A 56,766-nucleotide genomic window follows, 5' to 3' on the forward strand; every position below is an offset into this window, starting at 1 on the left:
CATCAAAGCCTTTATCATGCCCTGCTGGCCTTGCTCAGAAACAACCCGCTTTAATCGCCTCTGCTTCCTAAGCCCCTTCTTTAATAGCACACTACGCCCGTCCCACTTGCGCAAAAGGCCTTTTTAGGCCGATGCAGTAGTCTTCACCGAGCAGTATTGCCGGATCAGCCGCAGCAACTCTTCTTCAGAGTAGGGCTTGCCCAGGTAATGGTTGACACCCAGCTCCACGGCATGCTCGTTGTGTTTTGCGGCAATGCGCGATGTGATCATGATGATTGGCAGGCCTTTCATGCGCTCATCGGCCCGGATGTTGCGCGCCAAGTCGAACCCGTCCATGCGCGGCATTTCAATGTCTGACAGCACCACGGCCGGGATTTCTTCCTGCAGCCTTTCGAGGGCCTGCAGCCCGTCGGCGGCCATGGCCACACGATAGCCATCGCGCAGCAGCAGGCGCTGGGTCACACGGCGCACAGTGATGGAGTCATCGACCACCAGAATCAGCGGGGTTCGCGGCGCAGCCAGCACGGGGGAAATAGTGCCCGTCGGACGACCAGCGCCCTGCTCCAGAAAGTCCTTGCTCCATGCCCGTGCCTGCGTGCCATAGACTGCGGCCAAGGCCACGGGGTTGTAGATCAGCACCACGGCACCGGACGGCAGCATCGACATGCCGGTCAGTCCCGGCAGTCCAGACAGCTGGGGTCCGAGGTTCTTCACCACCACTTCGCGGTTGCCCAGCACCTCGTCGACGTGCATGGCGATTCGCTGGGCGGCGCTTCGGAAAATAACCACTGGCGTGGTCTTGGCCTGGGCTTCGCTGCTGAAATGCGAGGCCTGCAGCAAGGCGCCCGACCAGAAAAACGGCACGGATTCACCGCCCACATCAAGCATGCCGGAGCGGTAAGCCTGCTGCAGCTCGGCAGCGGTAGCGCGGCGCACGGTTTCCACCACGTTGGCCGGCACACCGACCGACATGCTGCCCGCGCGAATCATCACCACCTGCGTCACGGCCGTGGTCAGCGGCAGCACCAGGGTGAATTGCGTACCTTTGCCCGCGACGGTCGAAGTCTTGACCCTGCCGCCGAGTGAAATCACCTCGGTTCGCACCACATCCAGGCCGATGCCGCGCCCAGCCAGTTCGGTCAACTCCTGCGCCGTTGAAAAGCCGGGAAGGAAGATCAGGTTGGCCGTGGCTTCATCATCAGTGGCCTGGCTGGCCGTCATAAGCCCTTGCTTGACGCCCTGCGCACGGATGCGGGCCAGATCCAGGCCAGCGCCGTCATCCCCCAGCTGCACGGAAACGTCGTTGCCCTCTTGGCGAAGCTGGACGGTGATCAGGCCGACAGCCTCTTTACCGGAGCGGGCGCGCACTTGCGGCGCTTCGATGCCGTGGGTCACGCAGTTGCGCAGCAGATGCTCGAAAGCGGGCATCATGCGGTCCAGCATGCCCCGGTCCATTTCAAGGTTGCCGCCGTGCAGGTCCAGGCGCACCTGCTTGCCGGTTTCCTTGGACGTTTGCCGGACCACGCGGTACAGCCGCTCGGAAACGCTATCGAACTCGACCATACGGGTTCGCAGCAAATCGCGCTGCAGTTCCCGTGCCTGGCGGCCCTGGGCGACCAGGTCGTCTTCCGTAGCTTCAATGGTGCGCTGCAAGGTGCGCTGCACGGTGGCCACGTCGTTTACCGACTCGGCCATCATGCGGGTCAATTCCTGAACGCGGGTAAAGCGGTCGAACTCCAGCGGATCGAAACCTGCCTTGGCCTCCTTCGCCAGCGCCAGACGCGACTGCATCTGGGTTTCAGCCTGCAGTTCGATATCGCGCAGCTGCTGGCGCAAGCGCGTCAGGCTGCCCGTCATGTCCGTCAGGGACATGCGCAGCTGGCCCACTTCTGCCTCCAGGCGTGAACGGCTGATCATGACTTCACCGGCCTGGTTGACCATGCGGTCGAGCAACTGGGTGCGCACCCGTATGCTGGCATTGGCAGCCTGTCGCACGGGCTGCATGACCATGGCTTGCGGCCCGGGGATTTCAATTTGTCTAGCATAGGCATTGGCACTGGTAGTAACACGGGTGCTGTCGATGGCGGGGGAAATTTCAACATCATTCTCCTCAGCATCATTTTCGGACAGGAAGACATGAAGGTCATGCGGATCCGGTTCAATGGAAATGACTGGCAGGGTTTCAGCCTGGGTCGGCATGGCCTGCGACGTTGCCGCATCGAGACGACGCAAGCTTTCAAAGGCATTTTGCATCCCGTCAAAACGGGTTAACAAAAATTCAATCTCCTGACTCGCAGGTGCTTGCAAGCCAATCGAGGCAAGCTCGGACTCCATGCGGTGGGCCATTTCCCCAAGGCGCATCGCCCCGGCAAGGCGCGCACTGCCTTTAAGGGTGTGCAGCACACGCAGCACTTCCGATCGAGGACCGGAGTCAGCTGGAGTTTCTGCCCATTGGCGCAGGGCCGAACCCAGACGAGGCATGAGATCGGCGCACTCTTCCTCAAAAATCGGGAACAGGTCAAGGTCGATCACATCGACGGCATCGATGTCGTCGTGGACATCGTCATACGCTGCCTGGCTGATAGCCCTGCCAAGGCTCGAAAGCGAACTTTCTTCGGGCAGAGGCAAGTCGGCTGCCTCTGCAGGAATCGGATCGTCGAAGCGGCCAAGCCCATCGTCGTCTGTTTCCGGAAAAAACGAGTCGGAAAACTCAAGCCCGGCCAGCCGTTCAAGGATGCCTGGCAGAGGCTGCTTCAGGAAACCGGCTGCGAACTGGTGCAGCAAGCGGCGTATGTCCTCGGAAGCCTCGATGAACAAGTGACCATAGGCGCCGGCGCCGTGGCTGTGGTGGTTGTGGGAATTTTCAAGCGCATGCTCCAGCGCACGCGCCAAGTCGGACAAGGCCAGAAAACCCACCGTTGCAGAGCTTCCTGCGAGTGAATGGGCAAGCGCCACGGTGGACGCACTGATGGGCTGATGGCTTTCAAGTGCCCATTCAGCCACCTCACTGACCAGGCGGCGCGACCATTCGTCAGCTTCATTCAAGTACACGTTGTAAAGCGGAATGCCAATGCGCAGGCCATCGATGACCTTGATCGCGTCATCTTCTCTTTCCTTCTCGCCGAGCTGCTCGCTTTCGTGCGCTTGTTCCTGCGTGACGATGCTGTCGTCTACTGGAATGACAGAAGGCGTTTCGGGCAGGAACGCGGCATCCGAAACACTGGACGCATCAACAGAATCCGCAGTTGCATCCGGAACGTTGCTTTCGGAGGGCATGGGAAACAAGCTGTCGAAATCCAGTTCTTCCAGCTCAGCGGGAATCGGATCGGCTTGTCCAGCCGGCAGGATTGTCGCTGCAATGCCGGGTTCTTCTTCAAGGAAGAACTCGGACTTGGGCTCGTTCTCAAAGCCGGTCCCGATCCGGGGGGCAGTTTGCGAGACAACTACGTCGCACAGGGAAGGAATTTCAAACACATTGCCGGACTGACCAGAAAGGTCCAGGGCAAGGTAACGCCCTTCCATGCGCATGGCTTGTGCGCTGTCGCAGAATGCAAGGGCTGACCACACGCCATCCTGGTTGCCCGCGATATCTTCGATCCAGCGCTCCAGACCGGCCATGACCTCGCCGCACAAAACACGAAATTCGCTGCTCGCCGCATTTTGGTCAGCCAGCCAGCTGTTGAGCAATTGCTCCATCGCCCAGGAGGCTTCGCCAAACTCGTCCAGCCCGACCATTCGGGCACTGCCCTTGAGTGTATGGAAGGCGCGCCGCAATACCGTCAGCTGCTCCAGGTCTTCAGGATGGCTTTCCAGCATGGCGATTGCCAGCACGGCATGGCCGGCGACTTCCCGGGCTTCCTCAAGGAAAATGTCGCGTAAATCATCTTCTTCAAAATCGATGACAGCCGGCGTCTCAAGCGTCGCTGAAGGTAATGGCATCTCAATGGCCATCGCGTTGCTTAGTGCCAAGGCTTCAGACGGCAGATGGGATACGGCATCGTCCGCAAGCGCAACCGATGGGAACTCTGCCAGCGGCGCGACCGCGCCATCAAGGTTTGACACTACGTCAAAACGGGCGCCAGGCAGCTCATGAGGATCCATGTCGGCAGCTTTTTCCGCGGCAACGGAAGGGTCCGGTGAAGGCGGCTCGATATTGACGGTGATGCTCGAAGCAGCGTCACCAACGCTTGGCGGACGTCCCATCAAGGAGGTCAGCTGGTCTTTTTCCTCGTCGTAAACAAACAGTTTTTTCACCAGCGCTGGCTGGTAATTGAGCATGTCAATCAGGAAACTCAAGATCCCCAGGTTGTTGCCCAGTTGCTCGAAGGTTCCTGCCGCACGCGCCTGCTGCTCATCGATCTCGGTGTCGAGCATTTGCTCGACCGTGCCCTTCATTTGCAAAACAGCCCGGGAAGCCTGGTCAAGGCCTAACACCGACAGCACGCCGCGCATCTGCGCCAGTTGCCCCGGCACCGATTGCAGGCGGGTCTTGTCCTGCGAATCGCGAAAGAACAGATCGAGCGAGCTTTCAATTTCAGCCAGCGCGATGCGCAGTTCGCTCACCACGCTACTCATGGTCTGTTTATCGCTGACCCGGCGGTACAACTCCTCCATCCAGCCTTCGAGCGGCTGGGGCGCCCCGCCATCGATGACGCCTTGAAGTCGCGCTGCCAGACTGGCGGTCCGGATCGCCAGTTGCGGATCGGAAGGATCCAGGTCATCGAACACGGCTTCAAGATAAAGCATGGAAGTCGCGACTTCCATTGCCAGCGCAATATCGGGCACCTGCTTCCTGTTTGCCGTGGTTTCAATGGCCTGGGACAAGGCCAGCGCAAGCGGTTCACTGGCTGCATGAAGTTTTCGCAGCGAATCGGTCACCAGGCTGAACTGGTCGGCTACCTGCTTGATTTTTGTGCTTTCACCCGCGCACAGCGAGGACCAGGCATCTTTGGCCAGAACAATGCGCTTGCGCGCCTGTGCCAGCAGTGCGGGATCGAAGCGGCCAAATTGAACCAGTTCATAGTCCACGGGCTTGAAACGGGCCAGGCCAAAGGTAAAGCGCACCGCCGAAAGCACCGGCGTGTCACTGGCACGGCTAGATACCGCCTGAAAGCAAAAGAACAGCAGATCCAGGACCAGCCGCTCCGGGATGGCGGCCTCGCCTCGGGACAAAGAGGCGTATTGCAACAGGACTCGGGAAGCGGCGCGCCTGACGTAAAGGTCGGAGCCCAGCAGGTTGTGGGCAATGGCCTCAAAAAACCCGGCAGCGAGCAGCCAGAAAATTTTCGGCTGCCGTTGGGTCTGACCCGCTGCAAATCCGAAACTGAGATCCCTCAGGCTAGCTGCGGCTTGCGGGGCCTTGCCTTTCATCAGTTGCAGAACAGCCTTGTCGAGCATTTCACGTGCGTCGTCGCCGTAAGGATGCGGCTCGGGCATTGGAGACACTTCCGGCTCAAGCCAGCGCCACTCATAGGACCACAAATCGGCCGGATGAATGCGGTCGGCTCGCACAAGCTCCTGAACATTGCGGTACTGAGGAAACAGGGATACGGCGGAAAATGGCTTATCGGCCAGTATGCCTTCGAGATACTCAGTCAGGGCGAAGCTGGCGTACTCGATTTTGACAACCGCGTCCCGGCTGCACAGCTCCGGCTGCTGCACGAACTTTTGTACAGCGGCCTCCATGGCGCGGAGCACCATGGCAGGCTGCGCAAGACCAACCACTTCCAGTACGCCAACGGCCTGATGGAGTTGCTGGCGGGCAGCGCGCAGCTGGCTGGCGTCGGCTGCGGCCAGATCGGAACCGGGTGCTGCTTCAGCCTCTTTTGTAAATCGCCTGAGCGCCTTGATGGCAGCCTCCAGCGATTTGCACAGTTCACTGAGCACCCAGGCCAGCGGGCCCAGGTCATTCATGACGGCATCGGGTTTGGCGGCAATTGAATTCGTGACCATGGGGTGCATAAATAACAGGCAGGTTCAGGAATCGGCATTCGCAGTCAGGGGCTTGGCGAGGGGCGTCACACGATCTTGAATCGGGACACCGACTGCCGGAGTTCTTCAGCCATGCGGGAAAGATCGCGCACCTGCTGCGCCGTGGAACGGGTACCTTCTCCGGTCTGCTCCGTCACCACGAAAATATGCTGGATGTTGTCGGCCACCACATTGGCCGAAGCAGCTTCTCTGGAAGCGGAATCGGAAATCTGTTCGATCAGCTCGGCCAGATGGCGCGACACCTGGTCAATCTCGGTCAATGCCATGCCGGCGTTGTCAGAGAGCTTCGCGCCTTCGACCACACCCTGGGTCGAGCGCTCCATGGCGGCTACTGCATCCTGGGTATCGGTCTGAATGGCCTTGACCAGCGCCGAAATCTGCCGGGTTGCATCGGCGGACCGCTCTGCCAGGCGCTGCACTTCCTCGGCCACCACCGAGAAGCCCCGGCCCGCCTCGCCCGCCGAAGCAGCCTGAATGGCGGCGTTGAGCGCCAGCACATTGGTCTGCTCGGTAATGTCGGAAATCAGCTCGGTGATTTCACCAATTTCCTGAGACGACTCGCCCAGGCGCTTGATGCGCTTGGAGGTTTCCTGGATCTGGTCACGAATGGAATTCATGCCGCCAATGGCGTTTTGCACCGCCTGCAGACCGGACTCGGCCGCCGTCAGCGACTGGCGGGCCACGAGGGATGATTCCTGAGCCTGGGTGGACACTTCGTTGATTCGGGTGGCCATGTCAAGCACCGACTGGCCGGTTTCACGAATCTCGCGCAGCTGCTGGGTCGAAACCGCCAGGAGTTCCGTGGAAGTGTCTTCCACCCGCGCAGTCGTCTGCGCAACCCGGGTCGCCGTGTCCTGCACGTTGCCGACCAGCAGGCGCAATTCTTCCACGGTGTAGTTGACCGAGTCGGCGATGGCGCCGGTGATGTCTTCGGTCACAGTGGCTTCCTGCGTCAGGTCGCCCTCGGCCACTGTCTGCAATTCATTCATCAGACGCAAAATGGCCGCCTGGTTGGCATCGTTGACGCGCTTGGCATCTTGCTCCTGGCTCTTGGCATCTTGCCGCTGACCTTCGGCCACGGCCTGGCGCTGCTGGCTGTCGATCACCTGCAGGCGAGCCAGACCCGCTGCGCTCAGCAGGGCAACAAAGGCTGCGGCAACCAGAGTCGCAAGCGCCCCGATGCCCAGACCCGTCTGGGAAGAGAGCTTTTCCTGCAAATCCTCAAGATCGCGGCGCAGGGGTTCGCTGTCGGCAATGATGGAAGCCTGCGCTTCCCGGGCTGACACCAGCCCCTGGAGATTGCCCAGAATGGCGCCGGCCTGAACACGCGTTTTTTCGTAAAGTGCGATCAGGGCTTCAAGGCGCTCCCGCGTCTGCGTGTCCCTTGATGTGCCCAGACGCAACTCGGGGCTGCCATCCAGCAGGCCCTGGGCAATTTCCTTGAAAGAATTCAGGTCCTTGCCCAGCAGGAAGACCGCCTCGGGGCTGACGCCTTCCATGGTCAGGAACTCATTGGCGGACTTGCCGATCCGCTGGGTCAGCATTACCAGCTGGCCTGACGCAGAAATTTCTGCTGGCGCGGCATTTTGCTGAAGCTTGAGCGAGGAAACCGTTTCAGCAATTTCGAGCAGATCGGAGGACTGCCGATTAATGGTTCGCAAAGCTTCACCCACCTGAAGCAGGATGGCTTTTTGGCCCATCACGATATTTGCATTCTGCTCGGTCCGCTCGACCAGCGGCGCGACCTTTGCCACTTCAGGCTGCAACGCGTCACTCACCGCAGACAGGCGCAAGGTGTCGTCGCCCGACTTCATTCCGGTCACTGTCTTGCTCAGGACATCGGCGCTTTCACGCACATCCGGGAAGGCCTGGGCGCTGCCTACCAGTGCTTGCGAGACCGATTTGGCGAGGCGCTGCGACTGCATCAGCGCTTGTCCGGTTGCCGCCACCTGCTGCGCAGCGCGGTCGGACTTGCTGAGTGCAAAAAATGTGACCACCGCCAGAGCGGCTACGGCAAGCCCAAGCGCCACGACCAGTATCTTCTGGTGTTCGCCAAGCGGCCGCGCACCCAGCACGGGAAGGCTGAGCAGTTCGGTGCTCATCAGCACGCCGTCTTGCGTAACAGCCATGGCGCTGGGTGAAAAAATCTCCTCTTGCGCTTCTGCTGCCCCAGCCCGCACGCGTGCCGTTGTATTGCCGACAACAGACTCATCCGTCATGTCAAAAGTGCTCACACTGCCGTCAGGGCGGTCTGGCTTCGTTTTAAACAGCTTCTGGATATTTTCTAGAACAGACATGAATGAGCCTTCATAAAACGGGTAAAACGGATGCCAAGGAGCACTAGGCGGCAATGGTTAAGAAATCAACCTGTTGTGCAAGCATCTGCAGATTGATTTCCTGCCAGTGTGCGCCATTGAGATCGACGTACTGGTTTCCAAAAAACGCACCGGCATTGGCCTCGGGCGCCGAAAAATCAACAAAATCATCCTGTTTGCGCAAGCCTGCCAGTTTGTCGATCAGCAAGACGCAATTGACTTCAAGGGCGCTGTTGAGCGAAACCAGGCGCGACTCGGTGCGCGCAAGTTCATTTCTGGAACCGGATGCCTGGCCGTGGACGAACCCGGCCAGATCCACCACGCCATAGAGACCGCCGCGCAAGCTGGCCACGCCCAAAAACCAGGACTGTGTATAGGAAACCGGCTGGATTCCAGCCCAAGGGAAGATTTCTCCTGACTGGTCCAGCGGAAAAAGGTATTTTTTTTCACCGGCCTCGACGGCCAGCCAGGAGGGCGCGATGCCCTGTGTCTTGGCAAGCTGCAATCGCTCTGCCAGACGCGTTTGCAGCTCTTTAAGGGCTTGTCTGTTTGCCATGGTGTGGGTTTATGCCAAAGCTCAGCCGAGAGCCTTGATTTTGGCCATCAGTTCGCCGGCATTGACCGGTTTGGTGATGTAGTCGCGCGCACCTTGTCGCATGCCCCAGACCCGGTCGGTTTCCTGGTTCTTGCTGGTGCACATCATGATGGGAATATCCGCATACTGGGGGTCACGCGCAATGGCTCGGGTCAGCTGGAAGCCGTTTTGCCCAGGCATGACCACATCCATCAGAATCAACTCCGGCTTTTCCTCGGCCAGCCGGCGAAAGGCGTCTTCAGCGTTTTCCGCCGTCTTGACGCTGAAGCCGTTTTTCACCAGCAAATCGGTCAGGAACATCAACTCGGTTTTCGAGTCGTCCACCACCAGCACTTTATTGATTGACATTAGATTTCCCTTTGTTTTGCACAGCCCAAAGCCTGAACGGTTTGTAGCAGCTGATCTTTGGTGAATGGCTTGGTCAGGTAGTCCTGCGAGCCCGCCATGCGTCCACGCGCCTTGTCAAATACGCCGTCCTTGGACGACAGCATCACAATCGGCACGTTCGAAAATTTGGCATTGCGCTTGATAATTGCGCAGGTCTGGTAACCGTCGAGGCGCGGCATCAGGATGTCGCAAAAAATAAGGTCGGGCTGGAAGTCATTGACCTTGGACAGGGCATCAAAGCCATCTTCCGAAAGCAACACATCGTGGCCGCCCTGCTTCAGAAAGATCTCTGCGCTGCGCCTGATCGTGTTGCTGTCGTCGATGACCAGAACCTTGAGTCCGGAACTTGAAATGCTCACTGTGTTACTCCTATTTTGCAGCCGCCGAAGCAGTTGAATCCACTGTGGCCATATTTTCAGCAAGCAAGCCTGAAGCCTACATCTGAACCATTTCAAAGTCCTCCTTGCGCGCCCCGCACTCCGGACAGGTCCAGTTCATCGGAACCTGACTCCATGGCGTGCCAGGGGCAATGCCGTGTTCCGGCGCGCCCAGAGCCTCGTCGTAAATCCACCCACAGATCAAACACATCCAGGTCATTGATTGAGTCACAGCTTAAATTGCCTTCAAATAGAATGCAACAATTGTATCTAGACGGCGTTGCTAATTCGTGCACAGGGCAAAATCAAAGCCTATGGCAAACCCCCACATACCTGAACTGGACAGCCGGCAACTCCAGATCGAGGACAGCGATGCGTCACCAGCGTGCGTCATGACGTTCAACGCCAATGACCCGAGCGGCGCGGGCGGCCTCACGGCGGACATCACGGCCATCACGTCGGCAGGCGCCCATCCGCTATCTGTCGTCACGGGCACCTACCTGCGCGACACGGCGGAAATTTTCGACCACTTGCCGTTTGACGACGATGCCGTCACCGAGCAGGCCCGCGCCGCGCTAGAAGACATGCCGGTCGCCGCCATCAAGGTCGGTTTCGTCGGCAGTCCGGAGAACATCAGCACGATTGCCGAAATTGCCTCCGACTACTCGGACGTGCCGCTGGTGGCCTATATGCCCAGCCTGTCGTGGTGGGATGAAAGCGAGATCGACAGCTACCTCGATGCCTTTCGCGAACTGATGCTGCCGCAGGTTACCTTGTTGATTGGCAACCACAGCACGCTGTGGCGCTGGCTACTGCCCGACTGGTCCACCGAGCGCAATCCGTCGGCCCGTGACATCGCCAAGGCAGCTGCCGCGCTGGGCGTTCCCTACACGCTGGTGACCGGCATCCCGCTGCCGGACCAGTTCATCGACAACGTGCTGGCCACGCCACAAACCGTTCTGTACAGCGAAAAGTTCGAGCGTTTCGAGGCGGTCTTTGAAGGCGCCGGCGAAACCCTGTCGGCCGCCTTGTGCGCCCTGCTCGCCAACGGCCACGACCTGCAGGCCGCCACGTCCGAAGCGCTGACCTACCTGGACCACAGCCTGGACGCCGGCTTTCACCCTGGCATGGGCCATATCGTGCCGGATCGCCTGTTCTGGGCGCAGGCCGAGTCTGATGAAGAGCCTGACGACGAAACGGCCGCTGGCACTGACGATGCCGGCCTGACTTCCAATCCACCTCTCGAATTCCCTCCCAATGGAACAACCAAACACTAAGCCTCCCCTCTCCATGACCATGTCCCGCAACGCATCCCTGTTCGAACGTGCCCGGAAACTGATTCCCGGCGGCGTCAACTCGCCGGTCCGGGCCTTCAAGGCGGTCGGCGGCACGCCACGCTTCGTGCAGCGCGCCCAGGGTGCCTACTTTTGGGATGCCGACGGCCAGCGCTACATCGACTACATCGGCTCTTGGGGGCCGATGATCCTGGGCCACGGCCACCCGGCGGTGGTGGAAGCGGTCCAGAAAGCCGTGCTCGAAGGCTTTTCCTACGGTGCGCCGACCGAGCGCGAAGTCGAGATGGCCGAGGAAATCGTCAAGCTCGTGCCGTCGATCGAAATGGTGCGGCTGGTCAGTTCCGGCACCGAGGCGACGATGAGCGTGATCCGGCTGGCGCGCGGCGCCACCGGGCGCAACAAGATCATCAAGTTCGAAGGTTGCTACCACGGCCACTCCGACGCCCTGCTGGTCAAGGCCGGCTCGGGCCTGGCGACCTTTGGCAGCCCGACCAGCGCGGGCGTTCCGCCCGAGGTGGTCAAGGACACCTTGGTGCTGGAATACAACCACATCGCCCAGCTCGAAGAAGCCTTTTCGCTGCACGGCCGGGAAATTGCCTGCCTGATGATCGAGCCGATTGCCGGCAACATGAACTTCGTGCGCGCCAGCGTGCCCTTCATCAAGCGCTGCCGCGAACTCTGCACGCAATACGACACGCTGCTGGTGTTCGACGAGGTGATGACCGGTTTCCGCGTGGCGCTGGGCGGCGCGCAAAGCGTCTATGCGCAAAGCATTCCCGGCTTCAAGCCGGACCTGACCGCGCTGGGCAAGGTGATTGGCGGCGGCATGCCGATGGCGGCTTTTGGTGGAACTCGCGCGGTGATGGAGCACCTGGCGCCGCTGGGCGGGGTCTACCAGGCCGGCACCCTGTCGGGCAACCCGATCGCCACCGCCTGTGGCCTGGCCACGCTGCGCGAAATCCAGAAGCCCGGTTTTTACGACGCGCTGGGCGCGCGCACCAGCAGCCTTGTGGATGGCCTGACGAACGCTGCACACCAGGCCGGCGTGCCTTTTTGCGGCGACAGCGAAGGCGGCATGTTCGGCTTTTTCCTGCTGGGCACGCTGCCGCAGAACTATCCGCAGGTCATGAAAACCGACGGCCCGGCCTTCAACCGCTTTTTCCACGCCATGCTCGACAGCGGCGTGTATTACGCGCCTGCGCTCTACGAAGCCGGCTTTGTCAGCGCGGCGCACACGGCCGAGGACATTGACGCCACGGTGGACGCGGCAAGCCGGTTTTTCTCTAGCCTCTGAACGGGAGTAACGGTCGGGGTGGAATCATCCACGCGCCGTTGCTTGCTATGAATAAAATAGCTGCTAGCGCATATCCACCGTGCGCAAACACCTTATTTCTTATAAAAAAAGCGGCCGAGGCCGCTTTTTTTGATGCCGGGCCGGCGAATCGCCAGCGCCAGGCTCAATGCCTGAAATGGCGAACGCCGCTCAGGACCATGACCACGCCGCGCTCGTCGGCGGCATCGATCACTTCCTGGTCGCGCATCGAGCCGCCGGGCTGGATCACGCAAGTCGCGCCCGCATCGACCACCACGTCAAGCCCGTCGCGGAACGGGAAAAACGCATCGCTCGCCACCGCCGTGCCCTTGAGCGACAGGCCGGCATGCTCGGCCTTGATGCTGGCAATGCGCGCCGAATCGAGGCGGCTCATCTGGCCGGCGCCGACGCCCATGGTCATGCCGCCAGCGCAAAACACGATGGCGTTGGACTTGACGTACTTGGCGACGGTCCAGGCGAACAGCAGATCCTGCAGTTGCTCGGGCGTGGGCTGGAGCTTGCTGACAACCTTCAGGTCGGAAAGCGCCAGCTCATGGTTGTCGGCGGTCTGCATCAGGAGGCCGGAGCCGACGCGCTTGATGTCGATCAGGTTGCGGCCCTGCGCCCAGGCAGTCGCGCCGCCGGGCGGCAGGTCGATCTGCAAGATCCGCACGTTGACCTTGGTCTTGAAGACTTCCAGCGCCTCGAGTGTGAAGGCCGGGGCCATCAGCACTTCGACGAACTGCTTCGAAATTTGTAGCGCCGCACGCTCGTCCACCGTGCGGTTGAGGGCAATAATGCCGCCAAACGCCGAGGTCGGGTCGGTCTTGAAGGCTTTGCTGTAAGCCTCCAGTGCATCGGCGCCCACGGCTACGCCGCAGGGGTTGGCATGCTTGACGATGACACAGGCTGACTCGGTGAAGCTCTTGACGCATTCCCAGGCGGCGTCGGCGTCGGCGATGTTGTTGTACGACAGTTCCTTGCCCTGCAATTGTTTGGCCGTGACCAGTGAGCCCGGCGCCGGGTGCAAATCGCGGTACAGCGCGGCCTGCTGGTGCGAGTTTTCGCCGTAGCGCAGGTCCTGCAGCTTGGTGAACTGGCTGTTGGACTGGCCGGCGAACAGCGCCCGCTCAGGCACATAGGCCGGCGAGAGCTTGGCGGCGTCAAAGGTGACTGACGACAAATAGTCGCTGATGGCGCCGTCGTACTGGCTGATGCGGTTGAACGCGGCGACCGACAGGGCAAATTTGGTCTTGTCGGTGAGCTTGCCGTCGGCCTGCAGCTCGGCCAGCACGCCGGCGTACTGCGAGGCGTCGGTCAGCACGCCGACGTCCTTCCAGTTCTTGGCCGCCGAGCGCACCATGGCCGGGCCGCCGATGTCGATGTTTTCAATCGCGTCTTCGAGCGTGCAGCCGTGCTTGGCCACGGTCGATTCAAACGGGTAGAGGTTGACCACCAGCAGGTCTATCGTTTCAATGCCGTGCGTTTCAAGGGCCGCCATGTGCTCGGGCAGGTCGCGCCGGGCCAGCAGGCCGCCGTGGACTTTCGGGTGCAGCGTCTTGACGCGGCCATCGAGCATTTCCGGAAAACCGGTGTGGTCGGCCACTTCGGTGACGGGCAAGCCGGCCTCAAGCAGCAGTTTGGCGGTGCCGCCGGTGGACAGCAGCTGGATGCCCAGCGCGTGCAGCGCCTGGGCGAATTCAAGGATGCCGGTTTTGTCGGAAACGGAAATCAGGGCGTTCATGGGGTTCTTTGGGTAGGGATGCAGGTTCAGGTGCAAGTCAATGAAACAGGCGCGGATTTACTTGATCAGCTTGTGCTCGACCAGCTTCTTGCGCAGGGTGTTGCGGTTCAGGCCCAGCCATTCGGCGGCGCGCGACTGGTTCTGCTCGGCATGCTGCATGACCACTTCCAGCAGCGGCTTTTCGACCACGCGGACCATCATGTCGTACATGCCATCGGGCGCGGTGCCGCCAAGGTCGGTGAAATAGCCTTCCAGGCTGGTGCGCACACATTCCTCCAGGTTGATTTTGCTCATGGTGCAGCTTCCTCCTTTTTTTTATCGTTGTTCATCAATTCTTTTACCGTGGCATCGTGGTCAGGGGAAGCGGCCGGGATGCGGTCCATGCGCTCGCCCAGGCCGTCAAAAAATTCGTTCACCGCTTCCAGCTGCGCACGGCAATCCTCCAGGGCGTTCATGCGGCCGCGAAACGCCTCCCCGCCGGGCAGCGTCCGGACATACCAGCCAATGTGCTTGCGTGCCGTGCGCACGCCCGAATACTCGCCGTAAAGCTGGTAATGGTCGAGCAGATGGTCGAGCAGCAGGCGTTTGACATCGGCGACCAGCGGCGGCGCCAGGTGGCGGCCGGTTGCCAGAAAATGCGTCAGTTCGCGAAAAATCCAGGGACGGCCCTGCGCTGCGCGGCCGACCATCAGCGCATCGGCGCCGGTGTAGGCGAGCACGTCGCGCGCTTTTTCAGGGCTGTCGATGTCGCCATTGGCCACCACCGGGATGCGCAGCGCGGCCTTGACCTCGCCAATCGTGTCGTATTCGGCCAGGCCCTTGTAGCCCTGCTCGCGGGTGCGGCCGTGCACGGCAATCATCTGCACCCCGGCGCTTTCGGCGGCGCGGGCAATCGTCAAGGCGTTTTTGTGGCCTTGCGCCCAGCCGGTACGCATCTTCAGCGTGACCGGCACGCCATGCGACTGGCAGGCAGCGACCACCGCCTCGATGATCTGCAGCGCCAGGGGCTCGTCCTGCATCAGCGCCGAGCCGGCCCATTTGTTGCAGACCTTCTTGGCCGGGCAGCCCATGTTGATGTCGATGATCTGCGCGCCCCGGTCGAGGTTGTAGGCGGCGGCGTCAGCCATCATTTGCGCGTCGGTGCCGGCGATCTGCACGGCGATCGGCGCGGCTTCACCGTCATGGTTGGCGCGGCGCGAGGTTTTCAGCGTGTCCCACAAATCACGGCGCGACGTGACCATCTCGCTGACCGCATAACCCGCGCCGAGCTTTTTGCACAGCTGGCGAAACGGCCGGTCCGTGACGCCGGCCATGGGCGCGACAAACACATTGTTTGCCAAGGCATAGGGACCGATGTTCATGGGAGAAGGGGAGTGAGAGCCTGGGATTGCCGAAAAAGGAGGCACAATTGTAGCTGCCCAAAATTTCAGCACTTGGAATCCGGACGAGGAATTTGCAAATCCAGGGCACCGGCTTGCGGCGCCTGGCCTGCCTATACTCAGGCCCCTATGCAAGCCTGGATTCAACACCTGATCGACCTGCTGGCCCTGCCCGAATTCGGGCTGAGCACGGTCTTTATCGTCTCCTTCATCTCGGCGACGCTGCTGCCGCTGGGCTCCGAGCCGGTGGTCTTCGGACTGGTGAAACTCAACCCGGCGATGTTCTGGCCGGCCGTGCTGGTCGCCACCGCCGGCAACACGCTGGGCGGCGCGCTTGACTGGTGGATAGGCTTTGGCGCGCACCGGGTGGCCGACAAATACACCCATTCTTCGCACCACGGACGCGCCGTGCGCTGGCTGGAAAAGCTCGGCCCCAAGGCCTGCCTGCTGGCCTGGCTGCCGGTCGTCGGCGACCCGCTGTGCGCCGTGGCCGGCTGGCTGAAGTTTCCGTTCTGGCCCTGCCTGGCCTACATGGCCGTCGGCAAGTTCATGCGTTATTTTTTGATGACCGGCAGCCTGATCTGGGCGTTTCCGGGCGTGATCGGCGCTTGAGCCGGGTTTAAAAACGCTCGTAGGGCATCAGGTAGCGCCACTGCCCGGGTTGCAGCTGGCTGAGCGGCAGGCGGCCGACGCGCAGGCGTTTCATCGCCACCACCGTGAGCCCCACGCTTTCGCACAGGTAAGCAATCTGTCCAGGCACTTCGCCCTTGAGCGCAAAACGCAGCCGCGCCTCGCTTTGCCAGCTGACCTTGGCCGGCGGCAGCAGCGTGCCCTGGTAGGTGAAGCCGTGGTCAATGCGGTTCAGGCGCTCCAGCCCGCCGGGCTTGATGTCGCCGCTGACCTCGACCACCACCTCATGCTCCAGCACCCGGGCGTCTTCACGCAGCTTGCGCAGCACGCGCCAGTCCTCGGTGAACACCACGAGACCACTGGCCGCCGTGGCCAGCGGTGTTGCCAATGCCGAGGCAGAAAAATGTTTTTTGAGCGGCCTGATGCCGGACCGGTCGGTGGGCGAGCGATTCGCCACGGTCAGCAACTGGGCGGCGGTTGGAATGCTGGCGTCGCCGCTGGCATGGGCCGCGTCACGCGATTCGTAGTCGGCCGGCTTATGCAGCAAGATGGTCACCGACGTCTGCGCCAGCAAGCTGGCATCGGGCGACACCACGATGGCCTGGTTGCCGACGCGGAACTGGGGCTCTTCCACCACCACGCCATCGACCGTGACAAAGCCGCCCTCGATGTACTGTTCGGCCTCGCGGCGTGAGCAAGCCAGCATTTCAGCGAGGCGTTTGGCGAGTCGTACCGGTTCGGTCATGGCTGCAGGCGTCCTGGTGTGTCCGGTTGAAATAAAACTGAACGCTATCAAATAAATAGCTACTTGCGACCGTGGATAGTGCGCAAACGGCCAATAATGCTTAAAAATTGGCAGGCGCCGGTATCTTCCGGGAGCCGCCCGCCAGTGCAGGCTTCAGGAGCTGAACAGGAAGTTCATCACGTCGCCATCCTTGACGACGTATTCCTTGCCTTCGGCGCGCATCTTGCCCGCGTCCTTGGCGCCCTGCTCGCCCTTGAAGGCGATGAAGTCGTCAAACGCGATGGTCTGGGCGCGGATGTAGCCCTTCTCGAAATCGGTGTGGATCACGCCGGCAGCCTGCGGCCCGGTGTCGCCGACATGGATGGTCCAGGCGCGCACTTCCTTCACCCCGGCGGTGAAATAGGTCTGCAGGCCCAGCAGCTTGTAAGCCGCGCGAATCAGGCGGCTCAGTCCAGGCTCGGTCTGGCCGAGTTCTTCCAGGAACATCTGGCGGTCCTCGTCGCTCATTTCGGCCATCTCGGCTTCCATCTTGGCGCTGATGGCGACCACCGGCGCATTCTGCGAGTCGGCATAGGCTTTCAGCCGGTCGAGGAAGGGGTTGTTCTCGAAACCGTCCTCGGCCACGTTGGCGACAAACATCGCCGGCTTGGCGGTGATCAGGAAAAATTGCTGCAGCAGCGGCAGCTCGTCCTTGCTGAAATCGAGCGTGCGTACCGGCTTGGCCTGGTTGAGCGCGGCCTGGCATTTCTCCAAAATGGCGACCAGCTTGGCCGAGTCCTTGTCGCCCGAGCGGGCAAGCTTGCCCACGCGGTGCAGGGCTTTTTCAACCGCCGCCAGGTCGGCCAGGCAGAGTTCGGTCTGGATCACTTCGATGTCGTCGATCGGATCGACCTTGCCGGCGACGTGAATCACGTTGTCGTCTTCAAAGCAGCGCACCACGTTGACAATGGCGTCGGTTTCGCGGATGTGCGCCAGGAACTTGTTGCCCAGGCCTTCGCCGGTGCTGGCGCCGGCGACCAAGCCGGCAATGTCGACGAACTCGACAATGGCGCGCTGGACCTTTTGCGGGTTGACGATGGCGGACAGTGCATCAAGCCGCGCATCAGGCACTTCGACAATGCCCACATTGGGCTCGATGGTGCAAAAGGGATAGTTTTCCGCCGCGATGCCCGCTTTGGTCAACGCATTGAACAGGGTGGATTTTCCGACGTTAGGCAAGCCAACGATGCCGCACTTCAAACTCATCAATATTCCTTAGAAATCATTACGCGATTGTCCCCGCCGAGCACCAGGCGATGTCGTGGAGCGGCCCGACGTGGACCCGCGGGAGGCTTCAGGGCCGCGAACAACCCCGTCCGGAGCCTGTGCTTGCACCCGGCTTTGTACCGGGTTTTGTCCGGAAAGAACTCGGGCAATTGTAATGAGTCGTCAAGCCCGGGTTCGCGCGGCGGGCTGCACCGATGCATTCATTCCTTCCCGCCCTCCCGGTCCTCTCGCTCCTCCCAGTCCACCCACGGCACCTCGGTGGCCTTGAGATAGCCGCTCACGGCCTGGCCCAGCGTGGCAAAGAAGCGCTGCTCGCCCAGCGCCGAGAAAAGTCCGAAACGCTTGAGCTTGTCCTTGACCGGATCCTTCATTTCCGCAAAGCACAGCGCGACGCCGGCGTCGCGCAAGGTATGGTCCAGCTCTTCCAGCACATCGGCGGCGGTGACATCCACGCTGGTGACCGGCTCGGCGCTGACAACCAGCCAGCGCACGGGCGTCGGCGACGCGGCCACGGCATCCAGCGCATGGTCCCGAAACAGCTCGGCATTGGCAAAAAACAGCGGCGCATCCCAGCGAAACAGCACCAGCCCCGGAATGCGCCGGGCGTGCGGGTAGCGGGTGATGTCGTGGTAACCCTTGACGCCATCGACCCGGCCCAGCACGGCGAAGTGCGGGCGCCAGCCGTCCCACAGGAACTCGATGACGGCCATCACGATCGCCAGGGCAATGCCCTCGATGGCCCCGAGCACCGCGACGCCGGCCATGCAGGCGATGGACAGCCAGAACTCCCAGCGCTGGATACGGTAGATCCGGCGCAGGTCTTTGATCTCGATCAGTGCGATGGCCGACGCAATCACCACGGCGGCCAGTGTGGCGGTGGGCAGGTTCCTGAGCAGGCTGGGCGCCACCAGCAGCAGCCCAGCCACCGCGATGGCCCCGACGATGCCCGCCAGCTGGGTTTTGGCCCCGGCTGCCTCGGCCACCGGCGTGCGTGAAGCGCTCGCGCTGATGGGAAAGCCCTGGAAGATGCCGGCCGCCAGGTTTGCCACCCCCAGCCCGACCATTTCCTGGTTCGGATCGACGAAAGTGCCTGCGCGCGCGGCATACACGCGCGACAGCACGCTGGTGTCGGCAAACGACACCAATGCCACGGCCAGCCCGCCAAGGAGGACGGGAACGATGTCGCTGGACGTGATCAAGGGAAACGCCAGCGCTGGCAGGCCCTGGGGGAGCGCGCCGAGCACCGACACGCCGGCCCGCGCGGCCAGGTCCAGCGCAGCGACGGTGGCGGTCGCGCCGACCACGGCGATCAGCACGCCCGGCAGGCGTTTGCTGCGCTTGAGCCCGAAAATCACCGCCAGCGTGCCCAAGCCGAGCAGCAGCGCGGCCCCGTTGGTCTTGCCGGCCAGCACCGCTTCGCCAAACGCCAGGGTTTTGTACAGCAGTCCGTCGCCCGAAACCGAGAAGCCGAACAGCGCAGGCAGCTGGCTGACCAGCACGGTCAGCGCAATGCCGTTCATATAGCCGTAGCGTATCGGCTTGGAAAGCAGTTCGGTGACAAACCCCAGGCGCGCTGAGCCCGCCGCGATGCACAAGACGCCGGAGACCACCGCCATCATTCCCGCCAGCGCCAGCGCACGCTGCGGATCGCCCCCGGACAGCGGCAGCACGACGCCCAGGATCAGGGCCACGAGCGAGGAATCCGGTCCCAGCACCAGCACCCGGCTGGGGCCAAACAGCGCATAAGCCAGCAGGCCGAAGATGGTCGCGTACAGCCCCGAAATGGCCGGCAGGCCGGACGCCACCGCATACGCAATGCCGACCGGCACCAGCACCGTGGTCAGCACCAGGCCCGCCACCAGGTCATGGCGCAGCCAGGCGATCTGATAGTGGCGCAAGGCCTGCAAGCCCGGCAGCCAGCGCAGCCAGCCCGTCGCCGGCGCGGGGCGGGCCAGGCGAGCATGTTCCGGCGGTGCGGGCGGAGGTGTGGAATCGCTCATGCAATGGGCCGTACAGTTAACCGCGTGCCAAAAAACAGCGGACAGCCAGGAAGCGCAGACGGGAGGAAATCACTCAAACCGGAAGTTGGCGCCGACCGGCTGGCCAACCCTGAGCAGGTGGTCGATGCCCTCAAACACGATGGCGTTCATGCCGAAGGTCACCGCGCCCTTGAGCCGCGCATCCTGGCGGTAGCTTTGGAGCGTGTCGCCAACCTCGGTGCTGCTGACGGCGGTGGCCGGGTCGATGTTGGGAATCGGGCAGCGCGGACACGGTTTGACCGGTTTGAGCCGGACCGGGCCTTGCGGGGTAGCAATCTGGAGCTGCTCAAGCCGGTCTTCGTCGTGCGGCGCCAAGGGCAGTTCGCCCGGTGCATCGCCCAGCACGATGTTCGGGCGAAAGCGCTCCATGCCGACGGCGGCAAAGCCCCGGGCGGCAAGCTTGTCATTGAACTGCTCCAGCGACGCCTGGCTGATGACCAGCAGCGGATAGCCGTCGTTGAACTGGTTCAGCGCCTCGATTCCATCGGTCCAGTCCAGGCTGCTGACGCGCGGGTGGTCCGGGTCAAAGCGCACCAGCCGCGCCGGAACCCCCAGGAAATCGGTGAACCACTGGGCGGCAATCGGTCCCATGTCGAAGGCGGCCACGTCTTCATTCCAGATCCTGACCCGCGCGGGGGCTTCGACCTGGTCCAGCGCGATGTGCAGGGCCAGCATGCCGGGCGCGCGCAGGATCATCTCGCAAGTCTTGAGCTGCGGCTTGACGAGCGCCATGCGCGGCAGCTCGCGTTGCGTCAAAAAATGGCCGTCGCCGTCCACCACCATCCAGGCGCGGTCGAATTCGAGCCCGGTATCCAGCAGCATGACCTGCTCCACCCGCACACCTGAGCAGGATTTGACCGGGTAGACAAACAGCCCGGTAATGAGAGCGGCCAAGTCGAAAGGCCTGACTTGCACCGCAACGTCTGCCGTGTCTGGCAGGGTTTCGTTCAATGATTCGTTCACTTTTATCTCCAGTCCTCGCCGTTTTGAGCGCTACAGCAGGGAAATTTCACACGCTTCAACCTTCACTCCAGCCCTGCAAAGCAATGATTTTGCACTCACTCCTAAAATGGGGCATGTCCAAAACCTTTGATGTCTGTATTCGTGGCGACGGCGTGGTGGGCCGCACCCTGGCGCTGTTGCTGGCGCGTGAGCGCCTGCGCGTGGCGCTGGTCATCCGGCCGCAGCCGGTGCCGGGCGAATTGCCCGCTGCCGATGATGTGCGCGCCTATGCCCTGAACAGCGCGTCGCGCAAGGTGCTCGACGCCCTGCGGGTCTGGCCCGATGCGCCATTCGCCACGCCGGTCCGGGAAATGCAGGTCTGGGGCGACGATGGCGGCCAGATCGATTTCACCGCCGACAGTGTCGCGCAGGAGGCGCTGGCCTGGATCGTCGATGTGCCCGCGCTGGAGCAGCAGCTGATCCAGGCGGTGCGCTACCAGCCGCAGATCGAACTGGTGACCGCGCCGCCCAAGGCCGCGCTGACGGTGATTTGCGAAGGCAAGAAAAGCGCCAGCCGCGATGAATTCGGCGTGCAGTGGACCGTCAAGGCGTATCCGCAAAAAGCCGTTGCCGCGCGGCTGGAAGCCGACAGGCCGCACCGCGGCGTGGCGCGCCAGTGGTTTGCCGGCGGCGACATCGTGGCGCTGCTGCCGCTGGGCGGCAGCGACGCGAGCGCCGTTGCGCTGGTCTGGTCGGCGTCGCTGGAGCGCGCCGATGCGCTGGAGCAGATGCCGCCAGAACAATTCTGCGCGGCCCTGCAGGCCATTTGCGGACCCGAGGCAGGCCAGTTGCAGCTGACCAGCGAGCGCGCCAGCTGGCCGCTGGCGCTGTCCACCGCCGACCACTGGGTCGGCAGCGGCTGGGCACTGGCCGGCGATGCCGCGCACACGGTGCATCCACTGTCGGGCCAGGGCCTGAACCTGGGGCTGGCCGACGCGGCCTGCCTTGCCGAGGTGCTGGCGCAGCGCGAATACTGGCGCGCCCTGGGCGATGAAAAACTATTGCGCCGCTACGAGCGCGCGCGCAAGGCCGACGTGGCTACCATGGGTGCCGTGACCGACGGACTGCACGGCCTGTTCGCCCAGAGCGACGACCGCTGGCAGGCGCTGCGCAACTGGGGCATGAAGGGCTTTGCGCGCAGCAGCCTGCTCAAGCGCTGGGTCACGCGCCAGGCCGCCGGCCTGTGAGTGACAATCCCCAGAATTGATCAAGCAACAGGAACACCATGAAACACCATCGACTGACTGCCGGCCTCAGGCTCGCGGGACTTGCCGGCCTGCTGGCCTGCACCCTGGGCGCCGCGCTGGCGCAGGAAGCCGTGATTCGCAAGAACCTGGCCGAACGACTGCCGGCGCTCTCAAAGATCGATGAAGTCAGCAAGACGCCGATGAACGGCCTGTACGAACTGCGCGTCAATGACAGCGACATCTTCTACACCGATGCCGAAGGCAACTTCCTGATCCAGGGCAACCTGATCGACACCCGCGCCAAGCGCAACCTGACCGAGGAGCGCGTCGAGAAACTCAGCGCTATCGACTTTGACGCACTGCCGCTGAAAGACGCCTTCACCCAGGTGCGCGGAAACGGCAAGCGCAAGCTGGCGGTGTTCGAAGACCCGAACTGCGGCTACTGCAAGCGCTTCGAGCGCGACCTGCAAAAGGTCAACGATGTGACGATCCACACATTCCTGATTCCCATTTTGAGCGCCGACTCCGTCGAAAAGTCGAAAAACATCTGGTGCGCCAAGGACAAGAACAAAGCCTGGCTTGACTGGATGGTGCGCGACCAGCCAGCGGCCAAGGCCAGCTGCGACACGTCCGCGCTGGATCGCAACCTGGCCTTCAGCAAGAAATACAAGATTACCGGCACGCCCACGGTATTTTTCGCCGATGGCTCTCGCGTGCCGGGCGCCATCAGCGCGCAGCAGATCGAAAAGCAGCTCGGCAGCGCAGCCGCCAGGTAAGCCAGCCAGAACGCGTCATATCGGCATATTTATAAGCAAAAAGTGGCTGCAGCGCACGTACAACGGGCGCAAGTAGCTACTTTTTTCATAGCATACTCGGCACGGCGAGGCACCTGTGGCACCGCCACCGGCACACTTATGGCGACGGGAACCCTGACGTGTTCATTGAATTACTGCTTCTGTTTGGCAAGAGCTTCCTGTTTGTACTGGCGGCGCTGCTGCCCATCCTGAACCCGGCAGCGACAGCACCGATTTTTCTCGGCCTGACCGAGGGCGCTTCCGCCGGCACGCGCCGGCTGCTGGCCCGCCGCATCGCACGCAACATGTTTGCCTTGATGGTGGGCTCCATGCTGATTGGCTCCTACGTGCTCGACATATTCGGCATATCGCTGCCCATCGTGCGCGTGGGCGGCGGCCTGATCGTGGCGTCGACGGCCTGGCGCCTGCTCAACGCCAACCATGCCAGTGATGATCACCGAACCGAGCTGGCCGAATCCTTCACGCCTGAGCACGCCCGCCGCCAGGCTTTTTACCCGCTGACGTTTCCGATGAGTTGCGGCCCCGGGTCGATTGCCGCAGCCATCACCGTCGGCGTGTCCCTGCATGATCAACGACTGGCCTTGTCGCTGGCAAAAATGGGCGGTGGCGTACTGGCCTTGTTCGTGATCGGCATCGTGCTGTACCTGGCGCTTCGCTTTGCGCAAAGCCTGCTCAAGCCGCTCGGAGATGCTGGCTCGGTGATTTTTCTGCGCCTGTCTGCCTTCATCCTGCTGTGTCTGGGCGTGCAGATTATCTGGGATGGACTGGAAGAACTGCTGCGCAACTTGCAGCAGTCCGCCTTTACCTGAAGCGGACTATTGATCAATGAGGGCAGGAAGGCTGGGGTATTCTTGGGTCAACATGACAAGCCCTGCACCCGCCACTCCCCAACCTGTTCATTACCGCGTCGAGATCGCCGATCTGCAGGCCCACCTGTTTCACGTCACGCTGACGATTGCACAACCTGCGGCGCTTCAGCGGGTGTCCCTACCGGTGTGGATACCGGGCAGCTACCTGGTGCGCGAGTTCTCCAAAAACCTGCAGGGTTTGCGGGCGCATCAGGGCAGCCGCAGCCCGGCGGCGCTGGCGGTGCAGCAACTGGACAAATGCAACTGGCAAATCGCCTGCGCGCCTGACAAGGCCCTCGTACTGCGCTACCAGGTCTATGCGCATGACAACTCGGTGCGCACCGCCTGGCTCGATGCGAACCGGGGCTTTTTCAACGGCACCAGCGTCTGCCTGAAGGTCGAAGGCCAGGATGCCATGCCGCATGTTCTGGAAATTCCTGCCGTCAAGGCCGTGGACGGCTGGTCGCTGGCCACCGGCTTGACGCCGCACACCATCGACAGCCGGGGCTTTGGGTCTTACCAGGCCGCTGACTACGATGAGCTGGTCGATGCCCCGGTCGAAATGGGCGCGTTCTGGAGCGGCAGCTTCACCGCGCGCGGCGTGCCGCACCGTTTTGTCGTGGCCGGCGCAGCGGACAGCTTCGACGGCGCACGGCTGCTGGTCGACACGCAGAAAATCTGCGAGACCGAAATCCGCTTCTGGCACGGCAGCCACAAGCCGCCGCATCAAAATTACCTGTTCATGCTCAACGCCGTGGACGACGGCTACGGCGGGCTGGAGCACCGCAACTCCACGGCGCTGATCTGCACCCGCAAGGACCTGCCGCGCCAGGGCGACGCCAAGACCTCCGACGGCTACGCCACGCTGCGCGGCCTCATCAGCCACGAATACTTCCACACCTGGAACGTCAAGCGCCTGCGCCCGGCGGAGTTTGAAAGCTACCGCCATGACCGCGAAAACTACACCGAACTGCTGTGGTTCTTCGAAGGCTTCACCAGCTACTACGACGACCTGCTGCTGCGCCGCGCCGGGCTGCTGGACAACGCTGGCTACCTGAAACGGCTGACCACCACCGTCAACCAGGTCGCGCAGGCGCCCGGCCGGCTGGTGCAGTCGGTGGCCGAGGCGAGCTTCGACGCCTGGGTCAAGTACTACCGGCCTGACGAGAACACGCCGAATGCAACGATCAGCTACTACGCCAAGGGCGCGCTGGTCGCCCTGTGCCTGGACCTGACGCTGCGCAGCGAAGGCCGCACCACGCATGAAAAAACACTCGACGACGTGATGCGCGCGCTGTGGAAGCGCTGCAAGGCCGGGCCGATGCGCGAGCTTGACGTGGCCGCCGTGCTGGAAACCCTAAGCCTGCGCTCCTTTGCGCCCGAGCTGGCCGCCTGGGTGCATGGCCGGGACGAGCTGCCCATTGGCGAACTGCTGGAGCAGCATGGCGTGGCCGTGCTGGATGAACCGGCGCAACTGGCGCAGCGGCTGGGCCTTCGCGTCAGTGAAAACCACAGCATCCAGATCAAGACCGTGCTGCGCGGCGGGGCGGCCGAACAGGCCGGTTTTTCGGCAGGCGACGAATGGCTGGGGCTGGAATTGCCAGGCAAGGCATCGGCCAAGACAGTCCGGGCGGCTGGTGCAGGCTGGCGCATGGGCCGGCTCGATGATCTGCTGCTGTATGCCGGCGATGCCAAAAAGGTCATTGCGCTGGTGGCGCGCGACAAGCGCCTGATGCGGCTTGAACTGACCCTGCCGCCTGCGCTCACGACCCGGCGCCTGGCCGTCAAGAACGAGGCGCGGGTCAACGAGTGGCTGGAACCCAGGGCTTGAACGGCCCGGCTATTCGCCCCTGAAGGCTGCCGGCCGCTTTTCAAGGAAAGCCGTCACGCCCTCAATGTAGTCGTGGGTGCGCGACAGGGCCGACTGCTGGTCACGCTCCTCGTCGAGCTGCTGGTCCAGCGTGCGGGTGATGCCTTCGCGCAACAGATGCCGGGTGGCCACCAGCGCCCGGGTCGGCATGGCGGCCAGCCGCTGGGCCAAGGTGACGGCGGCGGCCAGCGGGTCGTCAGCCACGTCCCAGATCATTCCCCATTCCTTGGCCTGCGCGGCCGTCAGCTTGTCGCCGGTCAATGCCAGCCCCATGGCGCGCGCCAGCCCCAGCTTTTGCACCAAGAGCCAGCTGCCGCCCGCGTCGGGCGCCAAGCCGATCTTGCTGAAGGCCTGGATGAAGCTGGCGTTCGGCGCGGCCACCGCCATGTCGCAGGTCATCGCCAGCGATGCGCCGGCGCCCGCCGCCACGCCGTTGACGGCAGCCACCGTCGGCATGCGCAGCGCCAGCAGCCGGCGCGCCGTCGGGTTGAAGGCCTGTTCGATCAGCGGCCCCGGATCGGCGCGCTCGATCAGGTTCGGGCCGGGTTCAAAATCGAACTCGGACAGGTCGGCGCCAGCGCAAAAACCCCGGCCCGCGCCGGTGATGACCAGCGCACGGATCGCCGGATCGGCTTCGGCCCGGTCCAGCGCAGCCCACAAGTCATGGTGCATCTGGCGGCTGAAACTGTTCAGCGCCTGCGGGCGGTTGAGCGTCACCACGGCAACGGCGCCCTGGGCGGCATACAGCACCGTGGATTCGGTGCGGGATTCGGATTCTGGAAGGGTCATGGTTTTCTCCTGCCTTGAATTTAGCATTGCGCCCAAGCCTTGACCGGCCCGGTTTTCCCTGCCCTGAGAGGATGAAAGCCGGCACCGGCCATGGCATGATGGAAGGCTCTACAAGGACCCAACCATGACCTACGAAACGATTGTGACGTCTACCCAAGGCCCGGATTCCCGCCAGGTAGGCATCATCACGCTGAACCGGCCCAAGCAGCTCAATGCGCTCAATAACGAACTGATGGATGAACTGGGCAGCGCGCTCAAGGCCTTTGACGCCGACGACAGCATCGGCTGCATCATCCTGACCGGCAGCGAAAAAGCCTTTGCCGCCGGCGCCGACATTGGCGCCATGGCGCAGTACAGCTTTGCCGATGTCTACAACAACGACTACATCACGCGCAACTGGGAACAGATCCGCAGCATCCGCAAGCCGGTGATTGCGGCGGTCAGCGGTTTTGCGCTCGGTGGCGGCTGCGAGCTGGCGATGATGTGCGACTTCATCATTGCCGCCGACAACGCGAAATTTGGCCAGCCCGAAATCAAGCTGGGCATCATTCCGGGCGCCGGCGGCACGCAGCGCCTGCCCAGAGCCGTCGGCAAGGCCAAGGCCATGGACCTGGCGCTGACCGGCCGCATGATGGACGCTACCGAGGCAGAACGCGCCGGACTGGTGAGCCGCGTCGTGCCGCTGGCCCAGCTGATGGACGAGGCGCTGGGCGCAGCCTTGATGATCTGCAGCTACGGCCAGCCCAGCGTGTTTGCCGCCAAGGAAGCCATCAACCGGGCCTTCGAAAGCGGCCTGAGCGACGGCGTGATGTTTGAGCGGCGCCTGTTCCATGCGTTGTTTGCCACAGAAGACCAGAAGGAAGGCATGGACGCCTTCGTCAACAAACGCAAGCCCGCGTTCAAGAATCGCTGAAAAATCGCCCCGAAAATTGGCTATAATTTCGCTCTTAAGGTGATATAGCTCAGTTGGTTAGAGCGCAGCATTCATAATGCTGATGTCGGTGGTTCAAGTCCACCTATCACCACCAGATTTTCAAAAAGCCCCGCATGCCAAGCGCTTGCGGGGCTTTCTTGTTTTTCGGATCCGGCGATCAATCGGCTTTGGGTCTCAACATGCGGCCACAGCGGGCGCCTTACTGAAGCCGGTGCGCCAGCCCATGCTTGTTCATCAACCGATACAGCGTCATGCGGGAAATGCCCAGTTCACGCGCCGCATGAGTGATGTTGCAGTCGACGCGTCCAAGCGTCAGCGAAATGGCATCGCGTTCCGCCAGGGTGCGCGCGGCCTCCAGCCCGATACCGGCATCGTCGCGCGTCCCGGCAAGCATCAGGTCGGCCGGCGTGATCAGGCGCTGGTCCGTCATGACGACGGCGCGCTGCACCCGATTACACAATTCACGCACGTTGCCCGGCCAGTCATGGGACATCATGGCCGCAATAGCCTGCCGGCTGAAGCCTTCAACCGGCCGACGGTGCCGTTCACCCCTGCAGCGCTGCAGCGCTGCAGGAAATGCTGGGCCAGCACCGGTACGTCGGACAGGCGTTCGCGCAGCGATGGCACCACGATGGGCAAGACGTTGAGACGATAAAAAAGGTCTTCCCGAAACCGCCCCGCAGCCACCGCCTGTGACAAGTCCAGATGCGAGGCCGCAATCACGCGGGCATCGACCGGCAGGCTGCGCGTTGAGCCGACACGGTGAATCGTGTGTTCTTGAAGAAACCGCAGCAGGTTGGTTTGCAGTTCGAGCGGCAGGTCGGTGATTTCGTCCAGAAAAAGAGTGCCGTCATTGGCCGATTCGATCAAGCCCAGCTTGCCCGCCGTTGCGCCGGTAAAGGAGCCCCGCTCATGACCAAACAACTCCGTGTGAATCAGAGATGGCGCAATCGCGCCGCAATTGATGGCGACAAACGGCCCTGCGGCACGCATGGAACTCTGGTGAATGGCGCGCGCAGCAAGTTCCTTGCCGCTGCCGCTTTCTCCGCCAATGAGCACAGGCGCCTCATTGGTGGCCACTTTACGGATCTGATGCTGCAGGCGCAGAATCGCCGCACTGCTTCCGACCATGCCCATGCTGCTGGCGGCCTGCCCGGCTTGATCCTCACGGCCACGCAAATGGGCGCGGCGAAAGGCGTGGCCCAGTGTGAGGTCCAGCACGCGCCAATCCAGCGGCATTGTGTGGTAATCGAAAAAATAGTTCAGCACCAGTTCGCGCAGGACCGGCAGATCAAGCCCCTCGGGCGGGATCACGCCCACCCACTCCGTTGCACGCGAGAGACGCAAAAACTCTTCCACGGTATTGAATCGATCAGCCGGCAAATTGCCAAGCAGCAGCAGGCCCACCTGCACCGAGGGATGTCCCTGGAGACGTTGCGCCGCAGCCAGGTCTGCGGCAATCAATACCTCCCAGCCTTCAATCCGCAAATGGTTGACGACCTGCGCAGAGTTGTCCGCCAAGCTGACGCAAAGGACTTTTCTCAAGGTCATGACACCCCTTCAAAACGACATGGGAATTCTCAGGGTCAGGGAAAGGTCCGGTGTATCCTGCGTCAGACCGGCTCCTACCGTGACACTGAAAGCAGTCTTGTCGCTGTACCGGTAGGAGTACCCCAGCAGCAGACTGGCCAGTTGGGTTCGCACCGAGCCGCGCACCGGATCGCCGTTCTGGCGCGTGCGGCCCACGGAATTGAGGTCAACCCCCATGCTGAGCGAAGACTTGTCGTTCAGTGTCAGCCCCATGCCGAAATTAACGCCTAAAACCCCGCCGGGCTCGACGCTGCCTATGGACTCGCGCTCGCCGTTGAGCACCAGACGGCTCACATTGCTGCGCTTGAAGTTATGGGTGTAGCTGACGCCACCAAAGAAAACCGCCGGGTCGGACGGGAACAAAAAGGTCACGCCCGGTTGCAGCGAGTAAAAACCAGAGCCGGTCGGTAAATCGAGCGGCAGGCCCGTTCCCGTTGTGTTGCCGATGCACCGCGTGACGCAGTCTGTGACCACTTCAAACGGATCCTTGCCGGTGCGCGACTTGAAGCGCAGGGAGCCCAGGAAATAGGGCCGGTTTGCGCCGCCTTCATTGAGCTGGTAGCGCGCTGCCACTTCGACATCGCCGATCGCTCTGCCGCTGTTGTTGAAGGCATTGTCAGCGGCTGATCCGGTGAAAATTTCGCGGCTGATGGTGGCATCGGATCGGTAGACATAGGGCAGCCTGGCCTCAAGCTCCAGCCGGTTGCTCAAGCCGTAGCGGGTTGTCAGGGCGCCGGTGACGGTGTTGCGCTTGACCTCGCGTACATCCACCAGACCAATCAGCAGCGCTGGAATGATGGTGTAGCCCACCAAGGCCACCCGGTTGCTTGATGAATAGACGTACTGAAGCGAAGGCTCGAGTACGAATTTGCCTTTGGGGGTAAGAATGCCGGGCTGGTCGAACAACGGAGCGACCGCAGGGGGCTGGCGCTCCTCGGGCGGCGCGCTCCCCACGCGCACCTCCCGCTGGCTGGTATCGGATGCCGTATCAGTTGCTGGCTGCGATGGCGACGCAGCCCCGGCTGGCCCGGCCAGCGTGCGGGGCTCCTGTCCTAAGGAACGCTGCAATTCGCGGTGACGCGCTTCCTGATCGGCCACGGCCTGCCTGAGCGATTCGATCTGGCGGGCTTGCTCGCCCAGTTGCTGCTGCAATTGCTCTATGCGGCTGCTGGACGTGGCTGCTTCTTGTGCATGAGAAGCTGTTGCCGTCATGGCGAGGACGGAACAGGCCAGGACAGCCATTGGCCGCGAAGCACAGGATATGTTCATGGACGCTCCCTTCTTTTTGCACGGCCGCACGCTATGGACCGATGTTTTTGCTTGCAAGGAGCCAGAACATTTACCGCTTTGAGTGAGCAATAAAAGATTGCGACAAAAAGTAATTTGATCAATTGCACGCGATGCAAATACGCGGCTGTCACAAGGCTGAGACATTTTCAGCTCATCCGCGGCAAAGCCCCTGAAGACGGACTTCTGGCCAAAAAATAAAAAGAATTTTCATTGCCTCTCTTATGGCCCTTTCTCTTGCGTGGCTGATCAGATTTTTTGAACTTGTCGCAAGGTTGGGACAGGCCCGCAAAAGCACGTTGATGCGCGCGGTTGCGTGTTGATTCCCTGTTGGGCAGACCCCCTACAGCGAAAGGCTGGAGCCCGCCCGATCTTGCAGTAACCGCATGGACTGTCATGGAACCGTGACAGTCTGACCCCGATTCATGGACACGGCGCGATGGCCGGAGGATTTGAATAACCGCAGATTTTTCAATTCCCCCCTGACGGAGGGGTTTTTATCAGTTCAGTGGAAGCTTTGGCATTGAAGTTGCTGTGTCAGCCTCGATTTGCGGTCACGCAATTCACTTGGAACTGTTTGTCAAACAACGTTAACCAAATTGAGGAGGTTTCATGAAAAAGACACTTTTGGCTTCGGCCATGGCAGTCATGTTCGGCTTTACGGGAGGGGCTTTTGCACAAACCGATCAGACATCCTCGATCGGCGATAACACCAGTACCAACACGAGTTCAAGTACCGCAAGTACTTCGAGCACTACTAGGACCGACAGCAGTTCCAACAAGCGTTCCGGCGCTGCGCTGGCCAGCGCCGCACGCTCGGCCGCTGTCAACAACGGCTCCACCGGCACCTTCACCAACGCCTTCAACCAGTCCACGGCCACGGCGACCAGCAACCTGACCGGCACGGTCTCGAATAATGCGGTGTACAACCTCGGCAATACCGCTTACAACGCCGGCTCTGCCGCAGGCGGCAATGGCAATGGCGGTGCCGGCGGCAATGGCCTGGGTGGCACAGCCACCGGCTCGGGCGCCACCGGTACGGGTGGTGTCGGCAACGGCGCTGTAGGCGCAGTCGGCGGCAGTGCCTCCAACGGTGCCATCACCCACGACAGCGCCACCAACGGCAGCGCCACTGCCGGCTCGGGCGCTGCAGGCACGGGAGGCAATGCCACTGGAAACAACCGCGGCGGCACAGCGACAGCCAGTGGCACCGGCGGTGGCGGCAGCGGCACGGCCGGCGGTGCCGGCTCGGGCGCAGGGGGTGGTGCCGGCTCGGGCACTGCGGGCTACGCCAGTTCGGGCGCAAGCGGTGCCAGCGGCGGAAATGATCGCGGACTGGGCAATGGCGGTGCTGGCGGTACGGGCGGCAACGCAGACAGCACTGGCGGCGGTTCTGGCGACGGCACGGGCGGCAACAGCGGCAATGCCACCGCCGGCAACTCAGGCGCGGGCGGTGCGGGCGGTACGCCGACCAGCACTGGCGGCGGTGGCACCCGCACGGCAGGGCTGGGAACCGGGGGCGCCGGCGCACCCGCCACCAATGGCAGCGCCAGCAACGGCAACAATGCGGCGGGCAACGGCGGTGCGGGCGGCAGCGGAACCGGCGGCGCCGGCGCGGGTGGCAGCGGCGGCACCAACACAGCTCAAGGCGGCACCGGTGGTGTCGGCCAGGGAGGAACCGGCGGCGCTGGCGGCAGTCCTACAGTCACTGCCGGTACCTTCAGGCTGGCCAACACCATGACCAGCGTCGGGCAATCGGCAGCCGGCATCATGGTGGCGAGCCAGAACAGCGGCATTTCCTCACTGGTTCAGCAAAGCGTGAACGTCCAGGCTAACCTGGCCGTCGGCAAGTAAGTCAAATTCGGCATCGACCGCTGCTGTCATGGCAAAGGTTGATGCCGATTTTCCGCGATCGAACATTGAGGGGATAAAAATGAAACGACTTGACATCGCCTGGGTGACTTGCACAGCACTGGTCATCGCCCTGCCGGCACAGGCCATCGCGCAGAGTGCGCCCGTCCTGCCGACCGCTGAAAAGTCCCCGTTCTACAAGCCTGTTGGGACGACCACCCTGGAGGCGCAGCGCGGCGGGATGCAAGTCGTCGTCAATGACATGCAACTGGCGGGCACGACTTCCGGCAATTCAGCGACCAACGTCGTGACAGGCACCAATGCCATCAGTGCCGGCGCCTTCGCCAACATGAGCGGACTGCCGGTGGTGATTCAAAATTCTGGCGCCAATGTGCTGATCCAGAATGCCGTTATCTTGCACGTGCAGATGAACTGACAAGGAGGTCATCGTGAGGGGCTTGGGCAGCGCCCGCCGGGTCGCAGCCGGTTTATCTTCCGCTGGGTGGGGGGCGATGTGGCCCTGCCCGTCACCAGCATCCGCCAGGCGCGCCTGGCCGGCACCTTGCTGCAGCGATATGATTACAGTTGCGGCTCGGCAGCCATCGCCACCTTGCTGACGCACCACTACGGCCTGCCCACGACCGAGAGCCAGGTGTTTGAATCCATGTACCGGCAGGGCGACCAGAAAAAAATCCAGCGCGAAGGCTTTTCACTGCTTGACATGAAACGCTTCCTCAAAACGCAGGGCTTTGAAGCCGACGGATTCGAGCAATCGCTGGACAAGCTGATGGAAGCACGCGTGCCGGCCATCGTGTTGATCAACGAAAACGGCTATCACCATTTTGTCGTCGTCAAGGGATTGCACGGTGACCGTGTGCTGATCGGTGATCCGGCCAAGGGCACGCGCGCCGTGCAGCGGCCGGACTTTGAGGCCAGCTGGCAAAGCCGCCTTTTGTTTGTCATTCACAACCGCATGGAATCGGCTCGCTTCAACCTGGCGGCCGACTGGCGCGCGGCGCCCCAGGCGCCGCTGAGGGCGGGCATCAACCGCGATGGACTTGCCGGCGTCACGATGCCCGCACTCGGCCCGGGAGACTTCTGATGAACCACTTGCCCGCCCCGTCCTTGCTGGCCAGGCGCAGGCTCATGGCAGGCCTGTGGTTACTGCTTGCGACCGCTGCCGGCCATTCGCAAAACCTTGCGCCATCGCCGCAACCCACCCTCTGGCGGGCCGCCAGCAACCACAGGCTGGACCAGTTGCGCGGCGGCTTCGACATGGGTGCGGGCCTGATGGTGTCATTCGGCATCAGTCGGGCGCTGTTCATCAATGGCCAACTGGTCACCAGCACCTCGTTTCAGGTGGGCGACTTCAGCAAACTCACGCCAGCGCAGGCCGAGGTGCTCAGCCAGCAGGTTTCCTCGCAAGCGCAAGTGGTGCAAAACGGCCCCGGCAACACGGTTTCAGCCAATGCCGCCATCGTTCCCTTGGCGATGTATATCCAGAACACGCTGAACAACCAGACGATACGCAACCAGACCGTCATTGAGGCCACGACCAGCGGCCTGAGCCTGGTCAAAAGCCTGAACCTGCAAGCCACGCTCAACGACTTCATCAACAACGCCATCAGAAATCGCTAGGCCGCTATCTTTTTGGCTGCCGCAAGAGCCGCCAGGCAGCATTCACCTCGATTGGGCAGGCACTCGCCTCTTGACCAAGATCAAAATACGCCACCCGGCAAGAGCGTACGCTGGTGACCGTGCAATGAGCCCGCTCCGGGCTTCACGCCAGAACCTTGATATGCATGGCCTCCTCCACTCTTTCCGCCGCTGCTGACGCCCCGCGCCCGTCCCTCTTCGAACTGGTATGCCCCGCCGGCAGCCTGCCAGCGCTCAAAGCAGCGGTTGACAACGGCGCCAGCTGCGTCTACCTGGGCCTGCGCGATGCGACCAACGCACGCAATTTTGCCGGCCTGAACTTTGACGAGGCGGCCATTGCCACCGGCATCCGCTACGCCCATGAGCGCGGCCGAAAGGTGTTCATGGCGCTCAACACCTACCCGCAGGCGTCCAACCCGGGCCTGTGGCGCACGGCGCTCGACAAGGCGGCGGACCTGGGTGTGGACGCGGTCATCCTGGCCGATCCGGGGCTGATGCAGTATGCGGCTTTGCACCACTCCAGCCTGCGGCTACACCTGTCGGTACAGGGTTCGGCCACCAACTACGACGCCATCAATTTTTACCGTGAGCAGTTTGGCGTGGTGCGCGCCGTGTTGCCGCGCGTGCTGTCGCTGACGCAAGTGCAGCAGGTCATCGAAAAAACGCCGGTGGAAATCGAGGTGTTCGGCTTTGGCAGCCTGTGCGTCATGGTCGAGGGCCGCTGCGCGCTGTCGTCCTATGTCACAGGCGAGTCGCCCAACACCCACGGCGTGTGCTCGCCGGCCAAGGCGGTGCGCTGGCAGCAAACGCCCAAGGGTCTGGAGTCGCGCCTGAACGGCGTGCTGATTGACCGTTATGCCGATGGTGAAAATGCCGGCTACCCCACGCTGTGCAAAGGGCGATTCGATGTGGGCGATGATGAAAACTATTACGCCATCGAAGAACCCACCAGCCTGAACACACTCGAACTTTTGCCCCAGCTCATGAAGATGGGGGTGCGCGCCATCAAGATCGAAGGACGCCAGCGCAGCCCGGCGTATGTCGCGCAGGTGACGAAAACATGGCGTGAAGCGATTGACCATTGCACGGCCAACCCCCATCGCTATGCACCCAAACCGGCCTGGATGGCCAGCCTGGACAAGGTGGCCGAAGGCCAGCAACACACGCTCGGCGCCTACCACAGGCCCTGGAAATGATGACAACTCCTGCTTTAAAAATCGCCCTGGGTCCGCTGCAGTATTACTGGCCGCGTGACACCGTTTTCAGCTTCTACCAAGCGATGGCCGCCACATCGGTGGATGTGGTCTATCTGGGCGAAACCGTCTGCTCGCGCCGCCACGAGTTACGTCTGGTCGACTGGCTTGACATCGCGGTCAGGCTGCAGGATGCCGGCAAGGAGGTGGTGCTGTCCACGCAGGTGCTGCTCGAATCGGGCGCCGAGGTGGGTACCATGCACAAGATTGCGGCCAATGGCAATTTTTGGGTCGAAGCCAACGACATGGGCGCGGTGCAGCGCCTGGCGGGCAAGGTTGCGTTCGTCGCCGGGCCGCAACTCAACCTCTACAACCTGCCGTCACTGCAATGGATGGCGTCGCTGGGCGCAAGCCGCTGGGTCATGCCGCTGGAGATGAAGCGTGACGACCTGGCCATCCTGCAGCAAAGCCGGCCCGACGGGCTGCAAACCGAAGTGTTTGCCTATGGCCGCATGCCGCTGGCCTTTTCTGCGCGCTGCTTCACCGCGCGGCACCGCAACCTGCCCAAGGACGATTGCCGCTTCAGCTGCCTGGAGCACCCGGATGGCCTGCTGCTCAAGACCCGCGAAAGCGAAGAATTTCTCGTCCTCAACGGCACGCAGACCCAGTCATCAAAAGTATGCAACCTGGTCGATTCGCTGGACGAGATGCGCGCGCTCGGTGTCAATGTGCTGCGCCTGAGCCCGCAGGCGCAGCACATGAGCGACATCGTGGCACTGTTTGATGCGGCCCGAACGCAGGCACTCGCGCCGCGCGAGGCGCTGGCGCGCATGCAGCCGTTCATGCCGGCGCCGGGCTGCAATGGCTATTGGCACGGTCGCCCGGGTCTGGAGCAAATCAAGACGGCCGTCGCGGCCTGATCCCCGATGTACCACGGCGAGCGCTTCAACAGCATCAGCCACCTGGTGGGTGCGGCGCTGGCGCTGGCGGGCTCGGTGGTGTTGATCGTGCTGGCAGCGCGTATGGGCGACCCCTGGAAAATCGTCAGCTTCAGCATCTACGGCGCCATGCTGCTGCTGCTTTATGTGTTTTCCACGCTCTACCACAGCGTGCGCGGCCCGGCCAAGAATGTGCTGCGCAAGTTTGACCACTGCTCTATTTACCTGCTGATTGCCGGCACCTACACGCCGTTTGCACTGGTATCGCTGCGCGGCATCTGGGGCTGGTGGCTTTTTGGCGTGATCTGGGGGCTGGCGCTGGTGGGCATCGTCCAGGAAATCTGGCTCGCCAAAGGCGCGCGCATCGTCTCGCTGATCATTTATATTCTCATGGGCTGGCTGGCCATGGTGGCGGTGCTGCCGCTTTGGCGGGCGCTCACGCCCGCCGGCTTTGCCTGGCTGGCGGCGGGCGGCGCCTGTTACACACTCGGCATTATTTTTTATGCACTCGATCACCGGGTGCGCCACGGCCATGGCCTGTGGCACCTGTTTGTGCTTGGCGGCAGCATCTGCCATTTCTTCACCGTGCTGCTTTACGTGGCCTGACTCACCGGACCGAAATGACTGCAACATCTTCTTTTGAAATGCCCCGCCCCGTGGGCGCGCTGCTGTCCCGCCTGCCCGCCTATCCGGGCTCGCTGTTGCTGGTCAGCGGGCTTAACCTGGTGCTGGCAAAACAACTCCCCGACGACGTGCGCCAGCTGCTGCTGGACAAAAAACTGCGCATTCATGTGCGCGATGCACGACTGACCTTTGATTTCGCCTGGACCAGTCAGCGCTTTGCCGCCTGCCCGAAACAGCAATCCACCGACCTGATGCTCAGCGCCAGCGCGCATGACTTCCTGCGTCTGGCACAGCGCCAGGAAGACCCGGACACGCTGTTCTTCAGTCGCCGCCTGTCCATCGAAGGTGACACGGAACTGGGCTTGGTCGTGAAAAATGCGCTCGACGCCCTGGAACTGCCGGTGTTCGACCTGCAGCAATTTGCGCCGCACCAGGTGCTGGCGCGCTTAATGGCATGGCGTTCGGGAGTGAAATCATGAGTGCGCAGGCCAGCCCCCTGCCCTTGGTCTACGCCTGCTCGGGCTGCTCCAGCGCCGCGCAGCTGGCCAACCATGTGGCAGTGCGGCTGGACCGCAGCGGCGTGGCCGAAATGTCGTGCATTGCCGGCATTGGCGGCGACGTGCCCAGCCTGCTCAAGACCGCGCGCACGGGCCGGCCTATCATTGCGCTCGACGGCTGTCCGCTGGTTTGCGTAAAAAGCAGCCTGGCCCGCCACGGCATCACGCCCGACCGGCATTACCAGCTGCAACAATACGGTGTCAAGAAACGCCAGCATGAAGACTTTGACCTGACACAGGCCGCCACCGTCCTTGAACGTGTGAAAGCCGACCTATTAACCGAAACACCGGGCGAAAAGCCCCCTTGACATGAACAACACACTTCCCGATCAGGCTTTCACCAGCAGCGCTCCGGCCCCGGCTGCCCCATGAGCACCGCCTTCACCCACATTTCTGCGCCACGCCGCATCATCGTCGCCATTTCGGGCGCCAGCGGTGCCGTCTATGGCGCGCGCCTGCTGCAGGTGCTGCGTGATACCCCCTGCATTGAGTCGCACCTGGTGGTGTCCGACGCCGGCTGGCGCAACATCGAGCTGGAGCTGGACATGGACTGCAGCTACATCGAAGACATGGCCGATCATGTGCATGATGTGCACAACGTCGGCGCGGCCATTGCCAGCGGCTCCTTTGCCTGCAGCGGCATGGTGATTGCGCCGTGCTCGATGCGCACGCTGGCCGCGGTGGCGCACGGCCTGAGCGACAACCTGCTCACACGCGCTGCCGACGTCATGCTCAAGGAGCGCCGCCGCCTGGTGCTGCTGGTGCGCGAGTCACCGCTGCACATCACGCACCTGCGCAACATGCTCAGCGTGACCGAAATGGGCGGCATCATCTGCCCGCCCGTGCCCGCGTTCTACCTGCACCCCCAGTCCATCGGCGACATCGTCAACCACAGCGTGGCCCGCGCGCTGGACCTTCTGGATGTGCCGCACAACCTGGCGCGCCGCTGGGAGGGCGTGGAACTGGCCGAGGCTGCGTAGTAATTAAAGGCGGCCGCGCCTTAACCCCGTGTCCGTTTCCCCACCCGTCCTGGCTGGGCCTGCGCTGGGCAAGCAAAGCGGGATCAGGGCTCGTGCTTGTCTGAGCCGAAGGCGAGTTTGCACGAGACCCCCGCTTTGCTTGCCCAGCGCAGGTTGCCCGTAGCGCAGCGAAGGGACCCAGACTGCGGGTCGCCTTTCTTTGCTTACTTTCTTTGGCGAAGCAAAGAAAGTGAGTCGCCCGCCGGGGCGAATACCCGGCCAGCAAAACCATGCAAAGCCGAAGGGCTACAAAAACAATAGCTACCAGCGCATACGCGGCAAGCGCAAGAGCCACTTTTTCCTCAAAAACTATGCCCTACCAAGACCTGCGCGACTTCATAACCCAGCTGGAACAATCCGGCGAGTTGCGCCGGATCAGGCAGCCGGTCTCGCCGTACCTCGAAATGACCGCCCTGTGCGACCGCGTGCTGCGCGCCGGCGGCCCGGCCCTGCTGTTCGAGCAAGCCACCGGCCACACCATGCCGGTGCTCGCCAACCTGTTCGGCACCCCGGACCGCGTGGCGCGCGCCATGGGCGTGGCCGACCTGCAGGGCCTGCGCCCCTTCGGCGAACTGCTCGCCGCGCTCAAGGAGCCGGAAGCGCCCAAGGGCTTCAAGGACATGCTCGGCATGGGCGGCCTGCTGAAAACCCTGTGGAACATGGCGCCCAAGGAACGCAGCTCGGCCCCCTGCCAGGACATCGTCTGGGAAGGCCAGGACGTCGATCTGGCGCGCCTGCCGGTCCAGCACTGCTGGCCCGGAGACATCGCCCCGCTCATCACCTGGGGCCTGGTCATCACCCAGGGCCCGCACAAGGCGCGGCAAAACCTGGGCATTTACCGCCAGCAAGTCCTCTCACGCAACCAGCTCGTCATGCGCTGGCTCGCGCACCGCGGTGGCGCGCAGGATTTCCGCGACCATGGCCTCGCGCATCCGGGCCAGCCGTATCCCGTCGCCGTGGCGCTGGGCGCCGACCCGGCGACCATCCTGGGCGCGGTCACGCCGGTGCCCGACAGCCTGTCCGAATACCAGTTCGCCGGCCTGCTGCGCGGCGCCCGCACCGAGGTCGTGAAAGCGCTGGGCGTCCCCTTGCGGGTGCCGGCTTCAGCCGAAATCGTGCTCGAAGGGCATATTTATCCCGACGCCAGCCACAAGACCGGCTACCAGCATGCGCTCGAAGGACCGTACGGCGACCACACCGGCTACTACAACGAGCAGGCCGAGTTCCCGGTGTTCACCGTGGACCGCATCACCATGCGGCGCGATCCGATTTACCACTCGACCTACACCGGCAAGCCGCCCGACGAGCCGGCCGTGCTCGGCATGGCGCTGAACGAGCTGTTCATTCCGCTGCTGCAGCGCCAGTTCCCGGAAATCCTTGACTTTTACCTGCCGCCCGAAGGCTGCAGCTACCGGATGGCGGTGGTGCGCATCAAGAAGGCCTATCCCGGCCATGCCCGGCGCGTGATGATGGGCGTGTGGAGCCACTTGCGCCAGTTCATGTACACCAAGTTCATCGTCGTGGTCGATGACGACGTCAATGTGCGCGACTGGCGTGAAGTGATCTGGGCCATCACCACCCGCATGGACCCGGCGCGCGACACCATGATGGTCGAGCACACGCCCATCGACTACCTCGACTTTGCCTCGCCGGTCAGCGGGCTGGGCAGCAAGATGGGGCTGGACGCAACGAACAAATGGCCCGGCGAAACCCAGCGCGAATGGGGCCGCACCATCACCATGGATGCGGATGTGAAGGAGCGCATGGACCGCCTGTTCGAGTCGCTCGGCTTGTAATCTGCCGCCAGCAGGTTGCAGCGCTCAGAATACGAGTGCGTCATATGCACTGCCCGGCAAAGCTACACCTGTCACCTGCGTTCTGACAGATTTTCAAACCACTTCGACAATGAACAATGGACTTTGCCCACTCCCCCAAAGCGCAAGAGCTCAACCAGCGCCTTGAAGCCTTCCTGCAGCGCTACCTGCTTCCCTACAACCCGGCCTGGCACCGCGCGGTGCAGGACGGACTCTACCCGCCGCCCTTCCTCGAAGACCTCAAAAGCCTGGCCCGCGAGGAAGGCTTGTGGAACCTGTTCCTGCCCGGCCTGAAGGAGGACGAACCCGGCACCCGACTGTCCAACCTCGACTACGCACCGCTCGCCGAAACCATGGGCCGCCTGCCCTGGGCCGCCGAAGTCTTCAACTGCAGCGCGCCCGACACCGGCAACATCGAGCTGCTGCACCGGTTTGCCAGCGCCCCTCAGCGTGCGCAGTGGCTCACGCCGCTGCTCGAAGGCCAGATTCGCTCGGCCTTCGCCATGTCCGAACCCGACGTGGCTTCCTCGGACCCGACCAATCTGCAAACCACCGTGCGGCGTGAGGGCGACCAACTCGTGGTCTGCGGCCGCAAATGGTTCATCACCGGCGCGGCGCATCCGCAGTGCAGGCTGCTCATCGTGATGTGCCGCAACGATGATGAACCCAGCGCGCGCCCTGATGCGCCCGAGCCCCACCACCGGCACAGCCTGGTGCTGGTGCCGCTGGCGACCCCGGGCGTGCAGGTGCTGCGCAATATCGCGGTGCTGCATCACCATGCACCCGAAGGCCACTGCGAAATTTTGCTGCGCGAGGTGCGTGTGCCCGCCGAAAACCTGCTCGGCGGCTGGGGCGACGGATTTGCGATGGCGCAGGCGCGGCTTGGGCCCGGGCGCATCCACCACTGCATGCGCACCATCGGCCAGTGCGAACTCGCGCTGGCGCTGGCCACCGAGCGTACGCTGGAGCGCCAGGCCTTTGGCAAGTACCTGGCCGACTATTCCAACGTGCAGGACTGGATTGCCGAGTCGCGCATCGAGATCGACCAGGCGCGGCTGCTGGTGCTGCATGCCGCCTGGCTGCTCGACCAGGGCGAGGCGGCCAGCGTGAAGGCCACGCGGGCGCAGGTCGCCGCCATCAAGGTGGTGGCGGCGCGGCTGCAAACCCGGGTGGTGGACCGCGCCATGCAGGTGTTCGGCGCCATGGGGCTGTCGCCCGACACGCCGCTGGCGCAGTTCTGGACCTGGGGCCGGGCGCTGCACCTGATGGACGGACCCGACGAGGTGCACCTTCGCAGCGTGGCGCGCCACGAACTGGCGCAGGCGCGCGCACGCATGGGCGCCTCCAGTGCCTGGTTCACCACGCCGGGGCAACTGCAGGCCGAACCGCGCATTCGCTGAAGTCCAGCGGCTACACTTGAGGGCTTTGCAGGCGCAACAGCCTGGCAAAAAGATTCGTTCCCAACAGCCTCTGGACACACACCATGAACCGCTGCACCTCGCACCTCCTCGGCGCCCTCTTCATCCTGGCCGCATCGGCAACGCTGCCCGCCAGCGCGCAGAGCGCCACAGAATTCAAACCCGTCGCCAGGACATTTCCGGTTGCCGCCCTGCGCGGTGAAATGATCGTGACCACGCCGCCCGTCATCACGCTGGACGGCAAGCCCGACCGGCTGTCGCCAGGCGCGCGCATTCGCGACGCCAGCAACCTGCTGGTCATGTCGGGCGCGCTGGTCAACCAGAAGGTCGTGGTCAATTACCTGCGCGAAGGCGCCGGCAATGTCCATGAAGTCTGGATCCTGAACAGCGAAGAAATAAAGCTCAAGCGCCCCAACTCCAAGGCCTCGTGGTTCAGCTTTGGCAGCAACACGACCCCTGAGACCACAGCAACCGTCACGAAACCCTGACGCGCCGCCGCAGGCCGGCCAGCCGTCATTTCCAGAATTTATCAATCAAATCAGGCTCCTGCGCAATAAACACGGGCGTAGCCAGCTATCAATTAAGTAGTACTTCATGAGTAAAAAAGTCTTCATCAAAACCTTCGGCTGCCAGATGAACGAGTACGACTCGGACAAGATGAGCGACGTATTGCATGCCGCCGAGGGCTACGAGCCAACGCAGGACATCGACGAAGCCGACCTGATCCTGTTCAACACCTGCTCGGTGCGCGAAAAGGCGCAGGAAAAGGTCTTCAGCGACCTCGGCCGCGTCAAGCACCTGAAGGCCAGGGGCGTGCTGATCGGCGTCGGCGGCTGCGTCGCCAGCCAAGAAGGCGCGGCCATCATTGCGCGTGCGCCGTATGTCGATGTGGTGTTCGGCCCGCAGACGCTGCACCGGCTGCCGCAACTGCTGGCCAGCCGCGCCCGGCTCGGCAAGCCGCAGGTCGATATCAGCTTTCCCGAGATCGAAAAGTTCGACCATCTGCCGCCGGCCCGGGTCGAGGGCGCCAGCGCTTTCGTCAGCATCATGGAAGGCTGCTCCAAATACTGCAGCTACTGCGTCGTGCCCTACACGCGCGGCGAGGAGGTCTCGCGGCCGTTCGAGGATGTGCTGGTCGAAGTCGCGGGCCTGGCCGACCAGGGCGTCAAGGAAGTCACGCTGCTCGGCCAAAACGTCAACGCCTACCGGGGGACCATGGGCGGCACGGCGGAGATTGCCGACTTCGCCACGCTGCTTGAATACGTTTCCGAGGTTCCCGGCGTCGAGCGCATCCGCTACATCACCAGCCACCCGAACGAATTCACCCAGCGCCTGATCGACGCCTACGCCAGCCTGCCCAAGCTGGTCAACCACCTGCACCTGCCGGTGCAGCATGGCTCGGACCGCATCCTGATGGCGATGAAGCGCGGCTACACCGCGATGGAATACAAGAGCACGATCAGGAAGCTGCGCGCCATCCGGCCCGACCTGGCGATGAGCAGCGACTTCATCGTCGGCTTTCCGGGCGAAACCGAGGACGATTTTGAAAAGCTGATGAAGCTGGTCAACGACGTCGGCTACGACACCTCGTTCAGCTTCATCTTCAGCCCGCGCCCCGGCACGCCAGCCGCCAACCTGGCGGACGACACGCCGCACGAGGTCAAGCTGCGCCGTCTGCAGCACCTGCAGGCGGTGCTCGACGACAGCGTGCGCGCCATCAGCGCCAGCCGGCTCGGCACCGTCCAGCGCATCCTGGTCGAGGGTGCGGCGCGCAAGGACCCGACTGAACTGATGGGCCGCACTGAATGCAACCGCGTCGTGATTTTGAAGGGCCAGCCGCGCCTGATCGGCCAGATGGTCGATGTGAAAATCACCGAAACCAGCCAGCGTTCCCTGCGCGGTGAAGTCCTGATGCAGAGCGACGCCGTTGCGGCCTGAGACCGCCTTCCCGCACCCGCCTTCCAAGCCCATGCTGCAGCGGTTCTCATTCCGGCCCTTGCTGGTGATTGCCTTTTTGCTGATTGCCGCCCTGCTCGGGGCGGCGTCGCTGCGAGCGCTGTTCGCCCTAGAAGACCTGACACTGCAAAGCCGCGACAACGCAGCCCGCGCACTGGACCTGAGCGGCGCGGCGCAGTCGCTGCGCGAGCGCAGCGTGTCGATGGAGCGCAGCTCGCGGCAGTCGGTGGTGCTCGATGACCGCATCCTGCGGCAGCGCTTTCGCGACGAAGCCCGCGATGCCACCACCATCCTCGCGCGGCTGGCGCAGGAAGAAATTCCGGCCGCCCGGGAGCGGCCCTGGCGCGCGCACCTGGACACCATGCTCGACCTGCTGACCGGCCCGCTGGACACGGCGCTGGACCGCGAGCACCAGCTGGCGCAGGAATTTCGCGAACTGGAAAGCATCAACACCGCCATCGCGGTGCAGGTGCAGCAAGCCATCCAGCAGCGCAACCGGTCACTGCAAGACAAGCTCGAAACCAGCCGCCAGCACCTGGCGCAGCAAATCACGTGGGCGATCGTTCTGGCGGTTTTCATGGCGCTGGCCTTCGGCGTGTGGTTCACCCGGCCCCTGAAGCGGCTGGAAAACGCCATCGTCGGCCTGGGCGAGAACCGGCTGGACGAGGTGATTGCCATCAACGGGCCGGCCGACCTGGCGCTGGTCGGCGAGCGGCTGAACTGGCTGCGCCTGCGCCTTAGCGAGCTCGACGCCGACAAGTCGCGCTTCCTGCGCCACATCTCGCATGAACTCAAGACCCCGCTGGCGTCGCTGCGCGAAGGCGTGTCGCTGCTGGAAGACGGCGTGGCCGGCCCGCTGAGCCCGGACCAGCGTGAAATCGCGCAAATTCTGAAGCACAACACCGGCGTGCTGCAAAGCCAGATCGAAGATCTGCTGCGCTTCAACACAGCGGCTTTCGAGGCGCGCCAGCTGCGCCGGCAAACGGTTGACCTGCTCCAGCTCATCGAAGACCAGGTCGATGCGCAGCGCCTGCAGTGGCGTGCCCGGGAGCTGACGGTCAACATCAGCGGCGAGCCGCTCAAAATGGAGGTGGACCCGGAAAAAATCGGTACCGCGCTCGCCAACCTGCTGTCCAACGCCATCCGCTATTCGCCGCTCAAAGGTACCATTGAACTTTCACTGAGCCAGCAGCCAGGCCTGGTGCATATCGACATCCAGGACCAGGGTGCCGGTGTCGCGCCAGCGGACCAGGAACGGATTTTCGAGCCCTTTTACCGGGGCGAGCGCCAGCCGGAGGGTGGCGTTCGCGGCAGCGGGATCGGGCTGTCGATCGTGCAGGAATACATCGCCGCGCACGGCGGTCGCATCGAGTTGCTGCCGCAGGACGCGGGCTCCCATTTCAGAATCGAGTTCCCCCATGTTTACAAGAGCTGAATTTTTTGCGCGCTTCGGCCGGATTGGCTTGCGCCTGCCCGGCGCCGTGCTGGCGGCTTCCTTGCTGGCGGCTTGCTCGCTGGTCGCACCGCCGCCAAGCGTTCAGTCCGCAGCGCCGGCCCCGGCGGCGCCCGCCAGCAGCACCGCAGCCAATGGCAACGCAGCGGCGCCGTCCGCGCCTTCGGCGGGCATGGCGCCAGCGCCCGAGCGCGACGCCGTGGTCCGGGTGCTGGCCTTTGCAGACCGGGTCCGTTCGATGTCCACTGCGGAGTTGAACCAGGAGGTCGCGCGGCTGGGCAATCCCTACATCCCGGTCAGCCAGCTGCAGCTGGCCATCGTGCTCAGCCAGCAGCGCCAGACGCCGGAGCTGATACGGGCGCAAGACCTGCTGACGCGCCTGCTGGCCAATCCCGACGCCGAAGCCCAGGCGCTGCATCCGCTGGCCCGCCTGCTGGCCACCCGCTATGGCGAACAGCGCCGCATCGAAGACCTGCTGGAAAAACAGAACCAGCAAACCCGCGAGGTCCAGCGCCGGCTCGACCAGACCAATGAACGCCTGGAAGCGCTCAAAGCGATTGAACGCAGCCTGACCAGCCGCGCTGCCGCGCCGGCTGCGTCGGCACCCGCTAACCGTGGCCGCACGCACGCGCCCGCGCCATGACCCCTGCGCTTGCCCCCCTCTCGCCAACGGCAGCCCACCTGCTGGTGGTTGACGACGACGCCGACATGCTTCGGCTGCTCACCATGCGGCTGACGGCGGCGGGCTACCGCGTCACGGCCGTCACCTCGGCCGAAGCCGCGCTGACCGAACTGCAGCTCAGGCGGCCCCAGCTGGTGCTCAGCGACGTGCGCCTGCCCGGCAAGGACGGGCTGGCGCTGTTCGACGACATCCGCACCCTGCACCCGTCGCTGCCGGTGATTTTGCTGACCGCGCACGGCACCATTCCCGACGCGGTCGAGGCCACCGAGCGCGGCGTCTTCACCTACCTGACCAAGCCCTTCGACGGCAAGGGACTGCTGGACAAGATTGCCGAGGCATTGCTGCTGAGCGCGCCGGCCCATCCGGCCCGCCAGGGCAGCTTTGACGCCTGGCAGACCCGCATCATCAGCCGCTCCAGCCGCATGGCCGAGGTGCTGGCCGAAGCCCGCATGGTGGCCGCCACCGATGCCAGCGTGCTGCTGCGCGGCGAGAGCGGCACCGGCAAGGAACTGCTGGCCCAGGCGATTCACCAGGCCAGCCGGCGCGCCGCCAAGCCCTTCATCGCGGTCAACTGCGGCGCCATTCCCGAGGCGTTGCTCGAATCCGAACTGTTCGGCCATGTCAAGGGCGCTTTTACCGACGCGGTCAGCAACCACAAAGGGCTTTTCCAGGCAGCCGACGGCGGCACACTGCTGCTCGACGAGATCGGCGACATGCCGCCGGCGCTGCAGGTCAAGCTCCTGCGCGTGCTGCAAGAGCGCGAGGTGCGGCCGGTGGGCGCCAGCCAGTCGATTCCGGTGGACGTGCGCATCATCTCGGCCACGCACCGCGACCTCGATGCTGCCATGGAGGCCGGCGATTTCCGCGCCGACCTGTACTACCGGCTCAATGTCGTGACCCTGAGCCTGCCGCCGCTGTCGGAACGCCGCGAGGACATACCGCTGCTAGCCAACCACTTCCTGGTGACGCTGGCGGCCAAGTACGGCAAGCGCCTGAGCGGCTTTGCCCCCGAAGCGCTCAAGGCCTTGGGCACCGCCGCCTGGCCAGGCAATGTGCGCCAGCTTTACAACGTGGTCGAGCAGGTCTGCGCCCTGTCGAGCACGCCGCTGGTACCGCTGGCGCTGGTCCAGCGGGCGCTGCGCTCGCCAAGCATCCAGGTGCTGACCTTCGCCGAGGCCAAGCAGCGTTTCGAGCGCGACTACCTGGTTGGCCTGCTCAAGCTGACCGATGGCAACGTGGCCGACGCCGCCCGGCTGGCCGACCGCAACCGCACCGAGTTCTATCGCCTGATGCAAAAGCACGGCCTCACGCCCGGCCACTTCAAGGCCGACAGCTCGCAGCCGTCGCCGGAGTGAGTCGCTTTCTGGCGACAGGCTAAGCCCTTGATTTAAAACAACTTTTAGATTAAGCCCGGAATGTTGTCGCTGTATGGCGACAAAAACCGGGTTTTTCGTACTTTTTCGGTGACTTTTCGCTGCAGAAAATCATCTTTCTTGTTCAAGCTGTTGATTTTAAAAGGTTTTTCAAAGCTGGCACAGGGTTTGCCCTAGTGATTCCATGCAAGCCTTTTTTCATCGTTTCAAACCTGCCGGCGCGCCAAGCTGGCGGGCCTCTTTTTCAGCCGTGGCCTGCGCCGCCGTGCTGGCCCTGGGCAGCAGCCCGGCATTGGCATGGAATCTCGAAGATGTCGCCAAACTCGCCAGCCAGCGCGCCAAAACACCCTTCAAGGAAGCGTCGCATGCCGTGCCAGCCGAGCTGGCCAAGATGGAATACGACGACTACCGCGACATCCGCTTCAAGCCTGAAAGCACGCTGTGGCGCGCCGACAAGCTGGCTTATGAAGCCAACTTCTTTCATGTCGGCCGGCACGGCGATTCAGTTCGCGTCCATGAAATCACGCCGGCAGGCGCCAAGCGAATTCCTTACGACCCGGCGCGGTTCAACTTTGGCAAGAACAAGCTGTCGCCAAAAAGCTGGGGCGACCTGGGCTATGGCGGCGTGCGCTTCTTCAGCAACCTGAACTCGCCGACCTACAAGGACGAACTGATTGTTTTCTCCGGCGCCAGCTACTTCCGGGCGCTGGGCTCCGGGCAACTGTACGGCCTGTCGGCGCGCGGCCTGGCGGTGGACACGGCCGGCCCCGGCCAGGAAGAATTTCCGCGCTTCACCGACTACTGGCTGGAAAAGCCCGCCACCGAAGGCGCGCCGCTGACGATTTATGCCCTGATGGATTCGGAGCGCATGACCGGCGCCTACCGCTTCGAGGTCAAGCCCGGCGAGCAGACCGTGACCGAAGTGCGCGCCCGCATTTTCATGCGGCCCACCGACAAGCCGGTCACCACCCTGGGGCTGGCGCCGCTGACCAGCATGTTTTTCTTTGGCGAGAACCAGCCGCGTCCCGGCGACTTCCGGCCTGAAGTGCATGACTCGGACGGCCTGATGATCGCGACGGGCGAAGGTGAATGGCTGTGGCGCCCTCTGCAAAATCCCGCGTCACCGCTGGTCACGTCGTTCAAGATGAAAAGCCTTAAAGGCTTTGGCCTGATGCAGCGCGACCGGGCGTTTCGCAGCTACGAAGACACCGAAGCGCGCTACGAACAGCGCCCCAGCGCCTGGGTGACACCGCTCAGCGACTTCGGCGCCGGCCGGGTCGAGCTGCTGCAATTTGCCACGCCCGACGAAACCCACGACAACGTGGCCGCCTACTGGGTGCCTGAAAAAATGCCGGCGCCTGGCCAGCCGCTCGACCTGGCCTACCAGATCGCCTGGCAGGGCAAGAACCAGCAGTTGCCGCCCAACGGCTGGGTGACGCAGTCGCGCCGCGGCATCGGCTACAGCAAGCTCGGCGCCGACGCGCTGGGCCAGCAAATCCAGTTTGTCGTTGATTTCGCCGGTCCGGCCCTGGACGCGCTGCCCGAGGGCGCCAAGGTCGAGGCCATCACCACCGCTGGCAGCAATGCCCGCGTGGTTGAAAGCCTGGCCTACCGCAACCCGGCCACCGGCGCCTGGCGCATGACCCTGCAGGTCGAGCGCCTGAAAACTGCCGAGCCGGCCCAGCCGATTGAACTGCGCGCCTTTCTCAAACACAACAACCAAACCCTGAGCGAAACATGGACCAACCTGATCACCAACTGAATCGGCGCAGCCTGCTGCGTGAAGAGCGTCATCCCAATGCGGTCACGGCGCCGCCGGTGCATCGGGGTTCGATGGCGCCGCGTCCATGGCGCGGTTTCTGGAACAGCCTGGGCACGGCGGCGCTGCTGCCGGTCCTCAAGCTCACCGGCCGGGAGACGCTCGAACCATCGGCAGCCGTCGAAGCGCTGGAGCCGTGGCAGCATGCCGCCAAGCGCCGCCGCACGGTGTTCATGCTGCTGACGCTGATCAGCACGGTGGTGGCGACGGCGCTGTTTGCCGACATGCAGCCGGTGTATGACAACGCCTTCCTGCAATACGGCCAGCTGGGTCTGTTCGCGCTGCTGTCGGCCTGGGTGGTCACCGGCTTCATGACGGCGATGATGGGTTTTTACGTCACGCTGTTTGGCGACAGCCATACCCTGTCGGCCAAAAAGGTCCAGTACCACGCGCTGGACAAGGCCACACGCACCGCCATCATCATGCCGATCTGCAACGAGGACGTGAGCACCGTGTTCGCCGGCTTGAGAGCCACCTGCGAATCGGTCGCGGTGACGGCGCATGTGCAAAATTTCGACGTGTTCGTGCTGTCCGACAGCAACGACCCGGCGATCATCAAGGCCGAACGCGCCGCCTGGGAAGACCTGCGCGGCCAGCTCGCCAGCCAGCCCAACCAGCCGCAGATCGAGGTCTATTACCGCCTGCGCAAGCGCCGCACCGACCGCAAGGCCGGCAACGTGGCCGACTTCTGCCGCCGCTGGGGCAAGGACTACCGCTACATGGTGGTGCTGGACGCCGACAGCGTGATGAGCGGCGACTGCCTGGTGTCCATGGTCAAGCTGATGGAAGCCAACCCGACCGCCGGCATCATCCAGACCGCCACGCAGGCCATCGGCCATGTGACGCTGCATGCGCGCGCGCAGCAGTTCGGCTCGCGCGTGACCGGCCGCCTGTTCACGCTGGGCATGCAGTTCTGGCAAATGGGCGAGTCCCACTACTGGGGCCACAACGCCATCATCCGCGTCGAGCCCTTCATGCAGCACTGCGCGCTGGCGCACATCAAGGGCACGGGCGGCATGGCCGGCAGCATCATGTCGCACGACTTTGTTGAAGCCGCGCTGATGCGCCGCGCCGGCTACCACGTCTGGCTGGTGTCCGACCTGATCGGCAGCTACGAGCAGCAGCCGCCCGACCTGCTGGCCGAGCTGCAGCGCGACCGCCGCTGGTGCCAGGGCAACCTGCAGAATTCGCGCCTGATCGCCGAGCCCGGCATGCATCCGGTGCACCGCTCGATGTTCGCCACCGGCGCCATGGCCTATCTGTCGGCGCCGCTGTGGCTGTGCTTCATGACCATGGGCACGGCGCTGTGGCTGTCGGGCTCGCCAATGGTCAGCAACTGGGATGTGCTGCCCGGCGAACTGCTGTCGCTCTGGGCCTGGACGCTGTCCATGCTGTTCCTGCCGCGCATCCTGGGCATTGCGGCCGTGCTGATCAAGGGCCAGCAGCAAGCCTATGGCGGCACCGCCAGCCTGCTGCGCAGCGCGCTGCTGGAAACGCTGATCGCGCTGCTGCAGGCGCCGATTCGCATGCTGGCGCACTCGCTGTTCGTCGTCATCGCGCTGACCGGCCTGAAGCTGGAATGGAAATCGCCTCCGCGCGAAGCCGCCGCCGTGCCATGGCGCCATGCGCTGGCGCAGCTTGCGCCCATGAGCAGCGTGGTCTTGGCGCTGGCGGCCGGTATTGCCATGATCGATGCCAGCGCGCTGGTCTGGCTGCTGCCGGTCGGCCTGCCGCTGCTGCTGTCGATTCCGATGACGGTGCTGACCAGCAAGGTCGGCGTCGGCACCGCGATGCGGGCGCAGAACTACCTCTTGATTCCCGAGGAAACCCGCTCCCCCGCCGTGCTGCGCCGCGCCTGGCTGCATGCTAGAGAGTTCGCCAAGCCGCGCCTGAAAGCGGCCTGAGCGTCAAGCACGCTACGGCACATTTCGCCAACGCTATATTTTTTATAGCTGCAGGTGAAGGCGGGATAAGCGCGAGAGCCGGTTTTCTTATGAAAACAGGCTCTTGTTGTTGTTTTGCCGGGTTTAAGTTAGCTTAAAAATCGTCAGAAACAAAAAAATTGATAAAATGTAACTTCTGACTACTTTGTGTCAGCAAGACGACAATGCTTCGGAAATCAACAAGCCCTTCTTTGATGGGTACACGAAACGACCCATGAAACTCTCCACGTTCATCACTGACCATCTTGAGAAAATTCTTTTCGAGTGGGACGCCTTTGCCCGAACGCTGTTTCCGACAGCGCCTGCCCCGCCGCATCACCTCCTGCGGGACCATGCCGGGGAAATCCTGCAGGAAATCGTCATTGACCTTGACACGCACCAGACGGCAGAACAGCAGACCGAAAAGTCAAAAGGTCAGCTTGACGAACACGTCAACAAAAAAAGCGCTGCGGCGATTCATGGCACGATGCGCCAGGCCAGCGGCTTCACGCTGACCCAGCTCACGGCCGAATACCGGGCCTTGCGCGCCACCGTGTTGCGGCTGTGGATGCCGCACATGCAACAGCACACGCAAGAAAGCGCGGCCGACATGATGCGCTTCAACGAAGCCATGGACCAGGCGCTGGCTGAATCGGTGGTGACGTATTCTGAAAACGCCGACCGCACGCGCGACACCTTTCTGGCCATTTTGGGGCACGACTTGCGCAGCCCGCTGTTCACGATGAAGCTGGCGGGAAGCTACCTGATGCGGCCTGCCATTGGCACGGAAGGCACCCGCGAGATGGGCGCGCGCGTGGCACGAAGCGCGGCCAGCATGACCGCCATGGTCAACGACTTGCTGGAATACGCGCGCACGCAACTTGGCAGCGGTATTCCGCTCACCTTGCTCCCCGAGAACATGACTGGCATCTGCCAAGCGGCGCTGGACGACGCCCAGGCCGGCTACCCGGACTGTCCCTTCGAGCTGGAGGCATCTGGAGATCTATCGGGCACTTTCGACCGCGCGCGCCTGCAGCAGCTCTTTTCAAACCTGCTCAACAATGCAGCGCAGTACCGCGACGGTACGCGCGCGGTCACGATCGCGGCCTTGGGCGAGGCCGATTCAATCACGGTCCAGGTGTGCAATCACGGTCCTGTGATTCCCGCCCAATCGCTCCAGGCCATTTTCGATCCCCTGGTTCAACTGTCGGTCAACGCTGGCGAGCAGCAAGGGGCCCCGTCCAGCAGCCTGGGGCTGGGTCTGTTCATTGCCAGGGAAATCACTTCGGCCCATGGTGGCACCATTACTGCCACATCAAATCAGGAATCAGGCACGGTCTTTACCGTCAAGTTGCCACGCATACAGCCTGCCGGGCAGGCTTTATAGCTAGTTTGGCGGCTGGGCCCGTGCCAGCTTCACGGGCTGGTCACTGCCTTCATTCAACGGTGTCCAGGCCTCGTGCACCAAACTTTGTTGCCAAGGTAGGCTGGCCTGACAAAATCCCATGGTATTTTGTCAGCGCCTTGCCGATCTTGAAGCCTTTATCGGTGATGTCAAAAAGACAAATGTCCTTGCTGTGATTGCTTGCCCTGATCTTCACCACCGAAATTACCCGCTTGAACTGTCCGTTGATTTCAACATAACGCATCGCCACGATCGCGTCTGTCAAAAACGCATTGCCATACGAAGAAAATCGCAGGTCGGTATAGCGGTCTTCCAGTTCGGCGGTCATCAGCACGGTCACGCCCATGTTGGTAAGCACTGAAACCAGCCGGTACAGGGACTCACGAAAGTTCTCGCGAAAGGTCGCCGCCAGCGCCAGCTCAAAACCCGACAGCGAATCGATCACCACCCGCTTGGCTTTCTTTTTTCTGATCAAGGTCATCAGGTCGTGAAGTATTTCGTCAATCGACAAATCGAGCGTCTGGGTGTCGATGACTGACAAACTGCCGGCATCCACCATATTTTTAAGTCGGCCGTTGAGCAACTGGCTGGGACTCTTTTCAAAAGCAGCAATGACGCCGGGTTCGCCCAGACGCGCGCCTTCAGCCAGAAATTCAGTGGAAAGCATGCTTTTTCCGCAGCCACTTGGTCCCACCACCAGGAGGGAATAGCCCGCAGGCAAACCGCCGCCCATCATCTCGTCGAGCGCCGGCACGCCCATCGTCAGTCGCAGGTTATCGATGACCCTGGATCTCCGGCTATTTTCATAACTAAGAATGGCTCGCGGAAACACCTCGATGCCGCCGCTGTTGATGCGAAAGGTATGCAAGCCGGGCCGCTGCGCCTGCCCGCGCATCTTGATAACCTGCAGTTTGCGCATCATGGCATCGCGGTGAACATCCTGCAGCATCCAGATAATTCCGTCGGCCACGGTAAAGACCGGACTGGATTCTTCTTCCTGGGTCAGGTATTCACCAATTAAAAAGGTTGTCGCCTGCCAGCTGGTCATCTGTACGCCAAGCATCTGGATGAAGTGCTGCAATCCCCCTGCGCCGTCTTCCCTGATTGATTTGGCGGACTGCACCATTGAGCGAAATGAGTCCACAAACACCAGACTGGGCCCAAAGCTTTCCACCTCTTCAATGATCCGGGCCAGTACCCGCTCGAACTGTCCGTCCAGCAGGTCGCTGGCAAGGTTGATGAATTTGATTGACGTGTTGATCTTGTCAATGTCAAAGTAGGAAAACTGCTGCTGGTAGCGCAGCATCTTGAGCGGCGGCTCGCCCAGCACGGTAAAGAACAGCGCGCGCCGCTCAGAGCTTGCCAGCGAAAACATGATCTGGTGCGCCAGCGTGGTTTTGCCGGAGCCGGGTGTGCCGGCAATCAGGTTGAAAGAAAATTCCGGTATACCGCCACCCAGCAATTCGTCCAGCCCTGCAACCCCTGTTGGCAGTTGGCGTATGGTTACTTTTTTGCTCATTTTGGAAAATCCTTAGCGGGTGTTTCGGAGGTCTTGTTGCCCCAGGCCGAGTGCAAAAGGTGGATTGTTAACTCCTCGCCTATTAATGAAACCAGCACATCGAGAAAAATGGTTAATAAATCCAGGCTGGCCTGTCGGGCATCCACGATGTCCTCCGCTTGCAGGCAAGCTGCCAGTTCGGTGAATCGTTTGCCGACGCTAGGCTTTGCGACGCAAGGCAATAGCCATGCATGCTGTTTTCCGGCGAGGCGAATACTTCGTGCATAAAGCGGTGTGAAACCGCCCTCGCCAATGATTGAAATCAATTCAGGGGCGAGTTGCTCCCAAAGACAGATGGTGGTGGGCACCACCGCATCGGGAAATCTAGCCAAAGACGCTTCCAACAATTGCTGCCGGAAATTTTTATTGTTTTCCATCGTCATCCAGATGATGCAACCAGAAAATTTTTTGAAACAATATCCTGCAAGGTCTCGATGGAAACAGGCTTGACCAGATAACTGTCGAATCCAGCATTTTTGGCATGGTCGCGGTGGTCCAGGCTGTCGTAACCGGTCATGGCAATACAGTAGGGCACAGGCTGCACGTCGGACGGCTTAAGTTGCCTGAGCACTTCATACCCGTCCATGCCCGGCAAGCCGATGTCACACATCACCACATCAAAATTGCCTTTTTTTGCCATGGCCAGGCCGGTAGGTCCATCGAACGCGGAAACAACCTTATGCCCTTCGAATGACAAACAAAAATTAAGGGTTTCGTTCGCATCGACGTTGTCTTCAATGATCAGTATTCGGCAGGACCTGGCCGGCAGGGCTGGCACGGCCCGGTCGGCTTCGAGCAGGTCGGGCTTGGCCACCAGTGGCAGCACCACGACGAATTCGCTGCCATGACCGAGCCCATCGCTGTGCACCTGAACCGACCCGCCATGCAGTTCGACCAGCGTGCGAACCATGGACAGGCCGATGCCCAGGCCGCCCTCCGAACGGTCAAGTGTTCGGGGCGCCTGGGTGAACAGATCAAAAATATAAGACTGAACATCAGGCTCGATGCCGACGCCCTGGTCCTTGATGGAAACCGCCACCTTGCCGTCTGCGCTGTGGCGGGCAGACACGCTGATGGATTTGCCCGGCGGCGAGTACTTGCTGGCATTGATCAAGAGGTTGGAAAAAACCTGTGAAAGACGAGTGGCATCGCCGTCAATCACGACAGGCTGCTGCGGCAGGTCGATCATCAGTTCCTGATTATGGCTATTGAGCACGGGCTGGCTGATTTCTGCTGCGCTTCGAACCACGTCAGCAAGCAGCAGATAGTTTTTCTTCAGGGTGATTTTTCCGCTGCTGACCCGCGACGCATCCAGCAGGTCGTCAAGCAGGTGCTTCATGTGGCTAACCTGCCGGGAAATGATCTGCTGAATTCGCGGCAATTGCGGATGGGCTGAAGAAATTTTTCCCAGCAGGTCGGCAGCCATAGAAATTGGTGCCAGCGGATTTCGCAGTTCATGCGCCAGCATCGACAAGAATTCCGTCTGCCGTTGAACCGCCGCTTCAGCCTGATCCTGAAGGTCTTGCGCCCGCAAGGATGTCACGACCAGGTTTTCGTTGGCCTCGCGCAGCTTACGAACAAGCTCGTCAGGAATTCCGTGATTTTTCAAGATGGGCATATCTGTCCAGCTTTCATAATCTGCCGGTCTTTCGGCAAACCATTTGATGGTTTTACACTTTTGAAAATTGTGTTGCCTTTCTTTGCCAGAACAAATGCAAAATTTTTTGCATTGCACACGGCAACAGATGAAACCGCAGTTTCAAGCAGTAAGCGACCGATTCTGCGGCAAGACCCCTCAAAGTCAAGTCAGCAAACCTCTCGACCGTATCCACCAGAAGCCTGAAAGTCATCGACAGGTGGTTACACACCTTCAACAATCACAGGAATTGCCAAAAAAACAAAAAGATACTTTTTTAATAGCAATATATCTATACACGGCAAGCGGTAATGCAACTTTTTAGCTAAAAACCGGCGATTCAGAACTTCGGCATGCCTTTCATGCCGCCCATGCGTTTCATCATTTTCATCATGCCGCTGCCCTTCATCTTTTTCATCATGCCTTGCATCTGCTCGAATTCATTGAGCAGGCGGTTGACTTCCTGAACATGCACGCCCGAGCCGGCAGCAATGCGCCGCTTGCGCGTCGCCTTGATCAGGTCGGGCTTGCGGCGCTCCAGCGGCGTCATGCTCTGGATGATGCCTTCCTTGCGCTTGATGTCTTTCTCGGCTTTGTCCATGTCAATGGCGCCGGCCTTGGCGGCCATCTGCGCCGGCAGCTTGTCCATCAGGCTGGCCAAGCCGCCCATGTTCTTCATCTGCTGGAGCTGGCTTAAAAAATCGTTGAGGTCAAAGCCGTCGCCCGACTTGATCTTGGCGGCGAGCTTTTGCGCCTCGGCCATGTTCACGCCCGAGGCCATCTGCTCGACCAGCGCGACGATGTCGCCCATGCCCAGGATGCGGCCGGCGTGGCGCTCGGCATCGAACACTTCCAGGCCGTCGAGCTTTTCGCTAGTGCCCGCGAACTTGATAGGGGCGCCGGTGATCTGGCGCACCGACAGCGCCGCACCGCCGCGCGAATCGCCGTCGGTCTTGGTCAGGATGATGCCGGTCAGCGGCAGCGCTTCCTTGAAGGCCTTGGCGGTATTGACCGCATCCTGGCCCTGCATGGCATCGACCACGAACAGCGTTTCGACCGGCTTGAGGATGGCGTGCAGCTCCTTGATCTCGGCCATCAGGGCTTCGTCAATCGCCAGCCGACCAGCGGTATCGACCAGCAGCACGTCAAAGAAATGGCGCTTGGCGTAGTCGAGCGCAGCGCGGGCGATGTCGGCCGGCTTCTGGTCGGGCGCGCTCGGGAACCATTCGGCACCGGCCTGCTTGGTCACCACCTTGAGCTGCTCGATGGCAGCCGGCCGGTAGACGTCGCCCGAGACGGTGAGGACTTTTTTCTTGCGCTTTTCGATCAGGTGCTTGGCCAGCTTGGCGGTGGTGGTGGTCTTGCCCGCGCCCTGCAGGCCAGCCATCAGGATCACGGCGGGCGGCTGCGCGGCCAGGTTGATGTCGCTGACGCCCTCGCCCATGGTGGCGGCCAGCTCTTTGCTGACAATGCCGACCAGCGCCTGGCCCGGCGA

The 56,766-nt window shown here is 62.4% G+C and carries 49 protein-coding genes and 1 tRNA gene (1 of these 50 only partly in view); 29 read left to right on the forward strand and 21 right to left on the reverse strand.

The annotated features are described in order from the left end of the window. Nucleotides 1-123: 123 nt before the first annotated feature. The 6 genes from ACP7AD_RS14430 to ACP7AD_RS14455 form a co-directional block, all read right to left on the reverse strand. On the reverse strand, nt 124-5,961 hold the full coding sequence (locus ACP7AD_RS14430; protein ID WP_426148436.1) for an Hpt domain-containing protein: 5,838 nt from the start codon (nt 5,959-5,961) through the stop codon (nt 124-126). 56 nt (nt 5,962-6,017) lie between these two features. Further along, complete coding sequence (locus ACP7AD_RS14435; protein WP_426148437.1) at nt 6,018-8,120, reverse strand: methyl-accepting chemotaxis protein; 2,103 nt, start codon at nt 8,118-8,120, stop codon at nt 6,018-6,020. Nucleotides 8,121-8,331: 211 nt separating this feature from the next. Then, on the reverse strand, nt 8,332-8,862 hold the full coding sequence (locus tag ACP7AD_RS14440; RefSeq protein ID WP_426148438.1) for a chemotaxis protein CheW: 531 nt from the start codon (nt 8,860-8,862) through the stop codon (nt 8,332-8,334). Nucleotides 8,863-8,883: 21 nt separating this feature from the next. Next, on the reverse strand, nt 8,884-9,249 hold the full coding sequence (locus tag ACP7AD_RS14445) for a response regulator transcription factor (RefSeq protein WP_293633512.1): 366 nt from the start codon (nt 9,247-9,249) through the stop codon (nt 8,884-8,886). Further along, nucleotides 9,249-9,647, reverse strand: coding sequence for a response regulator (locus ACP7AD_RS14450; RefSeq protein ID WP_426148495.1), 399 nt, complete (start codon nt 9,645-9,647; stop codon nt 9,249-9,251). Before ACP7AD_RS14450 ends, ACP7AD_RS14445 begins: the two co-directional genes overlap by 1 nt. A 76-nt stretch (nt 9,648-9,723) precedes the next feature. Continuing rightward, complete coding sequence (locus ACP7AD_RS14455; protein WP_422586082.1) at nt 9,724-9,897, reverse strand: rubredoxin; 174 nt, start codon at nt 9,895-9,897, stop codon at nt 9,724-9,726. Between the two features lie 82 nt (nt 9,898-9,979). Here ACP7AD_RS14455 and thiD point away from each other — a divergent pair, with 82 nt between their 5' ends. Both thiD and hemL read left to right on the forward strand, forming a co-directional pair. Further along, the gene (thiD, locus tag ACP7AD_RS14460) at nt 9,980-10,942 is read left to right on the forward strand and encodes a bifunctional hydroxymethylpyrimidine kinase/phosphomethylpyrimidine kinase (RefSeq protein WP_426148439.1); all 963 of its coding nucleotides are present in this window, start codon (nt 9,980-9,982) and stop codon (nt 10,940-10,942) included. Next, nucleotides 10,923-12,254, forward strand: a complete 1,332-nt coding sequence (gene hemL / locus ACP7AD_RS14465) for a glutamate-1-semialdehyde 2,1-aminomutase (RefSeq protein WP_426148440.1) — start codon at nt 10,923-10,925, stop codon at nt 12,252-12,254. The genes thiD and hemL overlap by 20 nt, the downstream gene beginning before the upstream one ends. 163 nt (nt 12,255-12,417) lie before the next feature. Here the strand turns inward: hemL and purH are convergent, their stop codons facing one another. From purH to dusB, 3 genes are read right to left on the reverse strand one after another with little or no spacing between them, the layout of a single operon-like run. Then, nucleotides 12,418-14,016: a bifunctional phosphoribosylaminoimidazolecarboxamide formyltransferase/IMP cyclohydrolase gene (gene purH / locus ACP7AD_RS14470; RefSeq protein WP_426148442.1), complete on the reverse strand. Its 1,599-nt coding sequence runs from the start codon at nt 14,014-14,016 to the stop codon at nt 12,418-12,420. Between the two features lie 57 nt (nt 14,017-14,073). After that, complete coding sequence (locus tag ACP7AD_RS14475) at nt 14,074-14,310, reverse strand: helix-turn-helix domain-containing protein (protein ID WP_426148444.1); 237 nt, start codon at nt 14,308-14,310, stop codon at nt 14,074-14,076. After that, nucleotides 14,307-15,377 carry a tRNA dihydrouridine synthase DusB gene (dusB, locus tag ACP7AD_RS14480; RefSeq protein WP_426148445.1) on the reverse strand — a complete coding sequence of 357 codons (1,071 nt, stop codon included), beginning with the start codon at nt 15,375-15,377 and terminating at the stop codon, nt 14,307-14,309. Before dusB ends, ACP7AD_RS14475 begins: the two co-directional genes overlap by 4 nt. Before the next feature lie 147 nt (nt 15,378-15,524). Between dusB and ACP7AD_RS14485 the strand changes: the two genes are divergently transcribed. Continuing rightward, nucleotides 15,525-16,007 (forward strand): YqaA family protein, encoded by a 483-nt coding sequence (locus ACP7AD_RS14485; RefSeq protein ID WP_426148446.1) that lies wholly within the window; start codon nt 15,525-15,527, stop codon nt 16,005-16,007. A gap of 7 nt (nt 16,008-16,014) precedes the next feature. Here the strand turns inward: ACP7AD_RS14485 and ACP7AD_RS14490 are convergent, their stop codons facing one another. From ACP7AD_RS14490 to ACP7AD_RS14505, 4 genes are all read right to left on the reverse strand, one after another. After that, a complete protein-coding gene (locus ACP7AD_RS14490; protein WP_426148447.1) occupies nt 16,015-16,770 on the reverse strand; it encodes an RNA pseudouridine synthase in 756 nt (251 codons plus the stop codon). A 153-nt stretch (nt 16,771-16,923) separates the two neighbouring features. Then, entirely contained in the window at nt 16,924-18,015 is a 1,092-nt protein-coding gene (gene ychF, locus ACP7AD_RS14495) for a redox-regulated ATPase YchF (RefSeq protein WP_426148448.1), read from the reverse strand. Between the two features lie 221 nt (nt 18,016-18,236). After that, on the reverse strand, nt 18,237-20,036 hold the full coding sequence (locus tag ACP7AD_RS14500; RefSeq protein ID WP_426148449.1) for a SulP family inorganic anion transporter: 1,800 nt from the start codon (nt 20,034-20,036) through the stop codon (nt 18,237-18,239). A gap of 69 nt (nt 20,037-20,105) precedes the next feature. Next, complete coding sequence (locus ACP7AD_RS14505; RefSeq protein ID WP_426148496.1) at nt 20,106-20,990, reverse strand: MOSC domain-containing protein; 885 nt, start codon at nt 20,988-20,990, stop codon at nt 20,106-20,108. A 161-nt stretch (nt 20,991-21,151) separates the two neighbouring features. Between ACP7AD_RS14505 and ACP7AD_RS14510 the strand changes: the two genes are divergently transcribed. The 4 genes from ACP7AD_RS14510 (at nt 21,152) to ACP7AD_RS14525 (ending at nt 25,758) form a co-directional block, all read left to right on the forward strand. Further along, nucleotides 21,152-22,264 (forward strand): FAD-dependent monooxygenase, encoded by a 1,113-nt coding sequence (locus ACP7AD_RS14510; RefSeq protein WP_426148450.1) that lies wholly within the window; start codon nt 21,152-21,154, stop codon nt 22,262-22,264. A 38-nt stretch (nt 22,265-22,302) separates the two neighbouring features. Continuing rightward, nucleotides 22,303-23,040, forward strand: a complete 738-nt coding sequence (locus ACP7AD_RS14515) for a DsbC family protein (protein ID WP_426148452.1) — start codon at nt 22,303-22,305, stop codon at nt 23,038-23,040. A 158-nt stretch (nt 23,041-23,198) separates the two neighbouring features. After that, nucleotides 23,199-23,888, forward strand: coding sequence for a MarC family protein (locus ACP7AD_RS14520; protein WP_426148453.1), 690 nt, complete (start codon nt 23,199-23,201; stop codon nt 23,886-23,888). A 52-nt stretch (nt 23,889-23,940) separates the two neighbouring features. Then, complete coding sequence (locus tag ACP7AD_RS14525; RefSeq protein WP_426148454.1) at nt 23,941-25,758, forward strand: M61 family metallopeptidase; 1,818 nt, start codon at nt 23,941-23,943, stop codon at nt 25,756-25,758. A 9-nt stretch (nt 25,759-25,767) separates the two neighbouring features. Here the strand turns inward: ACP7AD_RS14525 and ACP7AD_RS14530 are convergent, their stop codons facing one another. After that, nucleotides 25,768-26,586, reverse strand: a complete 819-nt coding sequence (locus ACP7AD_RS14530) for an enoyl-CoA hydratase-related protein (RefSeq protein WP_426148455.1) — start codon at nt 26,584-26,586, stop codon at nt 25,768-25,770. 124 nt (nt 26,587-26,710) lie between these two features. Between ACP7AD_RS14530 and ACP7AD_RS14535 the strand changes: the two genes are divergently transcribed. Next, nucleotides 26,711-27,499 carry an enoyl-CoA hydratase gene (locus ACP7AD_RS14535; RefSeq protein WP_426148457.1) on the forward strand — a complete coding sequence of 263 codons (789 nt, stop codon included), beginning with the start codon at nt 26,711-26,713 and terminating at the stop codon, nt 27,497-27,499. A gap of 38 nt (nt 27,500-27,537) precedes the next feature. Beyond that, a tRNA-Met gene (locus ACP7AD_RS14540) sits at nt 27,538-27,614 on the forward strand. A 105-nt stretch (nt 27,615-27,719) separates the two neighbouring features. On the opposite strand, the gene ACP7AD_RS14545 is transcribed toward ACP7AD_RS14540, so the two are convergent. From ACP7AD_RS14545 to ACP7AD_RS14555, 3 genes are read right to left on the reverse strand one after another with little or no spacing between them, the layout of a single operon-like run. Further along, nucleotides 27,720-28,016 (reverse strand): helix-turn-helix domain-containing protein, encoded by a 297-nt coding sequence (locus ACP7AD_RS14545; RefSeq protein ID WP_426148458.1) that lies wholly within the window; start codon nt 28,014-28,016, stop codon nt 27,720-27,722. After that, nucleotides 28,013-29,071: a sigma 54-interacting transcriptional regulator gene (locus ACP7AD_RS14550; protein ID WP_426148459.1), complete on the reverse strand. Its 1,059-nt coding sequence runs from the start codon at nt 29,069-29,071 to the stop codon at nt 28,013-28,015. The genes ACP7AD_RS14545 and ACP7AD_RS14550 overlap by 4 nt, the downstream gene beginning before the upstream one ends. A gap of 9 nt (nt 29,072-29,080) precedes the next feature. Further along, a complete protein-coding gene (locus ACP7AD_RS14555) occupies nt 29,081-30,379 on the reverse strand; it encodes an acetate kinase (protein ID WP_426148460.1) in 1,299 nt (432 codons plus the stop codon). 630 nt (nt 30,380-31,009) lie between these two features. On the opposite strand from ACP7AD_RS14555, the gene ACP7AD_RS14560 reads away from it, so the two are divergent. The 20 genes from ACP7AD_RS14560 to ACP7AD_RS14655 all read left to right on the forward strand — a co-directional run bounded on the left by ACP7AD_RS14560 (nt 31,010) and on the right by ACP7AD_RS14655 (nt 52,059). Continuing rightward, entirely contained in the window at nt 31,010-32,251 is a 1,242-nt protein-coding gene (locus ACP7AD_RS14560; RefSeq protein WP_426148461.1) for a hypothetical protein, read from the forward strand. Nucleotides 32,252-32,279: 28 nt separating this feature from the next. Then, complete coding sequence (locus tag ACP7AD_RS14565; RefSeq protein WP_426148462.1) at nt 32,280-32,684, forward strand: hypothetical protein; 405 nt, start codon at nt 32,280-32,282, stop codon at nt 32,682-32,684. Between the two features lie 78 nt (nt 32,685-32,762). Further along, nucleotides 32,763-33,350, forward strand: a complete 588-nt coding sequence (locus ACP7AD_RS14570; protein ID WP_426148463.1) for a C39 family peptidase — start codon at nt 32,763-32,765, stop codon at nt 33,348-33,350. After that, complete coding sequence (locus tag ACP7AD_RS14575) at nt 33,350-33,886, forward strand: hypothetical protein (protein WP_426148464.1); 537 nt, start codon at nt 33,350-33,352, stop codon at nt 33,884-33,886. Before ACP7AD_RS14570 ends, ACP7AD_RS14575 begins: the two co-directional genes overlap by 1 nt. A 164-nt stretch (nt 33,887-34,050) precedes the next feature. Continuing rightward, nucleotides 34,051-35,100: a ubiquinone anaerobic biosynthesis protein UbiU gene (gene ubiU / locus ACP7AD_RS14580; protein ID WP_426148465.1), complete on the forward strand. Its 1,050-nt coding sequence runs from the start codon at nt 34,051-34,053 to the stop codon at nt 35,098-35,100. Continuing rightward, entirely contained in the window at nt 35,100-36,017 is a 918-nt protein-coding gene (gene ubiV, locus ACP7AD_RS14585) for a ubiquinone anaerobic biosynthesis protein UbiV (RefSeq protein WP_426148466.1), read from the forward strand. The genes ubiU and ubiV overlap by 1 nt, the downstream gene beginning before the upstream one ends. A gap of 6 nt (nt 36,018-36,023) precedes the next feature. After that, nucleotides 36,024-36,641: a PAQR family membrane homeostasis protein TrhA gene (trhA, locus tag ACP7AD_RS14590; RefSeq protein ID WP_426148467.1), complete on the forward strand. Its 618-nt coding sequence runs from the start codon at nt 36,024-36,026 to the stop codon at nt 36,639-36,641. A gap of 14 nt (nt 36,642-36,655) precedes the next feature. Further along, nucleotides 36,656-37,138 carry a ubiquinone anaerobic biosynthesis accessory factor UbiT gene (gene ubiT, locus ACP7AD_RS14595; protein WP_426148468.1) on the forward strand — a complete coding sequence of 161 codons (483 nt, stop codon included), beginning with the start codon at nt 36,656-36,658 and terminating at the stop codon, nt 37,136-37,138. Then, nucleotides 37,135-37,524, forward strand: a complete 390-nt coding sequence (locus ACP7AD_RS14600) for a putative zinc-binding protein (protein WP_426148469.1) — start codon at nt 37,135-37,137, stop codon at nt 37,522-37,524. Before ubiT ends, ACP7AD_RS14600 begins: the two co-directional genes overlap by 4 nt. Before the next feature lie 60 nt (nt 37,525-37,584). Further along, nucleotides 37,585-38,196 (forward strand): UbiX family flavin prenyltransferase, encoded by a 612-nt coding sequence (locus tag ACP7AD_RS14605; protein ID WP_426148470.1) that lies wholly within the window; start codon nt 37,585-37,587, stop codon nt 38,194-38,196. Between the two features lie 350 nt (nt 38,197-38,546). Beyond that, complete coding sequence (gene ubiD / locus ACP7AD_RS14610) at nt 38,547-40,031, forward strand: 4-hydroxy-3-polyprenylbenzoate decarboxylase (RefSeq protein WP_426148471.1); 1,485 nt, start codon at nt 38,547-38,549, stop codon at nt 40,029-40,031. A gap of 116 nt (nt 40,032-40,147) precedes the next feature. Then, on the forward strand, nt 40,148-41,449 hold the full coding sequence (locus ACP7AD_RS14615) for an acyl-CoA dehydrogenase family protein (protein ID WP_426148472.1): 1,302 nt from the start codon (nt 40,148-40,150) through the stop codon (nt 41,447-41,449). Between the two features lie 83 nt (nt 41,450-41,532). Next, on the forward strand, nt 41,533-41,955 hold the full coding sequence (locus tag ACP7AD_RS14620) for a hypothetical protein (protein WP_426148473.1): 423 nt from the start codon (nt 41,533-41,535) through the stop codon (nt 41,953-41,955). Nucleotides 41,956-42,061: 106 nt separating this feature from the next. Then, nucleotides 42,062-43,405 (forward strand): tRNA (N6-isopentenyl adenosine(37)-C2)-methylthiotransferase MiaB, encoded by a 1,344-nt coding sequence (miaB, locus tag ACP7AD_RS14625; RefSeq protein WP_426148474.1) that lies wholly within the window; start codon nt 42,062-42,064, stop codon nt 43,403-43,405. 31 nt (nt 43,406-43,436) lie between these two features. After that, nucleotides 43,437-44,858, forward strand: a complete 1,422-nt coding sequence (locus tag ACP7AD_RS14630) for a sensor histidine kinase (protein WP_426148475.1) — start codon at nt 43,437-43,439, stop codon at nt 44,856-44,858. After that, entirely contained in the window at nt 44,842-45,519 is a 678-nt protein-coding gene (locus tag ACP7AD_RS14635; RefSeq protein WP_426148476.1) for a hypothetical protein, read from the forward strand. The genes ACP7AD_RS14630 and ACP7AD_RS14635 overlap by 17 nt, the downstream gene beginning before the upstream one ends. After that, nucleotides 45,516-46,913 carry a sigma 54-interacting transcriptional regulator gene (locus ACP7AD_RS14640; RefSeq protein ID WP_426148477.1) on the forward strand — a complete coding sequence of 466 codons (1,398 nt, stop codon included), beginning with the start codon at nt 45,516-45,518 and terminating at the stop codon, nt 46,911-46,913. Before ACP7AD_RS14635 ends, ACP7AD_RS14640 begins: the two co-directional genes overlap by 4 nt. A 202-nt stretch (nt 46,914-47,115) precedes the next feature. Beyond that, nucleotides 47,116-48,693 (forward strand): glucan biosynthesis protein G, encoded by a 1,578-nt coding sequence (locus ACP7AD_RS14645; protein ID WP_426148478.1) that lies wholly within the window; start codon nt 47,116-47,118, stop codon nt 48,691-48,693. Continuing rightward, complete coding sequence (gene mdoH, locus ACP7AD_RS14650; RefSeq protein ID WP_426148479.1) at nt 48,669-50,654, forward strand: glucans biosynthesis glucosyltransferase MdoH; 1,986 nt, start codon at nt 48,669-48,671, stop codon at nt 50,652-50,654. The genes ACP7AD_RS14645 and mdoH overlap by 25 nt, the downstream gene beginning before the upstream one ends. 253 nt (nt 50,655-50,907) lie before the next feature. Then, entirely contained in the window at nt 50,908-52,059 is a 1,152-nt protein-coding gene (locus ACP7AD_RS14655) for a sensor histidine kinase (RefSeq protein ID WP_426148480.1), read from the forward strand. 49 nt (nt 52,060-52,108) lie between these two features. On the opposite strand, the gene ACP7AD_RS14660 is transcribed toward ACP7AD_RS14655, so the two are convergent. From ACP7AD_RS14660 to ffh, 4 genes are all read right to left on the reverse strand, one after another. Further along, a complete protein-coding gene (locus ACP7AD_RS14660) occupies nt 52,109-53,596 on the reverse strand; it encodes an RAD55 family ATPase (protein ID WP_426148481.1) in 1,488 nt (495 codons plus the stop codon). Then, nucleotides 53,593-54,012 carry a hypothetical protein gene (locus ACP7AD_RS14665; RefSeq protein WP_426148482.1) on the reverse strand — a complete coding sequence of 140 codons (420 nt, stop codon included), beginning with the start codon at nt 54,010-54,012 and terminating at the stop codon, nt 53,593-53,595. The genes ACP7AD_RS14660 and ACP7AD_RS14665 overlap by 4 nt, the downstream gene beginning before the upstream one ends. Nucleotides 54,013-54,014: 2 nt before the next feature. Further along, a complete protein-coding gene (locus tag ACP7AD_RS14670; protein WP_426166185.1) occupies nt 54,015-55,253 on the reverse strand; it encodes a hybrid sensor histidine kinase/response regulator in 1,239 nt (412 codons plus the stop codon). 358 nt (nt 55,254-55,611) lie between these two features. After that, nucleotides 55,612-56,766: the 3' portion of a signal recognition particle protein gene (gene ffh, locus ACP7AD_RS14675; RefSeq protein ID WP_426148485.1), read on the reverse strand. Its footprint extends 204 nt past the window's final position; the window shows 1,155 of its 1,359 coding nt (coding positions 205-1,359); the start codon falls outside the window, past its right edge — the gene reads right to left on this strand; its stop codon occupies nt 55,612-55,614.

Origin of the sequence: Polaromonas sp. DSP2-3-2b2, assembly GCF_049895905.1 — a bacterium.
GTDB lineage: Bacteria > Pseudomonadota > Gammaproteobacteria > Burkholderiales > Burkholderiaceae_C > Polaromonas.

What these genes read in the sequence shown, in the direction of transcription:
- hemL (WP_426148440.1), top strand. Translation starts at nt 10,923, where the DNA reads ATGGAACAACCAAACACTAAGCCTCCCCTCTCCATGACCATGTCCCGC.
- ACP7AD_RS14490 (WP_426148447.1), bottom strand. Translation starts at nt 16,770, where the DNA reads ATGACCGAACCGGTACGACTCGCCAAACGCCTCGCTGAAATGCTGGCT.
- ACP7AD_RS14500 (WP_426148449.1), bottom strand. Translation starts at nt 20,036, where the DNA reads ATGAGCGATTCCACACCTCCGCCCGCACCGCCGGAACATGCTCGCCTG.
- ACP7AD_RS14645 (WP_426148478.1), top strand. Translation starts at nt 47,116, where the DNA reads ATGCAAGCCTTTTTTCATCGTTTCAAACCTGCCGGCGCGCCAAGCTGG.
- ACP7AD_RS14630 (WP_426148475.1), top strand. Translation starts at nt 43,437, where the DNA reads ATGCTGCAGCGGTTCTCATTCCGGCCCTTGCTGGTGATTGCCTTTTTG.
- thiD (WP_426148439.1), top strand. Translation starts at nt 9,980, where the DNA reads ATGGCAAACCCCCACATACCTGAACTGGACAGCCGGCAACTCCAGATC.
- ACP7AD_RS14655 (WP_426148480.1), top strand. Translation starts at nt 50,908, where the DNA reads ATGAAACTCTCCACGTTCATCACTGACCATCTTGAGAAAATTCTTTTC.
- ACP7AD_RS14545 (WP_426148458.1), bottom strand. Translation starts at nt 28,016, where the DNA reads ATGATGTCCCATGACTGGCCGGGCAACGTGCGTGAATTGTGTAATCGG.
- ACP7AD_RS14565 (WP_426148462.1), top strand. Translation starts at nt 32,280, where the DNA reads ATGGCAAAGGTTGATGCCGATTTTCCGCGATCGAACATTGAGGGGATA.
- ACP7AD_RS14510 (WP_426148450.1), top strand. Translation starts at nt 21,152, where the DNA reads ATGTCCAAAACCTTTGATGTCTGTATTCGTGGCGACGGCGTGGTGGGC.
- ACP7AD_RS14440 (WP_426148438.1), bottom strand. Translation starts at nt 8,862, where the DNA reads ATGGCAAACAGACAAGCCCTTAAAGAGCTGCAAACGCGTCTGGCAGAG.
- ACP7AD_RS14485 (WP_426148446.1), top strand. Translation starts at nt 15,525, where the DNA reads ATGCAAGCCTGGATTCAACACCTGATCGACCTGCTGGCCCTGCCCGAA.
- miaB (WP_426148474.1), top strand. Translation starts at nt 42,062, where the DNA reads ATGAGTAAAAAAGTCTTCATCAAAACCTTCGGCTGCCAGATGAACGAG.
- ACP7AD_RS14535 (WP_426148457.1), top strand. Translation starts at nt 26,711, where the DNA reads ATGACCTACGAAACGATTGTGACGTCTACCCAAGGCCCGGATTCCCGC.
- mdoH (WP_426148479.1), top strand. Translation starts at nt 48,669, where the DNA reads ATGGACCAACCTGATCACCAACTGAATCGGCGCAGCCTGCTGCGTGAA.
- ubiU (WP_426148465.1), top strand. Translation starts at nt 34,051, where the DNA reads ATGGCCTCCTCCACTCTTTCCGCCGCTGCTGACGCCCCGCGCCCGTCC.
- ACP7AD_RS14550 (WP_426148459.1), bottom strand. Translation starts at nt 29,071, where the DNA reads ATGACCTTGAGAAAAGTCCTTTGCGTCAGCTTGGCGGACAACTCTGCG.
- ACP7AD_RS14515 (WP_426148452.1), top strand. Translation starts at nt 22,303, where the DNA reads ATGAAACACCATCGACTGACTGCCGGCCTCAGGCTCGCGGGACTTGCC.
- purH (WP_426148442.1), bottom strand. Translation starts at nt 14,016, where the DNA reads ATGAACGCCCTGATTTCCGTTTCCGACAAAACCGGCATCCTTGAATTC.
- ACP7AD_RS14555 (WP_426148460.1), bottom strand. Translation starts at nt 30,379, where the DNA reads ATGAACATATCCTGTGCTTCGCGGCCAATGGCTGTCCTGGCCTGTTCC.
- ACP7AD_RS14640 (WP_426148477.1), top strand. Translation starts at nt 45,516, where the DNA reads ATGACCCCTGCGCTTGCCCCCCTCTCGCCAACGGCAGCCCACCTGCTG.
- ACP7AD_RS14475 (WP_426148444.1), bottom strand. Translation starts at nt 14,310, where the DNA reads ATGAGCAAAATCAACCTGGAGGAATGTGTGCGCACCAGCCTGGAAGGC.
- ACP7AD_RS14635 (WP_426148476.1), top strand. Translation starts at nt 44,842, where the DNA reads ATGTTTACAAGAGCTGAATTTTTTGCGCGCTTCGGCCGGATTGGCTTG.
- trhA (WP_426148467.1), top strand. Translation starts at nt 36,024, where the DNA reads ATGTACCACGGCGAGCGCTTCAACAGCATCAGCCACCTGGTGGGTGCG.
- ACP7AD_RS14620 (WP_426148473.1), top strand. Translation starts at nt 41,533, where the DNA reads ATGAACCGCTGCACCTCGCACCTCCTCGGCGCCCTCTTCATCCTGGCC.
- ACP7AD_RS14560 (WP_426148461.1), top strand. Translation starts at nt 31,010, where the DNA reads ATGAAAAAGACACTTTTGGCTTCGGCCATGGCAGTCATGTTCGGCTTT.
- ychF (WP_426148448.1), bottom strand. Translation starts at nt 18,015, where the DNA reads ATGAGTTTGAAGTGCGGCATCGTTGGCTTGCCTAACGTCGGAAAATCC.
- ACP7AD_RS14665 (WP_426148482.1), bottom strand. Translation starts at nt 54,012, where the DNA reads ATGGAAAACAATAAAAATTTCCGGCAGCAATTGTTGGAAGCGTCTTTG.
- ubiT (WP_426148468.1), top strand. Translation starts at nt 36,656, where the DNA reads ATGACTGCAACATCTTCTTTTGAAATGCCCCGCCCCGTGGGCGCGCTG.
- ACP7AD_RS14575 (WP_426148464.1), top strand. Translation starts at nt 33,350, where the DNA reads ATGAACCACTTGCCCGCCCCGTCCTTGCTGGCCAGGCGCAGGCTCATG.
- ACP7AD_RS14430 (WP_426148436.1), bottom strand. Translation starts at nt 5,961, where the DNA reads ATGCACCCCATGGTCACGAATTCAATTGCCGCCAAACCCGATGCCGTC.
- dusB (WP_426148445.1), bottom strand. Translation starts at nt 15,377, where the DNA reads ATGAACATCGGTCCCTATGCCTTGGCAAACAATGTGTTTGTCGCGCCC.
- ACP7AD_RS14605 (WP_426148470.1), top strand. Translation starts at nt 37,585, where the DNA reads ATGAGCACCGCCTTCACCCACATTTCTGCGCCACGCCGCATCATCGTC.
- ACP7AD_RS14445 (WP_293633512.1), bottom strand. Translation starts at nt 9,249, where the DNA reads ATGTCAATCAATAAAGTGCTGGTGGTGGACGACTCGAAAACCGAGTTG.
- ubiD (WP_426148471.1), top strand. Translation starts at nt 38,547, where the DNA reads ATGCCCTACCAAGACCTGCGCGACTTCATAACCCAGCTGGAACAATCC.
- ACP7AD_RS14600 (WP_426148469.1), top strand. Translation starts at nt 37,135, where the DNA reads ATGAGTGCGCAGGCCAGCCCCCTGCCCTTGGTCTACGCCTGCTCGGGC.
- ACP7AD_RS14660 (WP_426148481.1), bottom strand. Translation starts at nt 53,596, where the DNA reads ATGAGCAAAAAAGTAACCATACGCCAACTGCCAACAGGGGTTGCAGGG.
- ACP7AD_RS14615 (WP_426148472.1), top strand. Translation starts at nt 40,148, where the DNA reads ATGGACTTTGCCCACTCCCCCAAAGCGCAAGAGCTCAACCAGCGCCTT.
- ACP7AD_RS14525 (WP_426148454.1), top strand. Translation starts at nt 23,941, where the DNA reads ATGACAAGCCCTGCACCCGCCACTCCCCAACCTGTTCATTACCGCGTC.
- ubiV (WP_426148466.1), top strand. Translation starts at nt 35,100, where the DNA reads ATGACAACTCCTGCTTTAAAAATCGCCCTGGGTCCGCTGCAGTATTAC.
- ACP7AD_RS14435 (WP_426148437.1), bottom strand. Translation starts at nt 8,120, where the DNA reads ATGGCTGTTACGCAAGACGGCGTGCTGATGAGCACCGAACTGCTCAGC.
- ACP7AD_RS14530 (WP_426148455.1), bottom strand. Translation starts at nt 26,586, where the DNA reads ATGACCCTTCCAGAATCCGAATCCCGCACCGAATCCACGGTGCTGTAT.
- ACP7AD_RS14670 (WP_426166185.1), bottom strand. Translation starts at nt 55,253, where the DNA reads ATGCCCATCTTGAAAAATCACGGAATTCCTGACGAGCTTGTTCGTAAG.